This is a genomic window from Salmonella sp. 741265073_HBA (genome assembly GCF_046569105.1).
GTDB classification, from domain to species: domain Bacteria; phylum Pseudomonadota; class Gammaproteobacteria; order Enterobacterales; family Enterobacteriaceae; genus Salmonella; species Salmonella enterica.
The window spans coordinates 57,441-115,111 of the sequence record NZ_JBKFRY010000003.1 but is presented as its reverse complement, the minus strand read 5'-3'; the positions used below and the strand labels follow the sequence as shown (position 1 = coordinate 115,111).

Sequence of the window (57,671 nt, the reverse complement as noted above, 5' to 3'; positions counted from 1 at the left end):
GGGCATCCTGTGGAGTAATAGCCCAGACGACGCCGGGTAACGCTGATTCATGCTGCGGCTGCGTGGCGTTAACCCACTCCAGTAAGTGACGGGCGGCAGTGGATGTTTGCGAGCGAGATGCCAGAGCATTGCAAATCACCAGAACATCGGGCTGGACCTGCTGACGGTAATGGGCCAGCATCCAGCCTAATTTCGCCCGCCATAACGGATGAGGATGACTGTCTGGCGCGACCGGAATATCCAGTAAATCAACGTTATCCAGTACGCTATTTTCAACGGTTAGCACCAGTTCGCGGGTAAGCAGCGCCAGAGAATCAAGCGAAAGGCTGACCGCATTGAGCAGTCGGCCTTCCTTAACCGGATGCACCACCACATCGCTTTGCGTATCGCTGGCGGTTAGCGCCATTTGCGTCAGGAAGTTTTCCGCCGGTAAGCCAAAATGATCGACCAGCAGGCTGAGCGGCGCCGCCAGTTCCCCGGCATGGCCGGTTTGTTGCAACATATGCGCCAGCGCCAGCCATTGCTGGGTGATCTCCGGCTGCTCTCCCCACAGTAATGCCCAGGCGTGCGCCCGTGTCGTGAGATCCAGCGCAGGCAAGAGCGAGGCAAAGTGTTGCCATGTCGCATCATCAATATGTTGTCTGGCGGACGGCAGGCAAGAGCGCCAGAAACTCGCGATGGTCGCTACCTCTTCAGCGGTAACGCCGGGGACGGGCTGCGGTTGGCGAAGCGATTGCCATTTCTCCAGGCGTGATGTGATAATGGATTTTTCGACCTGGCGACAAACGGGGGACGAGCTGGTCCAGGCAATAAAGATCTGCACCAGTTCAGCTTCACTGATCAAGCGCAGGCGCAACGGCCAGCCGTTCTCGTTTGAAAAAATGTCGCGCGTAAAGCGAATAGCCATATTCGCTGGCGCATGACCCGGATTGATGTGGCTGAAATAATCATAGTCACGGTCCGGCGTGATAATTTCCAGCTTGCCATTCTCGTTACCGCATAGCGTCGTTAACAGATGCGCTTTTGCGGATTGCGCATACCCGTATAGACCGACGCAGCCATGTGATGCGCAGGCGGCGTTGAGCGCTGACTCATCCGCCGCGGCAAGCGTAAGTTGCGCCAGCAGAGCGTCGGCTTCGTCATCCAGCCGCGTTGCGTAACGGCGCGTGTTGTTAACCCACTCGATAACAGCCTGGGTGGCGTTTAACGGTTTTGTCATTTCAGGTATACACTCCCGCTATCTATCCAGTAGTGGCTGCCGCTGTGGCGACGGTCAGCCAGCGTATTCAATTTTAATGTCAGCGCATCGGCGGCGACCGGCGTCCCGTCCTGGAGCCAGGCATCACTCAATATGAACGATTCCGGGGCACTATCTTTGCTACTGCCGCGTAATTTCAGTCTGACATTCAGTACGCCGTCGCCAGCGATGGTTTTCGCCAGTTCGGCGGAATTAATGCTCAGGCAATAGAGTGGGGTTGCCGGCCAGCGACTGTTCGCCAGTTGACGAAAGCCCAACGTTACGTTGCCGCGTAGCGGAAAATGCAGGCGAGCGTCCAGCGTTGCGCCGGGTTTATCCAAATCGATCTCGTGATACCAGATGTTTTCATCGCGAAGCGTATTAACGGTATTATCCAGTACGCCGAGATAACGCACAGTCGAATACGCGCCGATATCAGCCGCTTTAAAATTGAATCGCGGCAGACGTAAGTCCAGCGCCAGGCTGCATAACATCGCGCCCACCGCGGCAGTGGATTTTGGATTGCCGATACGCCCTTGCTGACTGAAGGGATACCATTCATGTACCTGATACTTATCCATCCACACAATGCGATTAACCGGCACCGGTTGTAAGTGCCGGATGAGCGCCTGTACGCCGGGTAAACAGGTCGGTCTCCCCGTCACCAGCAAGATATCGCAGTGATAGTGGGAGATCGCTTCGCAGACCGCATGAAGCGGCGTTGTCAGCGTAAACTGACCGGCCAGCAGAGCCTCCTGAAGCTGGCTAAACTGGATTTGCAACGGCACATTGGATATATCAAATGTCGGCGAACCAGACGGTAAGGCATGATCGATCGCCTGCTGGATATAGTTCATCACGTTGCTTGTTGGGCGGCGGATCAGCAGATCGCCAAATGTCGCGTGTAAACCAGCAAACGGATCGTTAATGTCGCTTTGCTCCCAGGCGGAAAGTACCGCATGGCCCAGCGGCATAAATAATTGCAGCGCCGTTTGCTGGCGCAAAATGGCCTGAGTATCAATTCGTCCCGAATCGCCAAATAAGGTCGCCAGCAGGGCGGCGGCATCCGTAACGCCTGCCCGTTGCAACGCCGTTTGCAGGGAAGGGAGTACGCAACGCTGAATGATATCTAATAGCAGATCGTCCCCGGCGACTTTAAAACCTTCGCGAAACAGGAGATGAGGCGTAATTTTTACATTGGCCCCCACGCCGTCATCTAACTGATAGTGAACGATCGCCATATCCGTCGTGCCGCCGCCGATATCAATCGATGCCACGCGCAACGCGCGCCCGGGGACGACGCCGGGTTCAGGCTGGCGATCCGGTCTGGCGAGCGCATTAAAAAAGGATTCGGTACGCCCGGCGTAATGCGAAATGGCTTCGTTATAAAGCCATACCAGTTGGCCGCAACTTGCTTCGTCCCATTCCATCTGTATTTCTGGTACCGGCACCACGCTTTTTTCACGCTGCTTAGGCGTGGTGAAATCCTCATCCTGCGGATGCCAGCCCATAGCTTTCCAGACCAGCGCCAGCGCTTCAAACATTCGCTGGCGGAAAATTTCTCGCTCCTGTTTCGGCATGGCGGAAGGCAGCGTTAAAATCAGGGTGCGTAGCTGGCGCGGCGAGGCGGGAAAGCCGAGCCGCAGCCGGGTGGCGACGCTGTTAATTTGCCCCAGCGCCTGAGCCAGAATTTCGCACAACATATGCGTCATCAAGGTGCTACGGCTGTATTGCGGCGAAAAAACCGGTAGCCTTTCTTCATGCGGCAGGCGGAATAACGGCTGTCCGTCGTCGTTCATCAGATTCATCAGCGGAAACGCGGTGGCAAGCGGTTCGCGCTGCGTTTTACCGTGGATCTGGCTAAAACGCCAGTCCTGCAAGGCGGGGGTTTCATCCCACAGGTAGCGGCGCGGGCTGGAGATGCCGCTGCTGCCTTCGGTGCCCACACGCTGCATAGCAAGGGCGCGAGCCTCGTCGCCCACACGCACAATGGAAGGCCAGACAAAGGCGTCGTCTCGTCCGCTTTCGACAGAAAAGTGTTGCTTGCCAAAGCGCGCTTCTGAGAATTCTACCCGGCTGGTAAATAAAGGATCGTTCAGATACTGCGGCTCGCTTAAAGAACGCACCTGAAGCTCTGCCGTCTGGCGTAACCCGTCATTCGCATCGCCATGATCCTCGATCAATACGCCGCAGGTATGCGTATTGCCGACATCCAGAATCAGATCGACCGGGATTGCGGGCGTGCTTAACGTATGTGTCACAAACTTTACTTCCGGCACCGTAAGCTGTTCGCCTAACAGCGTCAGTAAATTCAACCAGTGCGCCTGATACTCAAAGCTACGCAGCGCTTGTTGTATGGCCTGTTCCGAACGGTTTTCCACCTGTGAGGCATACTGAAGAAACGACTCGCGCAGCCAGCCGTCAATCCATGTCTGGTCAAGAAAGTCGGCAACTTCTTCATCGCGCCAGGCGAGCGCAAAACGTGTGCCATTGAGCAGATCGTTTTCGCAAGGCGCCAACGCCGCAGGCATATTTTTTGCCAGTTGACTGTCGAAGGCGAGGGTGATGCGGTGTGTGTTTCCGGCGCTATCTGGCTCGCTGAGTTTACGTACCTGAATGCGCGCCCAGTTATCCGGCCCGTCAATAAAGGTACGCGGCGGATTAAAACGCAGGAACGGCAGGGGGAGCCAGATTCCGTCGAGTACATCCAGAGAATAGTGCAGCGTCTGAGTGCTTTCCGGTTTCACGACTTCGGGTTGGCCGCCAGCACGTCCTGGCAACGTGTAGCGCCCGCTGGTCAGATCAAAATCGAGGCGCAGTAGCGGGCCGTTTGCCGTTTTGCGCACAAAACGTCCGTAGTGGGCCGACTCTTGCGGCGTTAAGCCAAAATCAAGAAACTGGACGCCGCTGTTTGCAATGAGCGTGACGCTCTGTTTGTAATCACACAGATTGACCAACATAAAATCAGGCACCTATCTTTTTAAACGTCAACGGAATTGCCGCGTGGTCGCCATAACGGGCGGTACAGGTTGCGACGTCATTGACGCCTGCTTTACAGGTAATTTCCGGCATCGGATAACGTGAACCGTCGGTGCAGCGCGCATTGCCGCGACTTTTAATCATCAGCTCGCCCGTTTGATGCAGACCAGAGAAAATTTCCGCCCGACAAACTACGTTATCGCCATGTACTACGCGCGCGATACCTTTGTTATTTTGGATCTGATAACGCAGAGAGGGCGGCTTGCCGGTAATCGGATCTTTGACATCCACGCTGACCCGCCAGCTACCGTTTAAAAAGCGCGTGGTTCCAAGCTTCATCTGCGTACTGTCCATCACCAGCGCGTCTTTGGGGATAGCGGCAATGATAACAGGCGCTTCCGGCAGCGGCGCCGCTTTGGGGGCGGGCGTCACCTCAGCGCGATGCAGCGGCAAATGCGCGGTGAGTTCAGGCAATGGGGTAACGTCAGTTTTCGCGGTAGCGACAGGCGCGGCGCGAACAGGAGAGGACCCGTCAACGGATGAAGATGGCCAGAAAAAAGGCGTGGCGACGGCGGCGATAACCACGGCAGCGACAGGTAAGCTCCACAGCGGTAGGCGGCGAGCTCTTTTCGCCTCAGCAACCGGGATGGGTGTGGCTGGCTTCGGCTCGCTAACGATAACGGGCGGCGCAACAGGTTCCTCCGGCATTTTCGGCGGCTCGATGACAGACGTTAACAAAGGTTCATCCGCCTGACTAAACGCCGCCTCTACCAGCGGCTTCTCTTCGGGCTCCGGCTCGACCAGAGGGATGTCGGGGGTTGCCTCGGTTATCCGCAGGCAGTCCAGCACATCATTGCGTGTATTTTCGTTGAGATTAACGAATCCCCAGAAGGTGATAACCGGTTTGCCGTTAACCAGGAAAACATGATTTTCGCCGGGAAATTGCGTCGCTTTCTCAAGTAGCGAACCAAATAGCTGAAGCGCTGTTTTACCGGATTGCAGACTTTTGCGACTGAGTGCAGCCGCGCTTTCAAAAGTGCTGGCTAAATAACGTAAAGCCCGAGAACGTGTCTCTTCGTCAGCCGCTTTCCACGCTATCGCCTGACCTTCAATCGGCGAATACCAGTCAACCCGATCGCCATTATCGTTAAGTTGCGGAATCGCCAGACAGTCAACCATCGCCTGTTGTTTACGCAGACGAAGCGTTTCGCGAATTTGCAATGCTGATTCAAATACGGCCTGACCGCCGCCGCCCACGGCCTGATAATCATCCAGATTGCCGCTGCGCAAGAGAGATTTTGCCACGTTGTTATCCCTTAGACTTCTTCACGCGTCTACTTTACGGGGTCTATACGCAAGCAAACGGCGGAAGAAAGGCAAAAAGGCGCGAATTCTCGGTCTATTAAGCCCCGTGTTTCCACTTGACGTAAGTTAAATCAGGAGGGCGGCGGCGAATTACCGCATCGGGCGACAATAACGCGTATAATAGGCGAATCATGCTGTTACAGAATAAAGAGTAGGAGAGCTTATGTCGCACCTGGAGGAAGTGAGCGCCCGCGTGGATGCCGCCATCGCGGAGAGCGTAATTGCCCATATGAATGAATTGCTGATTGCCTTGAGCGATGACGCTGAATTACGTCGCGAAGATCGTTATGTGCAGCAGCAGCGTTTACGCACGGCTATCGCGCATCACGGCAGGCAATATCAAGAAGATCGGGACGCGCGCCGCGAGCAGCTCACCAAAGGCGGCACGATCCTGTAACCCATTAAAACTGGCGCTTCGCAATCAGCCATGCGCCAATGACCAGCAACAGCGCGCCAAACGCCGGCCCGACCATTGCGCGTAACGTGACGCCGTGGCTACGCGCGATATCCAGCGCCAGTCCGCCGATTAACTGGCTGGCGACCAGTACCGCGATAGTCGTCGCGGCGCCAACGTTCTGATACCCGCTAATGCTGGCAAATACAAAAAATGACCCCAGAAAACCGGGGATCAATGTCCACCAGCGCACGCTGGCGACCAGCTCGCCGAAGCCCGTAGCGCCTTGCTTAAACCACAATATCGTCACAAATAAAACGATCCCTACCAGCGAGTTCAACAGCATAGCGATCAGAATCGTCGATGATGTCTGCGTAATACGCACCATAATACTGTTTTGTACCACCAGCCCGACGCCGGCGGCGATCAAAAAGATAAGCGTCAGCGACTGGTTCATCAGCAGGCGTCCGGCGCGGCGTGTTCATCAAGCTGGAGCTGCATAAACGTAAGATCTAACCAACGGCCAAATTTTACGCCGACCTGCGGCATCTGCGCGGTAACGGTAAATCCCAGCGAATGATGCAGGCGTATTGAGGCGGCATTCTGTGACTCAATACCGGCCACCATCACATGCTTGCCGCAGCGTCGGGCTTCGTCGATCAGTCTGCTGAGCAGTTTTCGCCCCAGTCCTTTCCCCTGGTGCGCCGGATGAACATAAACCGAGTGCTCGACGGTATAGCGAAAACCGTCGAAACTGCGCCAATCGCCAAATGATGCATAGCCAGTCACCACGCCATTTTCTTCGCTTACCAGCACCGGATAGCCCAGTAATTGACGGGCCTCATACCAGGCAAGGCGATTATCCGTATCGACCGTCCGATCGTTCCAGATGGCCGCAGTATGTAATACCGCATGGTTATAGATTTCGGTAATCGCGGCGCAGTCTGCTTTATCGGCAAAGCGAATCGTCATAGGGAACCCCAGGGAATGTTTACGATAGTGTTAGAAATACTATTGAAGGCGGCATAAATCAACGAATTAGCGCAAGAATTCATATTTAGCGAGAGGGGAAAGAAAGTCGTTCATAAAAGCGCACAGCCTGATATCTGAGAGTGTTTAACTCCCTCAGAAAGCTAATGTTCGACTATTATTGATGGATTATGCCAGGCATGAGGAGAATAGAATGAAGCAACAGACCAACCGAAATCGTCGTTGGGTTTTGGCCTCGCGTCCCCACGGCGCGCCGCAGATGGATAACTTCCGCCTCGAAGAAGATGACGTCGCGACGCCCGGTGAAGGGCAGGTGCTATTGCGTACCGTTTTTTTATCACTCGACCCTTATATGCGTGGCCGCATGAGCGATGAACCCTCTTATGCGCCGCCTGTTGAACCTGGCTGCGTTATGGTTGGCGGTACGGTCAGTCGCGTTGTTGCGTCAAACCATCCTGATTACCGACCAGACGAATGGGTGTTGAGTTACAATGGTTGGCAGGATTATGACATTTCAGATGGCGAAGGGTTGGTAAAGCTGGGTGATAATCCGCAACATCCTTCCTGGTCGCTGGGTATTTTAGGAATGCCGGGGTTTACCGCCTATATGGGGTTACTGGATATCGGCCAGCCGAAAGAGGGCGAAACGCTGGTTGTCGCCGCCGCCACCGGCCCCGTAGGCGCAACGGTTGGGCAAATTGGCAAGCTGAAGGGCTGCCGGGTCGTGGGTATTGCCGGCGGCGCGGAAAAAAGCCGTCATGCGACAGACGTTTTGGGATTTGATCTGTGCCTTGATCATCACGCTGATAATTTCCCACAACAGCTTGCGCAGGCCTGCCCGCAGGGTATCGATATTTATTATGAGAATGTCGGTGGTAAAGTCTTTGACGCCGTCTTACCGCTACTGAATACGTCGGCGCGGATTCCGCTCTGCGGTCTGGTCAGCGGCTACAATGCGACAACGTTGCCGGACGGTCCAGACAGACTGCCACTGCTGATGGCGACATTACTTAAAAAGCGTATTCGCCTGCAAGGTTTTATCATCAACCAGGACTATGGTCACCGGATACATGAGTTTCAGCAAGAAATGGGGCGTTGGATCAAAGAAGGGAAAATACATTACCGGGAGCAGATTACTGATGGGCTGGAAAATGCGCCAGAAGCGTTTATGGGGCTGCTGGCGGGGAAGAACTTTGGCAAAGTCGTGATACGTTTAGCGGACGATGCGTAAAGAAAAAATGGCGGCATTATGTCGCCATAAAAATGTGCAAATTTTAAAATTCCGGCTTTACTTATATTCATCATTCAGATCGCGGTGGGGCAGCTTATCTCCCTCAGCGGCCTGAACCGATCAAAAATCTCGATACATGAAGGAATGACGGAGATAAAACGGTTGCCATAAAGAAACCTGTATTGTTGTAAAAGATGAGAATATCACGCAAGTAAATTATCACTTTTATTTATTTGGCCGTTCAGGTCTGGATTATCTTTTTTACAATTAAGTTCCGAAACTTCTTCGGGACTCGATTGCGATGTTGTTCTGCCAAGAGGTGAAGGAAGGAAAATGCCGGGTACGGAAAAAACACAACATATAAGCCTGACCACACAGGTTGAAAATCGGTTAAAGCATCAATTGTCTATTGGCGCATTAAAACCAGGCGCAAGGCTTATCACTAAAAATATCGCTCAAGAGTTAGGCGTCAGTATTACGCCGGTGCGTGAGGCCCTGTTAAGGCTGGTCTCTTCCAGTGCTTTGGCGGTGGCACCAGCACAGGCGTTTATGGTGCCGGAGATCTCGCTGGAAAGTTTGCTGGAAATTAATACGATTCGTACTGCCCTGGAGGAGATGGCGGTGGTCGCCGCTGCGGGTAAGATTACCCCGGATCGCGAGCAGACGCTGAATGCGCTATTAGATGAATTTCAACAGGCGCTGGAAAGTGGCGTTATGGAGAAAATTCTTTTGGCCAACCGCGCATTCCGCTTTGAGATCTACCACTACGCGGATATGCCAACGCTGTATGCCATGATCGAGCAATTATGGGTACGCCTGGGGCCAAGCCTGCATTTTTTATATGATAATTTTAAACTTGATGATTATCAAAACGGCGTTAATCTGTACAGAAAATTGCTTAATGCGTTAGTGACTGGTGATAAAGAAGCCAGTCGCCACTGCCTACAGAACGTTTTGCAACAAAACGTAGCGACGATTAAAAATCAGTACGTCATGTAACTATGGCTTATCAATAGCGGGGATTCCCCGCTATTGCCGGATATTTGCCGGATATTTATTCAAATTGCCATGCCAGATTAATCCCCACGCCATAGTTACGCCCTGGCGCTGGCTCATAATATCGGCCATTAGATTCATTAACGATCACCGAACCGATATATTCTTTATCAAATAGATTATCTACCCGCCCAAAAATATCGACGGTAAGCTGACTGTAATTAAATTTATACCCTGTATTTAGTCCAACAACGGTATACGAAGGCGCTTTAGCGGTATTTTCATCATTGGCCATGATATCGCCCATATACCGAACGTCTGTTCCGGCGTACCACCCCTCATCCGGGATAAAACCTAATGAGGCGAATCCCATATTACGGGCGATGCCGGGCATCCGGTTTCCATCACAGTTTTGCCCCTGACAAACGTTACTGCGATAGGTCGCATCCAGCCAGGTCCATGATGCTTTCACCCGCCAGTCGCCGGCGAAGCGCTGGTCCAACGCGAGTTCTGCGCCCTGGCGGCGTGTTTTACCCGCGTTTTTGTAGGTAGTGCGTCCTCCCATACTACTGGCGACAACAATTTCATCATCGGTATCGGTTTGAAATAACGCGGCGGTCAACAAGCCGTTGCCAATCCGCGTTTTACTGCCGACTTCCACCGTATCATTGGTCGACGGTTTGAGGTCAAAGTTGAACCCGCTTTGGCCGTCAGCGCGATAAGAAAGCTCATTGATAGTGGGAGTTTCAAATCCGCGACCGGCAGCAAGATAGAGATTCCAGGCGTCAGTTAACGCATATTTTAGCGATCCGGCGGGTAGCCAGTGGTGATAGCTGGCGTCGCCGCTATCATCGCCATTGCCGGGCGCGATATAGTGATCGTTAGAATCGAACCATACGGAACTGTAGCGCACGCCAGCATCCAGCGAGAGTTTTTGCGTAAGCTGCCACTGGGTTTGCAGATAAGGATCGACATTCCACATCAGGTTACGCTCATTCCGGCGTAAATCGCCTTTATGCCCGAACTCAGGGGTGCCGTTGTTGAGACGGAAGTTATTGTAACCCTTGCGGTTTTCGCTCATATTTTCATAATTTAATCCGCCAGTGAAGGTGACTGGCACACCTAATTCTCCCCGGTGAGTCCAGCGGGAATCAATGCCCTGATAGTGGCGTTGCAGTGTAATTACGCCGCCAGCCTGGGCTGGTTTTAGCTGTGCCACCAGGGGAATAGACTGGTATTGCGTGGTTTCCCGCTCTCCGGCGTAGGCCATCACGCTGATATCATCCTGCGCGCTGAGCTGACGTTCATAACGCAATCCTGCCTGAGTTTGTTTGATGGTTTTACGCGTATTGTACTGTTCAGCGCGCGGCGCCTGTTGCGGATCGGCTTTCCATTCAGATTCGGTGAGTCCGCCGGGATCGTCCGCCTTAATGTCCACACTATTAAAAATCAGCGAGAGTTTACTGACATCGTCAAGGCGCACGCCCAGTTTGGCATTAGCCAGATTTTTTTGCGCGCCGCTGTGATCGCGGTAGCCGTGGATGGTGAAACGGGTAGTCGATACCGTGTAATCCACGTCGCCTGGCTGTGTGCCGTCACCCATCGCGCCCGTGGCTTTTAGCCCATAGCGCCAGCTTCCATAACTGCCGTAGTAGCTGCTGGCCTCAAGGGTAGGCGGCTGTCTGCCGGTTTCGGTGGTGACATTTATCACGCCGCCGGAAGCATTGCCGTATAGCGCTGAGAAAGGGCCGCGTAACACTTCAACGTCTTGTATGCTGTTAATATCAATATTCGAAATCTGGCCTTGCCCATCCGGCATGGTGGCGGGAATGCCATCAACATACAGACGAATGCCGCGCACGCCAAAGGCGGAACGCGAGCCAAATCCGCGGATAGAGATTTGCAGATCCTGCGCGTAGTTCTGCCGGTTCTGCACCTGCAATCCCGGGACGCTGGTTAAAGACTCAGATAAATTGACGCGCGGCGTCGCCAGACGCATGTCTTCTCCCTCAATGACGCTAACGGCGGCAGGTGTATCGAGTTCGGATACGGTTTGCGGCGTTGCGGTGACTATCATGGTTTGTTCATTGGGCGCGCTGGCGGCCTGAAGGACCGGGGAGAAGGTCAGAGGCAATAAGAGGGCGGGATAAAGTCGCTGTCTAACGGAAATAATTTTCATGAAAATGCCGGATAAATGTAAGCGTATCAACGGAAAACGTGACATTAAGGGTAGTCAATATGTAAAGTTTTGAAATTTTAATCGCACATTAAGTTAAGAAAATGTGCGGTATTTAAGAGCCATGACATTCGCAGGCGAGGAAAAGCTCCACTTTCTGATAAATAATGATTATTATTCTCAACTTATAATAAGTGCGGAACGAAGATCCCGCGCAGCGAAGTAGTGTGAAGCAGCTATACACGTTTTTATCAAAGGGAGTCGTCATGCACTTACGTCATCTTTTTTCGCCGCGCCTGCGTGGTTCTTTATTGTTAGGTTCGCTCCTCGTCGCATCCTCATTTAGCACGCTGGCGGCGGAAGACATGCTGCGTAAAGCGGTAGGCAAAGGCGCTTATGAGATGGCCTGGAGTCAGCAAGAAAACGCGCTCTGGCTGGCTACATCGCAAAGCCGTAAACTGGATAAAGGCGGCGTAGTTTATCGTCTCGACCCGGTGACGCTGGAAATCACGCAAGCGATTCATAACGATCTCAAGCCGTTCGGCGCCACCATCAATGCCGCGACCCAAACGCTGTGGTTTGGCAATACCATTAACAGCGCAGTTACCGCGATTGATGCCAAAACGGGTGATGTAAAAGGTCGTCTGGTACTTGATGCGCGCAAACGTACTGAAGAGGTTCGTCCGTTACAGCCCCGTGAGCTGGTTGCCGATGCGGCGACCAACACGATCTACATTAGCGGTGTTGGTAAAGAGAGTGCTATTTGGGTAGTGGATGGCGAAACCATCAAACTGAAAACGACGATCGAAAATACCGGCAAAATGAGTACGGGTCTGGCGCTCGACAGTAAAGCGCAACGCCTGTACACCACCAATGCGGATGGCGAATTTATCACCATCGATACCGCCAGCAATAAAATTCTCAGTCGTAAGAAGTTGCTGGATGACGGTAAAGAACACTTCTTTATTAATCTGAGTCTCGATACCGCAGGTCATCGTGCGTTTATCACCGACTCGAAGGCGACTGAAGTTCTGGTTGTCGATACCCGTAATGGCAATATTCTTGCCAAAATCGCGGCGCCTGCCTCTTTGGCCGTCCTGTATAATCCGACACGTAACGAGGCGTATGTGACGCATCGTCAGGCAGGGCAGGTCAGCGTGATCGATGCGAAGACCTATAACGTTGTTAAAACGTTCGATACGCCGACGTACCCGAATAGTCTGGCGCTATCGGCAGATGGTAAAACGCTCTACGTCAGCGTGAAGCAGAAATCGACACGTGAGCAGGAAGCGACGCAGCCGGATGATGTTATTCGCATTGCTTTGTAAATAGGGTATGGAGGGGGAAACCCCTCCAGTCATCTCTTTAAACGCACCGATACGCCTCGCCGATAGCCTGATGATTCTGTGAGAATTACACTGCCTTTTTGCTGTAGTTAACTCATTATATTCACGAGGAAAATATGAAAAAGTTATTTATATGCTCAGGTTTGGGCATGATGTTTTTTATGCTTGCGGGTTGCACAACCAACTATGTGATGACGACGAAGAATGGGCAAACGATCGTAACTCAGGGTAAGCCGCAGTTAGATAAAGAGACGGGGATGACCAGTTATACCGATCAGGAAGGCAACCAGCGGGAAATTAACAGCAATGATGTGGCGCAGTTGATTAAGGCTGACTAAGCATTGGGCGCGATACGGTGTTGGCGGCAACGCGCATTAAACCCGGCAGGCCTGGGGCTGCCGGGGAAGGGGAGTGTTATGTCGCTGCTTCTTCTTTCAATACGACACTCTCTGTCGAATCCGCCGTCACTGGCGCAGTGCGATGGATCTCCGCCACGCGACGTCGCACGCCAAACCAGCCGGCGACCAGCAGAATAGCGATCAGCGGCAACGAGGCGATAGTGTAAGTTCCATTCGGGTAGTCAAACGCCATGAGTACCAGCACGCTTAGTAAAAACAGCAGCGTTAGCCAGGAGGTAAAAGGCGCGCCGGGCAGTTTAAAACTGACGTCTGCGGCTTTGCCTTCTTTTATCGCCTGGCGTAAACGCATCTGGCACACCATGATAAACGCCCACGACGCGATAATGCCGAGCGAGGCAAAATTAAGAACGATCTCAAACACACGGGAGGGGACCAGGTAATTCAGGAACACGCCGACCACGTAAACCACCAGAGTCGCCAGAATACCCGCATAGGGCACATGCTGTCGGCTCATTTTCGCCATGAATTTCGGCGCGGAACCCCCCATCGACATTGAACGTAAAATTCTCCCCGTACAGTAAAGCCCGGAGTTCAGGCTGGAAAGCGCGGCGGTTAACACCACGATATTCATAATACTGCCGATATAAGGCACGCCAAGTTTAGAAAAGAAGGTGACAAACGGACTTTGCCCCGCCTGATAGGCGTTCCACGGCAGCAGCAAAACCAGCAATACGACCGATCCTACATAGAAAAGACCAATACGCCAGATCACGCTATTGATGGCTTTTGGCACCATCGTCTGTGGATCTTTGCACTCCCCAGCGGCGGTACCGACCAGTTCAATCGACGCAAAAGCGAACACCACGCCCTGAATCAGTACCAGCGCGGGCAACAGGCCGTGCGGGAAAAAGCCGCCATTATCTGTAATCAGGTGAAAACCGGTGGCATTACCCTCAAGCGGTTGACCGGTACCGAGAAAAATCGTGCCTACCACCAGGAAGATAACAATGGCGAGTACTTTTATCAGCGCGAACCAGAACTCCATTTCGGCAAACCATTTTACGCCGATCATGTTCATGGTACCGACAATGGTTAACGCGCCGAGCGCGAACACCCATTGCGGAACGTCGCCAAATGCGCCCCAGTAGTGCATATATAACGCCACTGCGGTGATATCGACGATCCCGGTCATCGCCCAGTTAATAAAGTACATCCAGCCTGCGACGTAGGCCGCTTTTTCACCCAAAAATTCACGGGCGTAGGAGACGAAACTCCCGCTGGAAGGGCGATGCAATACCAGTTCGCCCAGCGCGCGTAAAATGAAAAAAGAAAAAATGCCGCATATCAGATAGACCAGCGCCAGTGCCGGTCCGGCCATTTGCAATCGGGCGCCTGCACCTAAAAATAAACCGGTGCCAATCGCGCCGCCGATAGCAATCATCTGAACCTGACGATTCCCCATCGCTTTGTGATACCCCTCTTCATGGGCGTTCAGCCAGCGTCGTTTCGCCGCATGTTGTTCTGCGGCGTGCGTAGTCTGTGTTTTCATTACGTTACCTGTTATAGCCTGTCCTGACAGAAAAATTCCTTATGCCGCGACGGGCGCTCACCAATCGATTGCCTGCAATGGCGAATGCCGCTTTTCCCTGATTCTGTGACAGGGATAAAACCGCCGGCGGAGCATCCTACCTGCAATTGTTAAATGACGCAAAACATACGGAAAGAACAAAATGAGGATGTCGAGTTTATTTGTGTGGTCAGATGTGGTGCGGTGTGGTCACGATTCAGCCAGATAAGACGCCAGCACAAATCCGCAGTGATTGCGTTGCGCAATAATTAATCAGCGTTAATCCCTGCGGGGATTTATGGTCATAGATATGACCTCGAACGGTAAACTACCTGACGATATTGCAGCAGCATAAGATAAGGCCGTTGCGCCTGTTATTCTCATTTTCTCCTGAAAATATATGCCTTTGAGCAATTTTGTTGATTGACATATCGTCATAATGAGAGAGGAGTAGGACATATAAAGGTATTGAGCAAAATTTGAAGGAGCAGGATATGCCATATACATCAGTTTCTACCTATGCCAGAGCTTTATCAGGAAATAAGCTACCTCATGTTGCTGCAGGAGATTATGAAAATAAATTATCAACAAAAATCATGAAAGGCATCTTGTATGTGCTTACAGCAGGATTAGCCTACGGATTTACAAGAGTAATTGAACATTATTGCAATGTTACGCCTAAAGTTGCGGAGTTCTGTGCCAATGCAGGGACTATCCATAATCACCTTGCAGATGCTGTACGTGATGAACAATTTATTATAGATGTCGAGCTTTCTGATGGTCGGATGTTAACATTCGAACAACTCTCGCTGATGGCTGGACGTGAGCCAATCGTCAGGATATCGGATGGCGAACATACCGTAGAGGTTAAGGGGTCCTTTGAAGATATTTGTATGAGACTGGAAGAGGGCTTTTTTGAAGCGCCAGCGTACTATCATTATGATATTGATGAAAAATATAAAACCGTCAGAGAGCGAATAGCAGAATATAATGCCTTACCTCAGGCATTAGGCGCCATTCCGAGTTTAGAACATTATATCGCTCGGGCCAGCGACATGCAGGAGGCGAAAGTGCAATGGGCGGCCGACATAAAAGATCGTTACCATAACTATTTGGACAAGTATTAAAAAGCGTTTATGTTTAGCCAGTTTTGTTAGAAATCAGATTCGCTGAGCTGGCGTTAAAAATTTTAACACGCCGCTATTTTGGCGGCGTGCCGCAAAGAGATTCTCAGAACCGATTTCCGTTTGTAGGCCAAAATCCCACGTACCTCCGGCGCTGTAGCCGGCCTGTCTTATTTTTTTCAAAAGTATCCAACGCTATTCCACGGATAGGGTATCCTGTTGCGCAGCGATATCCGCCTCAGCCTGTGTGCCGAACGCAAGCATTAATGTTAATGGAAGCCTCAGATGACCTCTTTTTTACATGCTTATTTTACGCGATTACATTGTCAGCCGTTGGGGGTTCCTACGGTTGAAGCGCTCAGGACGTTTCACTTAGCGCACAACTGCGCGATTCCTTTTGAAAATCTGGATGTGCTACTGCCTCGTGAAATACAGCTCGATGAGACGGCATTAGAGGAGAAACTGCTTTATGCCCGACGCGGTGGATACTGTTTTGAACTGAATGGCCTGTTTGAACGTGCGTTACGCGACATCGGTTTTAACGTCCGAAGCTTATTGGGGCGGGTCATTCTGTCTCATCCCGCCAGTTTACCGCCGCGCACGCACCGTTTGCTGCTGGTTGATGTTGAGGACGAGCAGTGGATCGCTGACGTGGGGTTTGGCGGCCAAACGCTAACCGCGCCGCTTCGTCTGCAGGCTGAAATTGCTCAGCAAACGCCGCATGGCGAATACCGCCTGATGCAGGAGGGGAGCACATGGATTTTACAATTCCGCCACCATGAGCACTGGCAGTCGATGTACTGTTTTGATCTGGGGGTGCAGCAGCAGAGCGATCATGTGATGGGCAATTTCTGGTCGGCTCACTGGCCGCAATCCCATTTTCGTCATCATTTGTTGATGTGCCGCCATTTGCCTGATGGCGGCAAGCTGACATTAACGAATTTCCACTTCACGCGTTACCACCAGGGACATGCCGTTGAACAGGTCAATGTACCGGATGTACCGTCGTTGTATCAGTTACTTCAGCAGCAGTTTGGTCTCGGCGTAAATGATGTAAAGCACGGTTTTACCGAGGCGGAGCTGGCCGCGGTAATGGCTGCATTTGATACCCATCCGGAGGCGGGAAAATAGTTTTTTGCCGCGAGGATTTGCGGGCCTGACAAAGATTAAAAAGTAATGGCCCATTCGGCATGAAACAGAATGACCGCCTGGCCGGAGATGGTGACGTTGTCCGGCTGGTTATCGCGAATGGTGACGGTAACATCAACAGTACCCTCTTTGCCTAAAGCGCGCCCCTGATGGCCTTGAATCTGCAGCGTTTTACCGTCATGCGCCATCAGGCCATGATGGACGAGCCATGCTCCCATCGGGCCATTGGCGTTTCCCGTTACCGGATCTTCCACAATCCCTATCGCCGGGGAAAACATTCGCCCATCGGTTTCGTTTTTTCCCGGACGAATCTGGAAAGGAAAAAAGCCGTTACAGCCAATTTGCTGGCTGATTGCCGTCAGGGCTTCCAGATTCGGAGAAAGGGCATCAATATCAACGTCTGGTTTGAGCAGGATCATCACTTTTGCATGTCCTGTTGAAGCCACCTGAATTGGCGCTCCCGGCACGATATCATCTTCAGTCAGGTTCAACGCGGTGATGATGGCAGCCCGAATCTCTCCGACTAGCGGTGGTTCAAAAGAGGGCTGACCTTGTTCCAGCGTGATGCGATAGTCATTGTGTTCGGCATGAATTTCAACGCGATGACGGCCCGCTAACGAGGTTTGCCAGACGGTGGTGTTTCCCAATCCCAGTACCGTTGCCCGAACATAATGCGCGGCCACGGTGGCATGACCACAGATGGGGACTTCTACTGTCGGTGTAAAATAGCGTATGCGCACATCACTCTCTTCGCTTTTTAGCAAAAAGGCGGTTTCCGAGTGACGAAGTTCACGGGCAATCAGCTGCATCTGCGCGTCGCTTAGCGTATCCGCATGTAAGACAACGCCAGCAGAGTTGCCGCGAAAGGGTTCGCTGGTGAAGGCGTCAACATGGTAAATCTGCGGTTTCATTGATGTTCTCCTTTGGCTGAAGAATCATCATAGCCTGTGCGTTGCCGAATGACGACGCACAGGCGTTTTTCTTTGCCCGGTAAGCGTACCCCCGGGCAAAGAGAATTAGCGGCGGGTACGAACAATCTGGTAGCGACGGGTGAAATACTCAAACGGCGCGCTCCAGACATGAACCAGACGGGTGAACGGGAAGAGCAGGAAAATAGTCATTCCCAGCACCAGATGAACGCGGAAAACAAACGCCACACCGTTCAGCATTTCCGAAGACCCGCCGCGGAAGGTGACAATACTTTGCGCCCAGCCCACCAACTTCATCATTTCGCTGCCATCCGGATATTGCGCCGAAAACGGAATGGTGCTCAGGCCAAGCAGGCACTGAATCAGCAAAATGCTCATGATGATAATATCAGGTGTAGTGGATGTCGCCCGCACACGCTGATTGGTCAGACGACGCCACAGTAATCCCGCGCCGCCGATCAACGTTAATACGCCGCACACGCCGCCGAGGATCATCGCCATCTGCTGTTTTACCGCAATCGGCAGGAACCAGGCATACATCCAGTGTGGCGTCAGCATCCCGAACAGATGGCCAAAAAAGATCCCCAGAATGCCAATATGGAACAGATTCGACCATATCACCATCCCACGCTTATCCAGCATCTGGCTGGACGACGCGCGCCAGGTATATTGTCCGTAGTCATAGCGCAGCCAACTGCCGAGGAAGAAGACCGTGGCGCAAATATAGGGGTAGATGTCGTAAAAAAAGACGTTCAGGTACTGTATCATTTCGGGCCTCCCGCGCTGACGTCGACGTACTGCGGCGCCGCGTCCTGGCTAAAGCGTCGTTGATAATGGTGTAACGGTGAACTGTCACAGGTCGTGGCGTTATCTTCGATAAACTTCACCTGCTCTTCTTCCCAGACGGCATCCAGTGCCTGACGGGTATCATCCCGCGATTCCTGAACAATCTGTTTTGTGACGCTGTCACTTGTAAGCGTACTGCCCGCCAGCGTCAGCAGGGCGTCAAACAGTTGATACCACGGCGTTCCTCGCTGTTTCAGACGACCGCCCAGTAGCGCCAGAATAGGGGCAATATTCTGTAATCCCTCGCGCGCTTCCGCTTCCGGCAACACGCTTAAGTACTCCAGATAGAGCGGCAGGTGATCCGGCAGTTCGCGGCAGTTGAGCTGCAGACCCACGGTTTCATACTGGCTTAACAAATCGACCATCGCCTGGCCGCGATCGCGGGACTCCGCATGAACATGCTCGAATAACAGCAATGAAGTGGCGCGCCCGCGGTCAAACACTTCACACCATTCTGCTTGTTTATCCAGTAACGGCGCATAAAGCAGCTCGCGAGTGAAGTCGGCCAGCATTGGCGCATCGTGTTGGATAAGGGCAAGCGCTTCATCCCGACATTCCCACAACTCGTCGTCCGGATACTCCATCAACAGGCCAATCGCTTTGAGGATTTGCATTATTCCCCCTCCGCTTTATCACGTACTTCGGTGATATTGATGGCATCAATACGGCTACTGTTGAACAGGTTGAATTTGGTATCCGAGCCGTGACAACCGTCGCCAAAAGTAAAGCCGCAGCCGTTGCGCTCCGGAAAGGCGTCGCGCGCCATTTCCCGGTGGCTGGTGGGAATGACAAAACGATCTTCATAATTGGCAATCGCCAGGTAGCGATACATCTCTTCAACCTGTTGTACGCTCAGACCGACTTCCTCAATGGCGCGGGTATCCGTCACGCCTTCAACCGTCTGCGAGCGCATGTAGTGGCGCATCGCCATCATCCGCTTTAGAGCCCGAATGACCGGACCGGTATCGCCCGCGCTGAGCATATTGGCCAGGTACTGGACTGGAATACGCAGCGTCTCCACCGCCGGCAGAATATTGCCATTGTGCGGCAACCCGCCCGCGTCGGCGTATGACTGGATGGGCGATAGCGGCGGTACGTACCAGACCATCGGCAGGGTACGGTATTCCGGGTGCAGCGGAAGCGCCAGCTTCCAGTCCATCGCCATTTTGTACACCGGCGACCGTTGGGCAGCGTCGATGACGTTTTGCGGGATGCCCTGTTTAAGCGCCTCTTCGATGACCGCCGGATCGTGCGGATCGAGAAACACATCGCACTGACGTTCATACAAATCTGTCTCGTGTTCGGTACTGGCCGCTTCTTCAATCCTGTCGGCGTCGTAGAGCAGAACGCCAAGATAACGGATGCGCCCGACGCAGGTTTCCGAACAAACGGTCGGCTGGCCGGATTCAATACGCGGATAGCAAAATATGCATTTCTCAGACTTGCCGCTCTTCCAGTTAAAGTAGATTTTTTTGTACGGGCAGCCGCTGATACACAAACGCCAGCCCCGGCATTTATCCTGGTCGATTAGCACGATGCCGTCTTCTTCACGCTTATAAATAGCGCCACTTGGGCAGGTGGCGACACAACTGGGGTTCAGGCAGTGTTCGCACAGGCGCGGCAGGTACATCATGAAGGTGTTTTCGAACTGACCGTACATCTCCTTTTGTATGTTGTCGAAGTTACGGTCGCGGGCGCGTTTTTCAAATTCGCCGCCGAGCAGCTCTTCCCAGTTTGGCCCCCAGATCACCTTGTCCATCCGTTTTCCGTCAATCAGTGAACGAGGACGGGCAGTGGGCTGATGCTTACTCTCCGGCGCATTATGTAAATGCTGATAATCGAAGGTAAAGGGTTCATAGTAATCATCGATTTGCGGAATCACCGGGTTGGCGAAAATTTTGCTAATTACCCCCATTTTGCCGCCCAGACGGGGCCTTATCTTGCCATTAACATCACGAACCCAACCGCCTTGCCACTCCTGCTGGTCTTCCCAGTTTTTGGGATAGCCGATACCCGGTTTAGTTTCGACGTTATTGAACCATGCGTATTCCATCCCTTCACGTCCGGTCCAGACGTTTTTACAGGTGACGGAGCAGGTGTGACAGCCAATACATTTATCGAGATTCAGTACCATCCCAACCTGTGAGCGTATTTTCATTTTTTCGCCTCCTGTACCTGATCCCGGCCCTCATCATCCAGCCAGCTAATGTTTTTCATTTTCCTGATCATGATGAATTCATCGCGATTCGAACCCACGGTTCCGTAATAGTTGAAGCCGTAAGCCAGTTGCGCATAGCCGCCGATCATATGCGTCGGTTTTGGACAGACCCGGGTCACGGAGTTATGGATCCCGCCGCGCATCCCGGTCACTTCCGAGCCCGGAATGTTCATAATCCGCTCCTGGGCGTGGTACATCATGGTCATACCCGGCGGAACGCGCTGGCTGACCACCGCACGAGCGGTAAGGGCGCCATTAGCGTTGAAGGCTTCAATCCAGTCGTTATCTTCAATACCCAATTCACGGGCATCGGCTTCGCTAATCCAGACAATCGGCCCGCCGCGCGACAAGGTCAGCATCAGCAGGTTTTCGCTGTAGGTGGAGTGAATTCCCCATTTCTGGTGCGGCGTCAGGAAGTTAAGCGCTTTTTCCGGGAAACCGTTGGGCGGAATTTCTCGCATTTCGCTGACGCTGCGGGTATCAATCGGCGGACGATATGCCACCAGGCTTTCGCCAAAAGCGCGCATCCACGCATGATCCTGATAGAGTTGTTGCCGCCCCGACAACGTACGCCACGGGATCAGTTCATGTACGTTGGTATACCCGGCGTTATAAGAGACATGTTCGCTTTCCAGTCCTGACCAGGTCGGGCTGGAGATAATTTTGCGCGGTTGCGCCTGGATATCACGAAAGCGAATTTTCTCATCTTCTTTATTGATGGCCAGATGGGTGTGCTCGCGCCCGGTCATCTCGCCCAACGCCTGCCAGGCTTTCACCGCCACCTGGCCGTTAGTTTCCGGCGCTAAGGCAAGAATCACTTCCGAGGCATCCAGCGCAGTGTCGATGCGCGGACGTCCTTTCGCCGGGCCATCGTGTTTGGTGTAATTGAGCTTACCGAGGAAATCGACTTCATCTTGCGTATTCCAGGCAATACCCTTACCGCCGTTGCCTAATTTATCCAGCAGGGGACCCAGCGAGGTAAAACGTTCATAGGTGGCCGGATAATCGCGTTCAACCACGACGATATTGGGGGCGGTTTTGCCCGGAATAAGTTCGCACTCGCCTTTACGCCAGTCGAGAATATCAAATGGCTGCGCCAGTTCCGCCGGGGAATCATGCTGGAGCGGGTGTAACACCACATCGGTTTCCTGTCCGAGATGTCCGACACACACTTCAGAAAAGACGCTGGCGATACCTTTGTAGATCTCCCAGTCGCTTTTGGATTCCCAGGCAGGATCGACCGCGGCGGAAAGGGGGTGGATAAACGGATGCATATCCGAGGTATTCATATCGTCTTTTTCATACCAGGTGGCAGTCGGCAAAACGATATCGGAAAACAGACAGGTACTGGACATACGGAAATCAAGCGTGACCAACAGATCGAGCTTGCCCTCAATCGCGGCGGACTGCCATTCCACCTCTTCAGGCTTAATTCCTTCGCTGGAACCCAGCGCTTCGCCCTGGATACCGCTGTCTGTGCCCAGCAGATATTTGAGCATGTACTCATGACCTTTCCCGGAGGAGCCGAGCAGGTTAGAGCGCCAGACAAATAAATTTCGCGGGTGATTATGACCACTGTCAGGCTGTTCGCAGGCAAAACGGATAGCGCCTGATTTCAACGCCTGCACGGTATAATCCGCCGCAGACAGCCCGGCTTTATCGGCGCTCGCTTTCACGCTGAGCGGGTTAAGATTAAGCTGCGGCGCCGAGGGTAGCCAGCCCATACGTTCCGCGCGCACGTTGAAATCGATCAGGTGTCCGGAAAATTTAGCCGGATCGGCCAACGGCGACAGCAACTCTTGCGCAGTCAGTTTTTCATAGCGCCACTGGCTGGCATGGTTGTAGAAAAACGAGGTACTGTTCATCTGACGCGGCGGGCGATTCCAGTCCAGCGCGAAGGCCAGCGGCAGCCAGCCGGTTTGTGGCCGCAGCTTCTCCTGGCCGACATAGTGCGCCCAGCCGCCGCCGGTTTGTCCAACACAGCCGCAGAACACCAACATGTTAATCATCCCACGGTAATTCATATCCATGTGATACCAGTGATTCACTCCCGCGCCGAGGATGATCATCGAACGACCGTGAGTTTTATGGGCGGTCTCGGCAAATTCACGCGCAATAGTTTCGATATGTCGACGCGGCACGCCGGTAATCTGTTCGCCCCAGGCCGGCGTGTAGGCTTTTACGTCGTTATAATTATTGGCGCTATGGCAGTCATCCAGACCACGATCCAGCCCATAATTCGCCAGCACCAGATCGTAAACGCTGACGACCATCCGCTCGCTACCGTCCGCCAGAGCCAGGCGTTTCACCGGTAACTGACGTACCAGCACCGGTTCCTGCCGCACGCTGCGAAAATGTGGGTTTTCGTTGCCGCCAAAATAGGGGAAAGCGACACCCGCCACATCATCATGCTGACCAAGTAAAGAGAGCGACAGTTCAGTTTCGACGCCCGCCGCCACCGGTTCCAGGTTCCATTTTCCCTTTTCGCCCCAGCGAAAACCGATAGAACCATTGGGCGCGACCAGTTCGCCCGCACTGTTGAGCGCGACGGTTTTCCATTCCGGATTATTGGCTTCTCCCAGTCCATCCACCAGATCCGATGCGCGCATCATACGCCCCGGTACATAACTGCCGTCTGCGTGCTCATCCAACAGGACCAGCATTGGCATGTCGGTATAACGGCGGCAATAGTTAAGGAAATAGTCGCTGGGATTATCGAGATGAAACTCTTTCAAAATGACGTGACCCATGGCCATCGCCAGCGCGCTGTCGGTACCTTGCTTTGGCGCCAGCCACTGATCGCACAGTTTAGCGACTTCGGAATAGTCCGGGGTGATGGCGATTGTCTTGGTGCCTTTGTAGCGCACTTCGGTAAAGAAGTGGGCGTCCGGGGTACGCGTCTGCGGCACGTTAGAGCCCCAGGCAATAATGTAGGCTGAGTTATACCAGTCGGCGGACTCCGGCACGTCAGTCTGCTCGCCCCAGGTCATTGGAGACGCGGGCGGAAGATCGCAATACCAGTCATAGAAGCTCAGACAAGTACCGCCAAGCAATGACAGATAACGTGTTCCGGCGGCGTAAGAAACCATCGACATTGCTGGAATAGGTGAAAACCCCGCCACACGATCCGGGCCATAGGTTTTGATTGTCCAGACGTTAGCGGCGGCAATGAGCTGATTCAGCTCTTTCCAGTTCGAACGAATAAAGCCGCCATGTCCGCGCACCTGTTTGTAACTTTGGCATTTTTGCGGGTCGTTCATTATAGATTCCCATGCCAGCACCGGATCGCTGTGCCGGGAAAGAGCCTCGCGCCACAGTTCTATCAGCCGCTTACGCACCAGAGGGTATTTCAGACGATTGGCGCTATAGAGATACCAGGAGTAGCTGGCGCCGCGCGGGCAGCCGCGCGGTTCATGGTTCGGTAAATCGGGACGCGTGCGCGGGTAGTCGGTTTGCTGGGTTTCCCACGTCACCAGACCGTTTTTGACATAAATTTTCCAGCTACAGGAGCCCGTGCAGTTGACGCCGTGGGTTGAGCGTACGATCTTATCAAACTGCCAGCGCTGGCGATAACTGTCTTCCCAGTCGCAGTTGGTATGCATCACCTGACCATGGCCGTCGGCAAAGGTATCGCCTTTTTGTTTAAAGTAACGAAAGCGATCCAACAGTTTACTCATGACATTTCTCCTGCTTCGATAAATTTTCCGCCATCCTGTCGATTTGGCGTTAAACCATTGCCGGATGGCCATCCTACAGGTGCGTATGTTGTTATTGTTGTTTAGGCTTACGACGCCCGTAGACCAGCCAGGTCAGCAGGACGCAAGCGATGTAAAACAGCAAAAAGATTTTCATGGCGCCCACCGGCGAGCCGGTCAAGGCCAAAGAGGTGCCAAACGCTTTTGGAATAAAGAAGCCGCCCACAGCGCCAATAGCGGAGATAAAACCGAGTGCGGCGGCGGTATCCGTCACCGCTTCGCGCTGCGCCTGCTCATCGCTCCCGCCGCGCAGTTTGACGTTGTAGAGCGTGATCTGACGAAAGATCACCGCAATCATCTGGAAGGTAGAACCGCTGCCGAGACCCGCTGTCAAAAACAGGCCCATAAAAACAAGATAGAACGCGCTAAAGCTGCCTGCGCCGGAGCCTGGCAGCGTGAGGAATAGCAGGGCGGTAAACAGCGCCATAAAGATAAAATTAATGAGCGTTACGCGAACGCCGCCGAATTTATCGGAGATCACGCCGCCTGCCGATCGCGCCAGCGCGCCGATAAAGGGGCCAAAGAACGCCAGTTGCAGAATGTTTACGTCGGGAAATTGCGTTTTGGCGAGCATGGCGAAACCTGCGGAAAAGCCGATGAATGACCCGAATGTCGCCAGGTACAGCAGGCTAAGCAGCCACAGGTGCAGGCGTTTTAGCACCGGCAATTGCGAGGCGACAGACGCTTTTGAACTGCCGATATCGTTCATACCAAACCAGGCGGCAAGCGTCGCGACAGCCAGTAACGGCACCCAGATCCAGGCGGCGTTAGTGAGGGCGAGCAGGGAGCCATCAGGTTGCGGCACGCCCCGGACGCCTAAAAAAGTAAATATCGGCAGAAAAATAACCAGCGGCGCAATCAACTGCATCACACTGACGCCAAGATTTCCCAAGCCGCCGTTAATACCCAACGCGCTACCTTGTCTGGCTTTTGGAAAGAAAAAACTGATGTTGCCCATACTGGACGCGAAGTTTGCCCCCGCAAAACCGCACAACAGAGCGATGAGCATAAATACCCCGAAAGGGGTGGCGGGATTTTGCACGGCGAATCCCAGCCAGGCGCAGGGAATAATCAATATTACGGTACTTAATACGGTCCATTTACGGCCACCAAACAGTGGTACCATAAAGGAGTAGGGAACGCGTAATATTGCGCCGGAAAGAGAAGGTAATGCGGTTAATAAAAAGAGTTGGTCGGTGGTAAAATTAAATCCAATTTTATTGAGGTTGACGGCAACAGCGCTAAACAACATCCATACGCAAAATGCCAGGAGCAAACAACTTACTGAAATCCATAAGTTTCTTCTGGCGATGCCTTTCCCTTTATTCTCCCAGAAGGCTGGATTTTCGGGTCGCCAGTCACTCAAGAGATAACGGTTATAATTCTCGTTTTGTCGTGTCATTTTACCCCTCACATGCGCATATCATTTGAAAAAAAACACAAAAAAGAGACAGAGCGTCACGCGCTCTTTTGAGAACTTATTGAAGTTTTTTTAGAATATTGAGTGAAAGAATAGATAAAAAACCAGGCCAGCGCGGCGCGAAGATGAGATATGATGTTTCTTAATTGTTACTATTTGTAAACTAAAAGTGATTTTTATTAAATTATTTGTAACTTTACGCAAAGAGTTCAAGCGTAATCATCCGATCCAGATGGTATTTAAACGCGGGATCGGCCATTTCCGGAATACCCAGCACATACATACCGTCCAGCCCGCACACCAGTGCGATAAGCCGCCAGGCGATATCCGTGGCGTTAGCAGTAAACGTAAATTCTCCTGCCTGTTTGCCCTGCTCAATAATTGTGACCGTTTCCTCATGCCACATCTGCATCGTAAGGAGATAAGCATCTCTGATGTGCGGATCCCGGTCGGCCAGAATTTGCGCCTCTCGCCACAATTTTATGTAAGGCTCAAAGCCGCCGTCTTCGCTACCCAACATAGCGTGAAGCCGTGCACGCCAGGTGGCGGGCGGCGGAACTTGCCCGGCATCAAGCAGGGTACGGATCAAATGGACAAAGGCCAGCGCTTTGAGCTCGCCCGCCGAGCTGAAGTGGTGATGCACCTGGCCGGCGGCGACATCGGCTTCTGATGCGATACGTCGCACCGTCATGGCGGTAAACCCCTCTGCCAGCGCCACGCGCATCGCCGCTTGCAGGATCACTTCGCGGCGTTCATCCCGGTTAAGGTAACTCATATTTTCCCCACATTAGCCAATGCGCGCAGTGTAACAAAAAGCTGGACATTCGTTCAACTTACCGTAGGATCCTGAAACTGGACAAGCGTCCAAATTTGAGTTTTTGAAGGGAGAGTTATGTTTCGTCAGTGGTTAACGTTAGTCATTATTGTGCTGGTCTATATTCCTGTCGCCATTGATGCCACGGTCTTGCATGTCGCCGCCCCGACACTGAGTATGACACTGGGGGCCAGCGGCAACGAGCTGCTGTGGATCATTGATATTTATTCTTTGGTCATGGCTGGCATGGTGTTGCCGATGGGCGCGCTTGGCGATCGTATCGGTTTTAAACGCCTGCTGATGCTGGGCGGGACGCTCTTTGGCCTGGCATCATTGGCGGCGGCGTTTTCGCATACCGCCAGTTGGCTTATCGCCACCAGGGTATTACTGGCTATTGGCGCGGCGATGATTGTACCGGCGACGCTGGCCGGGATACGCGCCACCTTTTGTGAAGAGAAGCATCGCAACATGGCGCTGGGCGTCTGGGCAGCGGTAGGTTCAGGCGGAGCGGCGTTTGGGCCGCTCATCGGCGGCATATTATTAGAGCATTTTTACTGGGGATCGGTTTTCCTGATCAACGTGCCGATTGTGCTGGTCGTCATGGGCTTAACCGCCCGCTATGTTCCTCGCCAGGCGGGCCATCGCGATCAACCGCTCAATCTTGGCCATGCGGTGATGCTGATTATTGCCATTTTGCTGTTGGTTTATAGCGCTAAAACCGCGCTGAAAGGACATCTGTCGCTGTGGGTCATCTCGCTTACCCTGCTTACCGGCGCGCTGCTCCTGGGACTCTTTATCCGCACACAGCTTGCGACATCGCGTCCGATGATTGATATGCGGCTATTTACCCATCGCATTATCCTGAGCGGCGTCGTGATGGCGATGACCGCGATGATCACTCTGGTGGGCTTTGAGCTGCTGATGGCGCAAGAGCTGCAGTTTGTTCACGGGCTATCGCCTTATGAGGCCGGGGTATTTATGCTGCCGGTGATGGTCGCCAGTGGATTCAGCGGGCCGATTGCGGGCGCGCTGGTCTCGCGTCTGGGACTACGGCTGGTCGCGACGGGCGGCATGGCGTTAAGCGCGCTGAGTTTTTATGGCCTGGCGATGACGGATTTCAGCACCCAGCAATGGCAGGCCTGGGGGCTGATGGCGCTGCTGGGATTTAGCGCCGCCAGCGCATTGCTGGCTTCCACGTCGGCAATTATGGCCGCTGCGCCGGCAGAAAAAGCGGCGGCGGCCGGCGCGATAGAAACGATGGCTTATGAACTGGGCGCGGGACTGGGCATTGCCATTTTCGGTCTGTTGTTAAGCCGTAGCTTCTCCGCGTCTATCCGTCTGCCTGCCGGGCTTGAGGCGCAAGAGATTGCCAGAGCGTCATCTTCAATGGGAGAAGCCGTGCAGTTGGCGAATAGCCTACCGCCCACGCAGGGGCAGGCAATACTGGACGCCGCCAGACATGCCTTTATCTGGTCGCATAGCGTGGCGTTAAGCAGCGCCGGGAGTATGCTTCTTTTGCTGGCGGTAGGGATGTGGTTCAGCCTGGCAAAAGCCCAACGCCGATAACATAACGCCTGATGAGATAAGCGCTTAATGCGCTAGCTGACAGGGGGAGTCCATCTCCTCAACTTCTTTACCGCTGAGGCGTGCGTATTGCCCTGTTAGTCGCCAGAAGGCAGGTTGGGTCTCGGTATAAATTTCCGCAGCCAGAATCAGCCGACGGCGATCAACTTCGTTCAGTTCCAGTAAGGTCCAGGGAATAAAATAGCGATCGGTATCGGTAAGCCGAAACCACAGCGGACACCCGCAGCCGGAACAGAAGTAGCGTTCGCCGCGCGAAGAGGATGAAAAGTATGGCGGTTCCGGGGAAAGGGGGGCTAGCTGTGGTTGCCCGCAGGCTTCCAGATACATGGCTATTCCACCCGACCATTTTTGACACAGCGTACAATGGCAGGCATAGACATCCAGCATTTCGACGTCAACGGTAAAATGGCTCTGTCCGCAAAGACAACGACCAGTGAACGTCTGCACGGCATACTCCTTATGACCGAGTCTACATCAAGAGAAAAAGCCAGCCCTGAAAGGACTGGCTTTGTATTCAGACTACAACAAAATTAGAACTGGTAGTTCAGACCAACAGCAACGATGTTGTCGGTAGACACTTTAGCCGCTTTGGTGAAGTCGCTGTCGTCCAGCAGGTTGATTTTGTAATCAACGAAGGTGGACATGTTTTTGTTGAAGTAGTAGGTTGCGCCAACATCGATGTACTCAACCAGATCCTGGTCGCCGTAAGTACCCAGGTTTTTACCTTTGGATTTCAGGTAAGCGATGGACGGACGCAGACCGAAATCGAACTGATACTGAGCAACCGCTTCGAAGTTCTGGGTTTTATTCGCGATAAACGCATCACCCGCTGCATCTTCACCGAAGGTGGTCATGTTCAGCGTTTCGGAGTAGGTGGTCGCCAGGTAGATGTTGTTCGCATCATATTTCAGACCAGCAGCCCAGACTTCAGCGTTTTTACCCGCAGCATTCAGGTTGCTCGCTGCTTTCACCTGGTTGTTAGTACGGTCAGACTTCGCATAGGCCGCACCTACGCCAAAACCTTCGTACTCATACGTTGCGGACAGACCGAAACCGTCGCCGTTAGACTCGTATGCGCCGTCACGGTCGTTTTTGCCCTGGTACTGCGCGGCAAAGTTCAGACCTTCAACCAGGCCAAAGAAGTCAGTGTTACGGTAGGTGGCAACACCAGTAGTACGGCCAGTCATGAAGACGTCAGTCTGAGTCCAGGTATCGCCACCAAACTCTGGCAGAACGTCGGTCCATGCGCCGATGTCGTAAGCAACGCCGTAGTTACGACCGTAGTCGAAAGAACCGTAGTCAGCGAATTTCAGACCAGCAAACGCCAGACGGGTTTTGTCTTTGTCAGCGCCCTGGCTTTCAGTACGGTTGCCTTTGAATTCATATTCCCACTGGCCAAAACCGGTTAACTGATCGTTGATCTGCGTTTCGCCTTTAAAGCCCAGACGCGCGTAAGTTTTGTCACCATCACTTCCGTTATCATCAGAGAAATAATGCTGAGCGTGAACTTTACCGTACAGATCCAGTTTATTGCCGTCTTTGTTATATACCTCGGCTGCATTTACAACGCCTGCTGCCAACAGGGAAGTCACTGCCACTGCCACTAACTTAAGTTTCATTTTAATAATCCTTATAATTTTCTTAGCGTGTTTCCTCAACCATTGTTAAACGAGGCGTTTGTCAATGGCAGACTATTTTTAAATGACGGAGTGGCATAAGTTCAATAATAAGTTTCATAAGATTACAAATTATTTTAATTTGTGTGATCGAGATCTCCTTAATACATTTGAGAGTATTAATTCAAATAGGGACTGTCTAATAAGATATATTTTCGGAGGGGACTATTGTGCTGTTTATGGTTTTATTTTTGGTAGTAACGACTGATTATTATATGCACTAATACAGTTGCCAGCTAGCGTTAATTATATATTTGTTAATATGATTATATCATTGCATTAACATATTTAACGATTTTATAAAATCCATTTTTACCAGCGCAATCCTGGTATGGCGCAGGGGGAGCTCGTGAAAATGGAAAATCGTCAAATACACACAGGCGATAGATAAAAGCGTAGTTGTGTTGTGAAGGGTGTCAAGGTACAGCGGGCGGATTTTATATCAACATCGGCCCACCCGTCGCTATTAGCGCCGCCGCGTTGCCAGCCAACAAAGTAGCGAACCTACGCAAACCATGACTGCGCCTTGCCAGAAGGAGAATGACAGTGGTGAGCTGAGTAACAGCGCTGCCAGAGCAGAGGACATGACGGGGGTAAAATAAGACCCTACGGCCATGATAGTCACATTGCCATGAAGTATGCCCACATTCCATGCTGCGTAGGCAAACCCCAACGTTAATGCCGCGGTAAAAAGTTTAGCAATCACCGGTAGGCTAAATATCATGGCAGGTTGCGGCGTAAGAAAATAGTGGAACCACAGCGCCACGGCGGTGAGTAACACAAAGACGGTGATACCGTTAAAACCACGCGCATATTTATTTGTGACAGTGCAGTACGTCGCCCATATAAACGCCCCAAGAAATGCCAGTAAATAACTTAGCGGACTGGTGGCGACATTGCTGATAATTTCTCCCGGATTAAGACCATTCTCGCCCCCCAGAACCCAGCAAACGCCAGTAAGTGCAATAAGCAAGCCAGGAACAATAAGCCAGTTAGTTTTTTGCCCGTTAAAAAGAATGGCAAACAGAATGGTCAGGCTGGGCCATAAATAGTTAACCATGCCGACTTCGATAGCCTGATGGCGAGTGGCGGCATAACCGAGAGAAAGCGCCAGGCATATTTCATAACTGACAAACAGTACGCTGCCTGCGATGAGGTATCGCCCCGGGAAACGACGGATATCAGGTAATCCGACGGTAAAAATCAGCAGCAGGCCGCTTAATGAATAGATCATGGCTGCGCCGCCTACCGGTCCGAGACCTTCGCTGACGCCGCGAATTAACCCAACCATCGTGCTCCACAGAACGATGGCAACAAGCCCTATTAGCGTTGCTTTTTGTGATGTCATGCTTTGTGACTGTCCTGAATACCGCGCAAAATAAACTGCCACTTATAGCACTTTTTCCGAGGGCGATGCCATGCAGTGTCATTTTTTAGTACCTCCCTGGAGTTATTGCAGTTTAAAAATAGGGCTATTTAATAGCGGAACCGTTTCAATATTGATTTGACGCAAAAAAGTTATCGATTTTGCTGTTAGTTTCCTCGCGAAGTTATACGCGCATCCTGGACTGAGGTTTTGCTGCAGTTCGAAGGAGGCGTGCATTAGTGGAAAAAAGAGGAAAGCAATGGACGTCAGCCGCAGACAATTTTTTAAAATCTGCGCGGGCGGTATGGCGGGAACAACGGTGGCCGCACTGGGTTTTACCCCTAAAATGGCCCTGGCTCAGGCGCGAAACTATAAGCTGTTGCGCGCAAAAGAGATCCGTAACTCCTGCACATACTGTTCCGTAGGTTGCGGGCTATTAATGTATAGCCTGGGAGATGGGGCAAAAAACGCGAAAGAAGCGATTTACCATATTGAAGGCGACCCGGATCATCCGGTAAGCCGTGGCGCGCTGTGCCCGAAAGGGGCCGGTTTGCTGGACTATGTTCACAGTGAAGATCGCCTACGCTATCCGGAATACCGCGCGCCGGGTTCCGACAAGTGGCAGCGCATTAGCTGGGATGACGCTTTCACTCGTATTGCTAAATTAATGAAAGCCGATCGTGACGCCAACTTTATTGAAAAGAATGAGCAGGGCGTCACGGTTAACCGCTGGCTCTCTACCGGGATGCTGTGCGCCTCGGCGGCCAGCAATGAAACGGGTATGCTGACGCAGAAGTTTGCGCGTTCTCTCGGTATGCTGGCGGTAGATAACCAGGCGCGCGTCTGACACGGACCAACGGTAGCAAGTCTTGCTCCAACATTTGGTCGCGGTGCGATGACCAACCACTGGGTGGATATTAAAAACGCCAACGTCGTGATGGTGATGGGCGGCAATGCCGCAGAAGCGCATCCGGTGGGTTTCCGCTGGGCGATGGAAGCGAAAAACAACAACGATGCGACGTTGATCGTCGTTGATCCACGCTTTACGCGTACGGCGTCGGTGGCGGATATCTATGCGCCAATACGTTCCGGTACAGACATTACCTTTCTGTCCGGCGTGTTGCTGTACCTGATCGAAAATAACAAAATCAACGCTGAATACGTTAAGCATTACACCAACGCCAGCCTGCTGGTGCGGGATGATTTTGCCTTTGATGACGGTCTTTTCAGCGGCTATGACGCCCAAAAGCGTCAGTACGATAAATCCTCCTGGAACTACCAGTTCGATGAAAACGGCTATGCCAAACGTGATGAAACGTTGACGCACCCACGCTGTGTGTGGAATCTGCTGAAGCAGCACGTTTCGCGCTATACGCCGGACGTCGTGGAAAACATCTGCGGTACGCCGAAAGCGGACTTCCTGAAGGTGTGTGAGGTGTTGGCCTCTACCAGCGTTCCGGATCGCACTACGACCTTCCTGTATGCGCTGGGCTGGACGCAACATACCGTCGGGGCGCAGAACATCCGTACCATGGCGATGATCCAGTTGCTGCTCGGCAATATGGGGATGGCTGGCGGCGGTGTGAACGCCTTGCGCGGCCACTCTAATATTCAAGGCTTAACGGATTTAGGACTGCTCTCCACCAGCCTGCCGGGTTATCTGACGCTGCCATCGGAAAAACAGGCCGATCTGCAAACTTATCTGGCCGCGAATACCCCCAAAGCGACGCTGGCCGATCAGGTCAACTACTGGGGTAATTATCCTAAGTTCTTCGTCAGCCTGATGAAATCTTTCTATGGCGATGCGGCGCAGAAAGAGAATGACTGGGGCTTTGCCTGGCTGCCTAAGTGGGATCAGTCCTATGACGTGATCAAATATTTCAACATGATGGATAGCGGGAAAGTCACCGGCTATTTCTGTCAGGGCTTTAACCCGGTGGCGTCCTTCCCGGACAAAAACAAAGTGGTGCAAAGCTTAAGCAAACTGAAGTATCTGGTCGTTATCGATCCGCTGGTGACTGAAACGTCAACGTTCTGGCAGAACCACGGCGAATCTAATGATGTTGATCCGGCAACGATTCAGACCGAAGTCTTCCGTCTGCCGTCTACCTGTTTTGCGGAAGAGGATGGCTCTATCGCTAACTCCGGTCGCTGGTTACAGTGGCACTGGAAAGGTCAGGACGCGCCGGGCGAAGCGCGTAACGACGGCGAGATTCTGGCCGGTATTTACCATCGTCTGCGTGAAATGTATCGCGCAGAAGGCGGTAAAGGCGCCGAGCCACTATTGAAGATGAGCTGGAACTACAAGCAGCCGGATGAACCGCATTCGGAAGAAGTGGCGAAAGAGAACAACGGCTATGCGCTGGAAGATCTCTATGACGCCAACGGTACACTGCTTGCCAGGAAAGGCCAGTTGTTGAGCAGTTTTGCATTACTGCGCGATGACGGTACGACATCCTCCTCCTGCTGGATTTATACCGGTAGCTGGACGGAGCAGGGCAACCAGATGTCCAGACGTGATAACGCCGACCCGTCAGGGCTTGGCAATACACTGGGTTGGGCGTGGGCGTGGCCGCTAAACCGTCGCGTATTGTATAACCGCGCTTCGGCGGACCCGCAGGGTAAACCGTGGGATCCAAAACGGATGCTGATCCAGTGGAACGGCGCGAAGTGGACAGGGAACGATATTCCGGACTTTAACAACGCGGCGCCGGGGAGCGGGACCAATCCGTTTATCATGCAGCCGGAAGGGCTGGGACGTCTGTTTGCTATTGATAAAATGGCGGAAGGGCCGTTCCCTGAACACTACGAGCCGATGGAAACGCCGCTGGGCACTAACCCGCTGCACCCGAATGTGGTCTCGAACCCGGCGGCGCGTTTGTATGAAGAAGATGCGCTGCGCATGGGTAAGAAGGAGCAGTTTCCGTACGTGGGCACGACTTACCGCCTCACAGAGCATTTCCATACCTGGACCAAACATGCGCTACTTAACGCTATCGCTCAGCCGGAACAGTTTGTGGAGATCAGTGAGACGCTGGCGGCAGCGAAAGGTATTGCTAACGGCGACTATGTGAAGGTGAGCAGTAAACGCGGGTTTATTCGCGCGGTCGCGGTGGTAACTCGTCGTCTTCGCACCCTGCATGTCAACGGTCAGCAGGTTGAAACGGTGGGGATCCCGATTCACTGGGGCTTTGAGGGTGTCGCGCGCAAAGGCTATATCGCCAATACTCTGACGCCAAATGTCGGTGATGCCAACTCGCAAACGCCGGAATACAAAGCGTTTTTAGTTAACATCGAGAAGGCGTAAGGGAGGCGAACATATGTCTATGGAAACGCAGGACATTATTAAACGGTCCGCAACAAACGCCATCACGCCGCCTCCGCAGGCGCGTGATTACAAAGCCGAAGTCGCGAAACTGATCGACGTCTCCTCCTGTGTCGGCTGTAAAGCCTGCCAGGTAGCCTGTTCTGAATGGAACGATATTCGCGATAACGTTGGTCATTGTGTCGGGGTGTACGATAACCCTGCCGATCTCAGCGCCAAGTCCTGGACGGTGATGCGCTTTACCGAAACCGAGCAGAACGGCAAGCTGGAGTGGCTGATTCGTAAAGATGGTTGTATGCACTGTGAAGATCCAGGCTGTCTTAAAGCCTGTCCATCTGCCGGGGCTATCATCCAGTACGCGAACGGGATTGTTGATTTTCAATCTGAACACTGTATCGGCTGTGGTTACTGTATCGCCGGGTGTCCGTTTAATATTCCGCGCCTCAACAAAGAGGACAACCGCGTTTATAAATGTACACTCTGCGTCGATCGCGTCAGCGTGGGCCAGGAACCGGCCTGCGTCAAAACTTGTCCGACCGGGGCTATTCACTTCGGCACCAAAAAAGAGATGCTGGAACTGGGTGAGCAACGCGTGGAGAAGTTAAAAGCGCGTGGCTTTGAACATGCCGGTATCTACAACCCGCAGGGCGTCGGCGGTACGCACGTCATGTATGTGCTGCACCATGCCAACCAGCCGGAGTTGTACCACGGCTTGCCGAAAGATCCGCAGATCGATACCTCAATCAATCTGTGGAAAGGGGCGCTAAAACCGCTGGCCGCAGCGGGCTTTATCGCCACTTTCGCCGGTCTGATTTACCACTACATCGGTATTGGCCCGAATAAAGAAACGGACGACGATGAGGAGGATCATCATGAGTAAGTCGAAAATGATTGTGCGCACGAAATTTGTCGACCGCGCCTGTCACTGGACGGTGGTGATCTGCTTCTTCCTGGTAGCGCTGTCGGGGATTTCATTTTTCTTCCCGACGCTACAATGGCTGACGCAAACCTTCGGCACGCCGCAGATGGGACGTATTTTGCACCCGTTCTTCGGTATTGCCATTTTCATCGCGCTGATGTTTATGTTCGTGCGTTTCGTCCACCACAACATCCCGGATAAAAAAGATATTCCGTGGCTGAAAAATATTGTCGAAGTATTGAAAGGCAATGAGCATAAGGTGGCGGATGTCGGCAAATACAATGCCGGACAGAAGATGATGTTCTGGTCCATTATGAGCATGATTTTTGTGCTGCTGGTGACTGGCGTGATTATCTGGCGTCCGTATTTCGCGCAGTATTTCCCCATGCAGGTGGTGCGTTATAGCCTGTTAATTCATGCGGCGGCGGGCATTATTTTAATGCACGCGATCCTCATCCATATGTATATGGCATTTTGGGTGAAAGGCTCGATTAAAGGCATGATCGAAGGGAAGGTCAGCCGTCGCTGGGCGAAGAAACATCATCCACGCTGGTATCGTGAAATCGAGAAGGCGGAAGCAAAAAAAGAGAGCGAAGAAGGTATTCAGTAATTCTTTCGCGATCTGATAAACAAGGCGCTATCCTGGTAGCGCCTTGTTTTCATCTGCTGTCTGTATACTCAGACGACCACAGCAAATCGTTTAACGACGGAAATCGATGACCATACGGCCACGAATTTGTCCCTGTTCCATCTCTTTAAAAATAACGTTGATATCTTCAAGCGGACGTAGAGCGACTTTTGGTACGACTTTTCCTTCCGCCGCGAACTGGAAAGCTTCGGTCAGATCCTGGCGTGTCCCCACCAACGAACCGACAACCTGAATGCCATCCAGCACCAGGCGAGGGATATCAAGGTTCATGGCTTCTGGCGGCAGCCCGACTGCCACCACGCGACCTCCGGCGCGAACGGCATCTACTGCGGAATTAAACGCCGCCTTAGCGACCGCGGTAACCACCGCTGCGTGCGCGCCACCGGTTTTTTCCTGCACAATTTTAGCCGCATCTTCCGTACGTGAATTAATGGTCAGATCTGCGCCCATTTCCTCGGCCAGTTTCAGTTGTCCATCATTGACATCAATGGCGATCACTTTCGCATTGAAAACGTTTTGCGCGTACTGCAAGGCCAGATTACCCAGACCGCCCAGACCGTAGATGGCAATCCACTGGCCAGGTTTAATATGAGAAATCTTCACCGCTTTATAGGTGGTAACGCCCGCGCAGGTAATACTACTTGCCGCCGCAGAGTCCAGACCTTCCGGTACTTTCACCGCATAATCCGCGACGACAATACACTCTTCGGCCATGCCGCCATCTACCGTGTAACCAGCATTTTTCACGTTGCGGCATAAGGTTTCATTGCCCGTATTGCAATACTCACAGTGTCCGCATCCTTCATAAAACCACGCGACACTCGCGCGATCGCCGGGTTTCAGCGAGGTGACACCAGGACCGACTTCCGCCACGACGCCAATGCCTTCGTGTCCCAGAATGACGCCGGTTTTGTCACCGAAATCTCCGTTTTTCACGTGTAGATCGGTATGGCATACGCCGCAGCACTCCATTTTTAGCAAAGCTTCACCGTGGCGAAGGGGACGCAGCGTTTTCTCAGTAACATCAACCTGATGATCTTGTGTGACAACAGCAGCTTTCATAACCTTCTCCTTTTATTAATAGTGAACTGCATAGCAGGTAATAGCAGGTAATAGCAGGTAAGGTGCTATTACCTCTTTAGGATTAATATTTCTGATGAGTTATGCAAGGCGGCAGAAATACAATGTAATAGTTTAGCCAGGATTATCCTGATAAATCCCCGTTCAATACATAAAGGTGGCTAATATTAGTAGCTTGACAAATAAGCAGGGAAAGGAATTCAGGTGTGTCGACAGACTCGCCAAAACTAAAGAAGAAAGTGATATCCGGCGGCATTCACCGCCGGGTACGTATTAAATGGAAGTCCGACGGTAGTCGCGGTATTCCGGTTTCCAGAAGTTATCGTCAATCGCCTGCTGCAGCGCTTCCGCAGAGGTTTTCACCGCTACGCCTTGTTGCTGCGCCATTTTGCCTACGGCAAAAGCGATAGCGCGCGACACGACCTGGATATCTTTAAGCGCTGGCAACACTAATCCTTCGCCGTTATTGACCAGCGGAGAATGTTTCGCCAGCGTCTCACTGGCTGACATCAGCATTTCATCAGTAATGCGCGATGCGCCGGAAGCGATAACCCCAAGTCCGATGCCGGGGAAAATATAGGCGTTATTACATTGTGCGATCGGATAAACCTTATCTTTCCAGATGACCGGCGAGAATGGACTGCCGGTTGCCACCAGCGCGTTGCCTTCCGTCCAGGCGATAATGTCCTGTGGCGTGGCCTCCACGCGAGAGGTGGGATTAGAGAGCGGCATGACGATCGGGCGAGGGCAATGCTTATGCATCTCGCGGATGATCTCTTCAGTAAAGAGCCCGGTCTGGCCGGAAACCCCGATCAGAATATCCGGCTTCACGTTACGTACCACATCCAGCAGCGACAGCACGTCATTTTCGGTGTCCCAGTGCTGGAGATTGTCGCATTTCTGCACCAGTTTTGCCTGGAACGGCAATAAATTAGGCATCCGGTCCGTCAACAGGCCGAAGCGATCGACCATAAAAACGTTCTGTCGAGCGGCATCTTCGCTTAAACCTTCACGCTGAGTCTGCGCGATGATTTGTTCAGCAATCCCACATCCGGCGGAACCCGCGCCGAGGAAAACGATTTTCTGCTCGCTAAGCTGACTGCCGGCAGCGCGGCTGGCGGCGATCAACGTACCAACGGTCACGGCTGCGGTGCCCTGAATATCATCGTTAAAGGAGCAAATCTCATCACGATAGCGCGTCAACAGCGGCATTGCGTTTTTCTGCGCGAAATCTTCAAACTGTAGCAGGATATCTGGCCAGCGCTGCTTAACGGCCTGAATAAACTCATCGACAAACGCATAATACTCATCGTCGGTAATGCGCGGATGACGCCAGCCCATGTAAAGCGGATCGTTGAGTAACTGTTGATTGTTGGTGCCGACATCCAGCACAACGGGAAGGGTATAGGCCGGACTAATGCCGCCGCAGGCGGTGTATAATGACAGCTTACCGATAGGGATCCCCATCCCGCCGATGCCCTGATCGCCAAGCCCCAGAATCCGCTCGCCATCCGTCACCACAATAACTTTAATGTTGTGGTTAGGCACATTCTGCAAAATGTCGTCCATATTGTGACGGTTCGGATAAGAGATAAATACGCCGCGCGCCCGGCGATAAATCTCAGAGAAGCGCTCACAGGCCGCGCCCACGGTCGGGGTATAGATAACCGGCATCATCTCTTCAAGATGGTTTTGCACCAGTCGATAAAAGAGCGTTTCGTTGGTATCCTGGATGTTACGCAGGTAAATATGCTTATCGATTTCTGTTTTAAACCCCTGATACTGGAGCCAGGCGCGTTCGGCCTGTTCTTCAATCGACTCGACGACCTCCGGCAGCAGCCCTGACAAATTGAAGTTGCGGCGCTCTTCTACGCTAAAAGCGCTGCCTTTGTTTAACAGGGGGAATTCCAGCAATACAGGGCCAGCGTAAGGGATATAAAGGGAACGTGCTTTCTTGGTTGTAGTTTCCATGTTACTCACTCTTTTTCGAATAACTGTCCCTGGCACCGTCGTTTATCATCATATATTGCCTTCCACCAGGGAACCGACCCTGAGTATAAAGCATTGTGAGACGTTAAGGTCATTCCTATAAACAAAAACACCATTGCAGATGCAATGGTGTTTAACGTCATTTCAGGACTGTACGATTACTTTTGGCTATCGGCGCGGCGCTTTCTGCCGGTTGGGTTATTCACCACGCTGCTGGTGTCGCCTTCAGTAACAACCTTACGCTGGTTGGAAATTCTGTAATCCAGTCCAAGTATATGACGAGCTTGACGGTTCGATTTCATGTTAACTCCTCAATCCTGTTGCTAGTTTTAAGGACAAATTCGCTTACGCGAAAGAAACGTAACCCCTAAGGTTGCCGATACAGCATAGCAGGTTTTACAGAGTAGGGTGCTGCCCGCTTACCACATAGTTGATGGTCTGCTGGTAGATGTCACTGAGGATGTCATTGTCGGAAGCCTCAACCCATTTGGTCAGCTCCATTAAAATATCATCTTCAGTGACAACGCCTAACTCCGCGCGTAATCCTTGTTCAATCGCGTTGACCAGGGCCGGTTGTGCTGCTGAGGTATTTGCTGAGTGATAAGTAAACATATAATGCCTCCGTGAACATGTATTTATTTAGTACGGCTCGCAGAAAATTAATTCGTATTCAGCATGGCAAATATTTTTGCGGCTGTGGTTAAGATTAGTCCTGGAGTTATTTTAACGCAAGGCGGAACTCTAATTGTTTACCCCAGAAGAAAATATATTACGTTTGCCAATTACATATCCTCATACAAATAGTGGCCAATTAATATACATTTAAAAGGCTACTTATTGCGATTTTTATCTTTTATTACAACGAGATAAGACAAATCTTAATTTGAATAAAAATATACATAGTGGAATACGCTTCCGGAAGAAAACGTAAGGATAAAAGGAGGTATATATTCTTTAAAGAAAGGGAGGCCTGTTGATTTAATATCCATCACTGAAAAAGCATACAACTATTTTCTATATCTGAAGTGCGGGTAATTGACAACATGCTACATCCATCGGCATGGACAACGCAGATTAGCAGCATGGTCTATACTTTATTTTTTGAGCCAACAGGAGAGCAAAAATGACAATCCATAAGAAAGGTCAGGCACACTGGGAAGGCGACATCAAACGGGGTAAAGGTACCGTATCAACAGAAAGCGGCGTGCTTAATCAACAACCGTATGGATTCAATACCCGGTTCGAAGGCGCGCAGGGGACCAACCCGGAAGAGTTAATTGGCGCCGCACATGCGGCCTGTTTCTCCATGGCACTATCACTCATGCTGGGAGAGGCTGGATTTACGCCGACATCCATTGACACCACCGCTGACGTATCGCTTGATAAGGTGGAGGCGGGCTTCGCCATTACCAAAATTGCGCTACAAAGCAAAGTCGCGGTAGCAGATATTGATGCTTCAACTTTCGATCAAATCATCCAGAAAGCAAAAGCCGGGTGCCCGGTATCGCAGGTTCTGAATGCGGAAATCACCCTCGACTACCAGCTTAACGCCTGATAACTCCGCCAGCCCGGTAACGACTCTTGTTTATCGGGCTGTTGAATATCGCTTTTTCTCCCTCTCTCATTTTCTTCACGCTATCGGGCGTAAAAGTACACGGAGCGAATGAAAAAGTATCAGACGTCAGGAACCTCGAGAAGCGTCTTCTTACCGTGTCTTTGTTGGTATTCATTACAGGTGTTAATCATTTTCTTTGCCGCTCCTTTTAGTAAAGAAAGCATTAAATCATCATAATCAACGTAGAATCTGGTTGCTTCGGCTTCCGTTTTTATCTCCCCAATTGCTGCTATTTCGGTGGCTAATTTCAATTTTGCCGCATCGATATCTTTATTCGCTTGTTTCACTGTAGCCGATAAGCTAGTAAAGAAACTTTGCACTGCTTTTAGCCTGTTATTCAATTCTGGAATCAATTTCCCTTCAATCACGCCCGCAGCAATAGAATAGGAAATAATTAATCCAAACGGACCGGCGATTATGCCGGCTGCAGCACCGGCATAAGCTTCCTTACGAATTTTATCCACCTGTGCCTGGAAATAACTGCTTTTTTCCGAGAAATCATTAGTTAACTGGCTATCTAATGCCAGCAGTTTTCCGGAAGCGTTGTTGAAACTTTGTGAACTTGCCAGGAGAGATTTTTGCGCTTCATTCAGTTTCTTGACGCCATCATCTAATATCCTGATGAGAATGTCTTTCTGGGCTGATGCTTTTTTCTCATTATATTCATTAAATAGTAAAATATACGCTGAGAGTAATTGCGTCACGACACCACACCATTCATAAACAGTTTGCGTCGCTTCAAAATACTTGTCCTGGCTGTCCATAAGCAAAATTTTAATATCACCGACTAAAACAGAAGCTTCCTGCGAGTACTCCTGTTTAAAACGGCTTAACTCTTTTATGGTTTCATCAAAGGTCTTCCAGGGGATGACCTGGTCGAGGTATTTGTTATAAAAATCTAATGCCCCATCTGCGGTTTCGATCGCGCTTTTAACTACCTCTACAGTTTGTTCTGCAAATATTCCAGTCATAATCATTTGCCTCTTTAAATATATAAGTTGCAATTAAGTCATTGTTTTATAACTTATTCCTACCTATTACCTCCAGACAACTTTTGTAGCTTAAGTTAACATTCCAGAAGCTGGAAATACTGCCAACTGCCTGCTTATCTACGCAGGGTACGATTACTCTGCTGCATTTTCTCCAGAATACGACCAAAAGAAACTGTTTTGCTTCCTACTTTCACCATCCCATCTTCCGGCAAGTAGCTAAATTTGACGTACAGTATATTGTTGCTGGTTTTATCTTTTGGCTTCATAGCCAAAATAGCTTGCTGTAATGCTTTTAGGTCGGCGGGGATCCCCACCGCATCGGTGATATCGGTACCGGGCACAAATTTCGATACCTGATCAACAGTTTGAGTCAATATATCCTGCAGCGGAAATAAGCCGGTAAAACGTTGTTTGGGTTTATATTTTGTCACTCCCATATAAATGTCAGGTAGACCTTTAATGTGGTTTTCAATACTGCGAGTTTTATTTTTCAACATAAATTCGCTAATCTCTACCGGAGAGCCGATCAATACCAGCGGTTTCACTCCTGCACCTTTTTCGGAAAAGAGATAGTTGTTATTGCTGCTTTTTACTGCTTTCTGCAATTCGCCACGATCCATGATTAAGCTGTAATATTTACCCTCTTTCACAACAGGTTTGGGTTCACGCCACATATTGATATCGCTAGCTTGTGCTAAACTGGATGCCATCATGTAACCGAAAAACGCCAATGTTACGGATAGTTTCATTAACTTTACCTTTTAATTAGCCAAAAAAAATAGCACTCGTAAAAAGTATAAAGCCGTGGTTACAACAAAACTTAAACGTCGCTCACTTCACCGATAAGCATTTATTTATCTTAATAATGTAAATTACCCTTCCAATAATGCCTGAATTATTACCCTTTGGATTCAACTGTTTGCAGTTATAGTGCTAAATAACAATAAATCTACTGGAAGTATACAGTTTGTGTACGAAAGGTGTTTTTTATGATTACGGAAACCTGAAATTGTCCGACTATCTGTAAATGCTATGAAATTGTATTGTAGATCCGATTGCGCCCGGTGCTGATGACTACCGGGGCAATAGTGGTTGGTTTAGCCCTGATAGGGTTCGCCAGCGGCGTAGACGCCGCAAGCCGTTTTGGCCAGGGCTGGTGGTTGCCTCCGGAATGCTGACAGGCAATCTGTTTACGATGTTTGTTCTGCCCACCGTTTGTGTCTGGCTGGCGCGATTGCGACAGCATGTCAGAGCGAAGTTCTCTTTCATCAGCTCAACGTAGTGCATACCACGTTATTTGCTATTGTCGTGGTCTACTTTTTCGCCCTAAAATCTGCTCGCCATGTTGCTTTATTCATCAAACATCAAAATCAGTCAACGTAAATATCAATAATAGCCATATCACGGAGGGTGATCTTTATTCCTGAGAGAGGAGGGGTATTATTTTCTGCGTTCTACATTAACGGGTTAACGCGCAGATGTAGAGGTTATTTATATAATTATTGGAGCAACAACAATGAATAAATTCTCCCTTGCTACAGCAGGTATTATCGTGGCAGCGCTGGTAACCAGTGTTAGCGTGAATGCGGCAACAGATACTACTAAAACAAACGTTACGCCTAAAGGTATGAGCTGCCAGGAGTTTGTTGACCTCAATCCGCAGACGATGGCGCCAGTCGCTTTCTGGGTGCTGAATGAAGATGAAGATTTTAAAGGCGGGGACTACGTTGATTTCCAGGAAACTGAGACGACAGCAGTGCCGCTGGCCGTTGAGCTTTGTAAGAAAAACCCGCAGAGTGAATTAAGCAAAATAAAAGACGAAATCAAGAAAGAACTCTCAAAATAAGAGTAAACTGATATCAAAACCCGGCCTGTGTGTCGGGTTTTACTATTTGTGACACCGTCACAAATAACATCTTCCATTTCTTCTACCAATCACGTGGTATTGCACTATTTTCATTAGAGCCCTTCACTATATGGAGACCTAATGAAAATTTTACCGCTGGCACTCTTTATCATTCCTTTTCTGGCCGGATGCGGCGCCAATAATACGCCGCCGCAAACGCCTATTCCCGGGGAAAAAACATCTGCCAAATTACGTACCCTGGAAACAGGCGCGGCGGCTATTCAATCCAGACCACCTGTCGATGCCATCAGTACCTACCTTGACGGGTTCCATTTTTATAGCGGTGATAAAAACGGACAGATGGAAGCGCACCATTACGTTACCGTCCTGAACGAAGATGTCATGCAGGCGGTAATTTACGACGGCAATACGAAAAACGCGCGCCTGATGGGGGTGGAGTACATTATCAGCGAACGTTTATTTAAAACGCTTCCTCCCGAGGAGAAAAAACTGTGGCACAGCCACCAGTACGAGGTGAAATCCGGTAGCCTGGTGGCGCCTGGCTTACCGCAGGTCGCTGATAAGGCGTTGATGAGTAAGATTGTTAATACCTATGGCAAGACCTGGCACACCTGGCATACCGACCGGGATAAAACCCTGCCAATGGGTATCCCTGCGCTGATGATGGGCTTTACTGGCGACGGGCAGCTTGACCCCGCGCTGCTGGCCGATCGGGATCGCCGTCTGGGAATTGATACCCAGGCCATTAAACGCGAGCGGCAGGTTCTGCCTGAACATCCCGTTATCAAGGGGGCTAACGCCTGGGAGCAGGGAGAGGTTATCCAGCTACAGCGTGTTCAGGGCGCTGGCGAACACGGGCGAGGCGATACCGCGCACTTCGGTACATCTGAGCAATCCCGACAATAATTCCACGCTTTTACACGCAGATACGAAAAAGAATGCCTGTTAAGTGACAGTGTCACGTAAAGATTAGCCCCATAGTCTATGCTTGTTCTTCGGATGCTGTAGAGGTTATGGGTTAAACGGAGCGACAAATGAGTTCAAAAATTTTTTGCAAAAGCTGGGGGGCTGAATATATCGCCGCTGATGTTGTCCGCTTTCGTCTTTGGGCCACCGGTCAGCAAAAGGTTATGCTCAGGCTTGCGGGTAAAGACCAGGAAATGCAGGCGAGCGGTGACGGCTGGTTTACGCTGGACGTCTCCGGGGTGACACCAGGTACGGAGTATAACTTTGTACTCAGCGATGGCATGGTGGTCCCCGATCCGGCTTCCCGCGCCCAAAAAACTGACGTCAACGGTCCGTCATATGTGGTTGATCCAGGCAGCTACGCGTGGCGCAACACCGGGTGGAAAGGTAGCCGTTGGGAGCAGGCCGTGGTATACGAGATGCATACAGGCACGTTCACTCCGGAAGGCACTTTCCGCGCCGCAATAGCGAAGCTGCCTTATCTCGCTGAACTCGGCGTTACCGTTATTGAAGTGATGCCCGTTGCGCAATTTGGCGGCGAGCGCGGCTGGGGCTATGACGGCGTACTGCTTTACGCGCCGCATTCTGCCTATGGGACGCCGGATGATTTCAAAGCGTTTATTGACGCCGCGCATGGGTATGGTCTTTCCGTCGTCCTGGATATTGTGCTGAACCATTTCGGCCCGGAGGGAAATTATTTACCGCTATTGGCGCCGGCGTTTTTCCACAAAGAGCGCATGACGCCGTGGGGAAATGGTATCGCCTATGATGTCGACGCCGTGCGGCGCTATATCATCGAGGCGCCGTTATACTGGCTGACAGAATACCATCTCGACGGCTTACGCTTTGACGCTATCGATCAGATTGAGGACAGTAGCGCCAGGCATGTGCTGGTTGAAATCGCACAACGTATTCGGGAAGACATTACCGACAGACCCATTCATCTGACCACCGAAGATAGCCGCAATATTATTTCTCTGCATCCCCGAGATCAGGATGGCAATGCGCCGCTGTTTACCGCCGAATGGAATGACGATTTTCATAATGCCGTCCACGTTTTTGCTACCGGAGAGACCCAGGCCTACTACAACGATTTTGCTGATGCCCCGGAAAAACACCTCGCAAGAGCGCTGGCCGAAGGATTCGCTTATCAGGGAGAAATTTCACCGCAAACCGGCGAACCTCGCGGCGTAAAAAGTACCGGACAACCCCCGGTCGCTTTTGTGGATTTTATTCAGAATCACGATCAGGTCGGTAACCGCGCCCAGGGCGACAGACTGATAACCCTGGCGGGCGCTGAACGAACAAAAGTATTGCTCGCCACGTTGCTGCTTTCACCGCATATTCCGCTGCTTTTTATGGGCGAAGAGTATGGCGAAAGCCGTCCTTTTCTTTTTTTTACCGATTTCCATGGGGATTTAGCCCGCGCCGTTCGTGAAGGTCGCGCAAAAGAGTTTGCCGATCATGCAGGGGAAAATGTTCCGGACCCGAATGCGCCAGAGACCTTTCAACGCTCAAAACTTAACTGGAAGCAACAGCACAGTGAAGAGGGTAAAGCGTGGCTGGCGTTTACCCGCGAACTACTGCTTTTGCGCCAGAAGCATATCGTGCCGCTGTTGTCCGCTGCCCGTGAGAGCTCAGGAACGGTATTGCAAACCGCGCCCGGGTTTATTGCCGTTAGCTGGCGTTTTCCGGGAGGAACACTGTCACTGGCGCTGAATATTAGCGCCACGACGGTATTGCTGCCCGATTTACCAGGTAAGACTCTCTTCGCCTGGCCGAATGAATCCACCGGGTCGCTTTCCCAACATTCTCTTATTGTCCGCTTAGCCCAGGGAGAGTCTGCATCATGATCCCAACTGCAACGTATCGCCTTCAGTTTCGCAATGGCATGACCTTCGATCGCGCTGCGGCGCTGGTGCCTTACCTTAAAAATCTGGGTATCAGCCATCTTTATGCCTCACCCATCTTTACCGCCACCAAAGCGTCAACGCATGGTTATGATGTCACCGATGCGAATGAGATTGAGCCTTCTATTGGCGGGCGCGAAGGATTTGAAAGACTGGTGGCTGAACTTAAAGCGCAAGGTCTGGGATTGATCATCGATATTGTGCCTAATCACATGGCCAGCTCGCTGGAAAACGCCTGGTGGTGCGACGTGCTTGAATATGGCAAGGAGAGCCGTTACGCGCGCCATTTCGATATTGACTGGTCGCGCCGACTGACGCTGCCTTTTTTAGGCGACACGTTTGACGCCGTGCTGGAAAACGGAGAAATTGCGATCAAGCCCGATCCCGCTACGGGTAACCCCACGTTCGCCTATTATGATAACTATTATCCGCTTGCGCCGGCGACGTGGCAGGGGCGCGAGGCCGAAATACTGGCGCTTACCGATAAAGCCGCTATTGCTGATTTGCATGAGCGCCAGCCGTGGAAATTAATGTCCTGGCGCGAGGCCGCTCGCTCGCTTTCATATCGGCGTTTCTTTGAGGTCACAGGGCTGGTAGGAATGCGGGTGGAAGATAAAACCGTCTTCGACGATACACATCGGCTGATTCTGGAGCTGGTCAGAACGGGGGCGGTTGACGGTTTACGTATCGATCATATCGACGGCCTTGCCGATCCGAAAGCCTATCTTACGCGTTTACGTCAGGAAGTGGGGCCGGCGTGCTATATCACCGTGGAAAAAATTCTCGCTAAAGGCGAGCAACTTCCTGATGACTGGCCGGTTTCTGGCACCACAGGCTATGAATTCATCGCCTCGCTGGCGGAGGTGCTGGTTGACGATGAGCAGATAGACAATCTGCGCCAGGCTTACGAGACCGTAACAGGCGCGCCAGTGGATATGCGGGCGGAATTACGGGCAGCTAAATTGCTGATGGTCGATCGCAATTTCGAGGGGGAATTTACCCGGCTGCTCGCGCTTGCGCTGTCGATTGCCAGCGAGCTACAGATCGCACAGGAAGAGAGCGTCGTTCGGCAGGCGTTACGCGAGTTATTAATTGCCTTTCCCGTATATCGCACTTACGGCACGGCAGAAGGGCTACCGCCGACCGATATTTGCCTGTTACACCGTATTGTGGAACGGGTAAAGACGCTTGAAAATCCTCCGCAGCCAGAAGCGCTTACATTTCTGAGCCGCCTTCTTACCGGCGATGTTCCCACCTCCAGCCAGGAGGAGGCGACACAGTTTCGCGTTCGGTTCCAACAACTCACCGGTCCGCTGATGGCGAAATCGGTAGAGGATACGCTTTTCTTTCGTCAAAACATGGGACTGGCGTTAAATGAAGTCGGCGCCGAGCCCGTCACGCATCACTTCTCCATTGAACGCTTTCACCATGAGATGAAAACCCGACAGGCGCGACAGCCTGATGCGCTATCCGGTACGTCGACCCACGATACCAAGCGAGGCGAGGATGCGCGAGCACGCCTGTATACGCTTACCGAAGCGCCGGAACAGTGGAGCGAATGCCTTGCCCGCTGGCGGCAGATGAACCAGACCCATGTCAAATTTTTAAATGATGGCACTGCGCCAAAATCGGCGGATACGTGGATGTTATATCAGGCGCTGACCGGCGTCTGGCCCCCGATGCTACAACCACAGGACGAAACTGGCCTAAACGCGCTGAAAACACGCTTTGAAGCCTTTGTGGAGAAAGCGCTACGCGAAGCGAAGCTGCGTACCGATTGGGTGGACAGTAATGAGGCTTACGAAACGGCAATGCTTGATTACGCCCGTTATTTACTGGCGCCGGATAATCAGACATTTTTGCAGGATTTTTATCGTTCCTTGCAACCCTTCATCCGCGCAGGGCTGGTTAACAGCCTGACGCAGACCGTTATCAAATTAACCGCGCCGGGAGTACCTGATATCTATCAGGGGAGCGAGGCGTTGAATTTTAGTCTTGTCGATCCCGACAACCGCCGCGAACCGGATTTCGCCACGCTGGCGCAGCAGTTAGACCAGCTAACGCCGGGAGTTTTCTCATGCGAAGAGAGTTGGCTGAACGGGCAGGTGAATCAGTATGTCACCGCCGCCATACTGCGTTTGCGTCAGCAGAATCATGAGCTCTTCCGTTTTGGCGACTATATACCGCTGCGGGCTGTTGGTCAGCGTGCCGACAAAGTCATCGCTTACGCCAGAGCCAATCATGATGATGCGCTGATTGTTGTTGCGCCCCGACTGGTGTTCGCCGAATGTGACGGCTTATTGTCACAATCGCATAGCGGTTTCTGGGCAGGAACCGACATTATTACACCCGGACAGCTTAATCAGCATCGTTATCGCAATGTGCTTACCCAGGAGAGGTTAATGCCTGGTGAACACCTGTCGTTGGCCTCACATCAGGGCGGCGTACTGGTTTTAATGAGCGACTGAGTTTATGTGTTGATGTGCCGTGACAGGACAACGTTTACCGTGGGTGGAGAAAGAGAATGACAACAAACAGGGCTTTTGAAATCAGATCAGGATACAACCATACGCTTGGCGCAAATTATGACGGCGAAGGCGTGAATTTCGCTATTTTTTCCGCCCATGCGGAACGCGTCGAGCTTTGCCTTTACGATCCGAGCGGGGAGCATGAAATCGCTCGTCTGGAGTTACCGGAATATACCGACGAAATATGGCACGGCTATGTCCCGAAGTTGCAGCCCGGCGCGCTGTATGGGTACCGCGTTTACGGTCCTTATGACCCGGAAAATGGTCATCGTTTTAACCCCAACAAGCTGCTTATTGACCCTTATGCCCGTGAGCTGGTGGGCGATATTCAGTGGAACGATGCGCATTTCGCGTATCAATTACTTCATGACGATAAAGATTTGACCTTTGATGACCAGGATAGCGCGCCATTTACGCCTAAATGCCGGGTGATTGATCCGGCTGAGGCGAATTGGGAGGATAGACAACGGCCTTCCATACCGTGGTCGAACGCCATTATTTATGAAACGCATGTAAAAGGCTTTACCCAGCTTAATTCCGCGATCCCTGAGCCTCTACGCGGTACGTTTGAGGGCATGGGGCATAAAGCCAGCGTGGATTACATTAAAAGTCTGGGGATTACCTCCGTCGAGCTTTTACCCGTTCACTGGTTCCCGGACGATCAGCATCTGCTCGATAAAGGACTGAAAAATTTCTGGGGATACAACTCGCTGGGCTTTTTTGCGCCGGCGACGCGCTACTATGGTCCAAAAGGTATTCAGGGATTCCGCGATATGGTGCGCGCTTTCCATGATGCCGGCGTCGAAGTGATACTGGACGTGGTCTATAACCATACGGCAGAAGGGAATGAGCTTGGCCCCACGCTGTCATTTAAAGGTATCGATAACTTCTCTTACTATCGCACCATGCCCGATCAGCATCGCTATTACATTAACGATACAGGGACAGGTAATACCGTCAATACCTCTCATCCACGGGTACTGCAAATGGTGATGGATTCCCTTCGCTATTGGGCGGAGTCAATGCATGTCGACGGCTTTCGTTTTGATTTGGGCACCATTCTTGGTCGTGAGCCGGAAGGCTTTGATCAGAGAGGCGGCTTTTTTGATGCGGTAACGCAAGACCCGGTGCTGGCAAAACTGAAACTGATTGGCGAACCCTGGGATATCGGACCGGGCGGCTATCAGGTTGGCGGCTTTCCACCAGGGTGGGGCGAATGGAATGATAAATACCGCGATACGGTACGCGAATACTGGAAAGGTGACAACGTCACAAATGATTTCGCCGCACGCCTGCTGGGTTCCGGCGATCTCTACGATTTGCGCGGTCGTCGCCCCTGGTCAAGCGTTAACTTTATTACTGCCCATGACGGCTTCACGCTGAACGATCTGGTGTCTTATAACGACAAACATAATGAAGCCAATGGCGAAGATAATAATGACGGGCATAATGATAACCGCTCCTGTAACTATGGCGCAGAAGGACCAACCGACGACGAAGGCATCAATGCGATACGCGAGCAACAGAAACGCAATTTCCTGACCACCTTGCTTTTCTCGCACGGCACGCCGATGTTATTAGCGGGCGATGAGTTTGGCCGCAGTCAGATGGGCAATAATAATGGCTACTGTCAGGACAGTGAAATATCGTGGGTCCACTGGGATAATTTGCCGGAAACCGCCAATGCGCTACGGGAGTTTACCCGTCATCTGATTCAACTGCGCGCCACGCAACCGTTGCTGCGCCGGGAGAGCTGGCGTGACGGTCTGGAGATCCGCTGGTTTAACGCCGGCGGAGGGGCGCAGCAATCCGAACAATGGGATGAGGGATCGACCATAGGCGTATGCATTAGTCGTCCCGATCTCCAGCCGGAAGCGGGGATCTGGCATGACGCCTTACTGCTTTTCAATCCGTTTGAAGGCAGCGTACCGTTCCGTATTCCGATGTGGGGAGAAGGCGGCTGGGTACTTGAACTGACAACTGCCGATAACGCGCAGCAGGGAATGCGGATTACCGAAGAAATGGATTTCGATCTGGCCGGGCGCAGCATCGTATTATTCAGACGCCCCTGATAGTAAAACCGCGCTCCGGACCCAACCGGCCTTGATGGCCGGTTTTTTTACTGGCGCTCAGGCGATATCATGTCGCAGAAATAACACCGTTGTCAGTTTACCGCCCGAAAAATTCATCCGCCTGTTGGTATTCCTTTGATTGTTTTCACCGATATTCGCTTCAGGCCGTCTATTGCCATTTCAAGGTAGGTACGTGGACATCCCAGATTTAAACGGATAAATCCGCTGCCCGCCGGGCCAAAGCCGCTGCCCATTGAAGGAGCAATACCCGCGACATCCGCCATTACCCATTTTAGCTGTTCGTCATCCAGTCCCAGTTTTTTACAATCCATCCATAATAAATAGGTTCCCTGCGCCGGGACAATTCTTGCCCAGGGAAGGTGCTCTGTCGCCTGTTCAACAAACCAGCGGCGGTTTTCCGCCAGGTAATCCAGTAGCGAATCCAGCCACTGTCTGCTTTCATTCCATGCGGTAGTCGCCGCCTGAACGGAGAGGGCGTTAAAGACATCCAGCCCATGAGCGTCCAGACGAGACAGGAAACGCTGGCGAAGCGTAGGATCGGGAATGAGAAAATTAGAAATTCGCAACGACGATAAGCCAAACGTTTTGCTGGCCGCAGTGGCGGAGATGACCCGTTTATGCCAGCGCTCCCCTAAATGCAGTACCGAGGTAAAGGTTTCGCCGGGCAGCAATAGATCGGCCCATATTTCATCCGAGATGAGAGTGACATCATAAGCTTCACATAATAAAAGCAGTTGCTCCAGCTCGTTGGCCGACCAGCAACGCCCGGTTGGATTATGTGGATTACACAAAATCATCAGCGGAGGGCGCTCATGGCAAAACAGCCTTTCCAGTTGGCAAAAATCCATCTGGTAGCCATCGTCCGGCGACTCGCTAAGGGGATTCTCCAGCAGTTTTCTACCATTAAGCGTGATTATTTTGGCGAAGGAGCCATAGTATGGTCCCTGTACCACTACGCCGTCGCCTGGATGCGTCAACATTTGCACTAAGAGCGCCAACCCTGGTACGACGCCTTCCACGCTGCATACCCATTCCTGTTTTAACGTGAGCTGGTGGCGTGACGAAAACCAGTGAAGCAGGGCGTTAAAATAGGCCTCATCACGTTCACTATAGCCAAATACGCCGTGCTCGATTCGCTGATGCAATGCCGCCTGAACCTCAGGCGGGCAGGCAAAATCGAAATCAGAAACCCACATCGGCAGCAGTTTCCCTGCGCCATCGCCAAAGTGACGCTCAATAAAATCCCACTTTACCGAACCAGTATTGTTGCGATTGATAATCTGGTTAAAATCCATCTTGTTTCCTTATTATTTCGTCACTGACGTTTGCGGCGACTTTTCTGAAGCGGAGGCAGTTCTGGCAATACCAATTCCGCTAAAACCATAAATTAATGCGAAGAAGATCGCCGCATAGCACTGGATAGCCCAGGGCAGAAGATCAAGCGTGCTAACGCCCAGCGTGGTTGCCATGTAGACGCCAGCCGAGGTCCACGGCAGGAGAGGTTCGATAACGGTACCGGCATCTTCTATCGTCCGTGAAAGGTTTTTAGTATCCAGCCCCATACGACGATAGGCATCTTTAAACAGTTCGGCGGGAACTAACAATGCCAGTTTACCGTCGCTGGTCGCTCCTGTGACCAAAATTGTGGTGCCGATAGTGGCGGCAATGAGTTGACCAACGCTATGAATAATGGTCAGCAGTCGGTTAATGATGATCGTTAACGCGCCGGTTAACGTTAGCGCTCCGGCAAATGAAAAAGCGCAGAAAACTAACAGTATTGTTCCCATCATCGAGAACATTCCGCCCCGGTTTAGCAGGCGCGGAACATCGGCCACGACACCTTCTGCGCCTTGTGGGAACATGGCGATATCAAATCCATCAATGAAAGCGTCCAGTCCCTGTTTGATGCTCAGTCCCTGCATGATGACGCCGAGGAACAAGGCAAGTACGCAGGCGCTTAACATTAATGGGATGACAGGCTTCTTGCGAATTGCGCCCCACAGTACGATCACCGGCGGCAAAATAAGAACAATATTAAAATGGTATAGCGACTCCAGCGAGTGGATGATGTCCGTAACGCGCTGCGGCGTGGCCACCTCGCCCAGCATATTACTGTGTCCGGCGATAAGATAAACCACGGCGGCAAGCAGGAAACTTGGCAGGGTCGTCCAAAGTAAATGCTGAATATGCTCAAACAGAGTAGTATCTGCGACAATCGCGGCAAAGTTAGTCGAGTCGGACAAGGGTGAGATTTTGTCGCCGAAATAAGCGCCAGAAACGACGGCGCCAGCTGCTGCTGCAAGAGACACGTCCAGCCCGGCGGCAACCCCCATTAACGCAACGCCAACCGTCCCGGCGGACCCCCACGATGTACCGGTACAGACGGAGACCACGCTGGTTAAAAAGAAGGCTGCAATCAAAATATATTCCGGGCTTATGAGTTTTAGCCCCCAGTACACCATGTAGGGAATGGTGCCACTAAACATCCAGGTGCCAATCAAACCGCCCACGCAGATCAGGATCATGATAACCGGCATTGCTTTAGCCAGCTTATCCACCACTGAGTTGATGATGTCTTCCCAACAGTATCCTTGCCACCATGCAATGCCTGCCGCTACCGCCGCAGAGCACAGAAGGAGCGGTTCGATACGTAGCCCCATGATGCCGTAACCGATAATCAACAATAACAACATGGAGATGACTGGGATTAGCGCTAAACCCAATGACAGCGTTTTCTTCTTGTTTTGTGATGCACTCATAATGGAGCTCCGGTCAGTAAGGTAGCTCAAGGGTAGGGGGATACGCTTCTCACTACTGTGATCCATTACTTTCGTCCATGTAACCGATTACATGAGAAGGGTTAATTTGATAGTCATCACAGTTTTTACTGTTGACGACGCATTCATCGTGAAAAATAGGGCGCGACAGAATCGCGGATCACCAGTTCGGCATTGAAATGATTGCTGCTGGGCGGCGGCGTAATGCCCTGGTATAACTGTATCGCCAGTTGCGCGGCACAACGCGCCATTTGTTCGACCGGATAATGCATTGTTGTTAACGCCGGATAAAGATACCGGGCCAGCACCACATCATCAAAGCCGACAATAGAGAGCTGTTGCGGAAGCTGAACGCCGCGTTGATGAAGAATACGCATAATGCCAGCGGCCATCACATCGTTAAACGTGACCGCTGCCGTAAGGGGAAGCCCGCTATTAATAAGTTGATGCGCGGCCCGCTCGCCGCCTTCTTCGTTAAACGGAACGCTAATCACCCAGCGAGGGTCTGGAGAAATACCATATTCTTCCAGCGCCTCACGGTAACCATCAAGGCGTTCCTGACGATCGATAATTGGCAAGTCAGATGTCACACAGGCAATGCGCCGATGCCCGTTCGCCAGGAGATATCGGGTCGCTTCCCTGGCGGCGCTGCGATTTTCCAGCCAGATACACCGGTTGGCCATACCGGCGATATAACGATTAACAACAACCAGCGCTGGAAAGTGGGCTGCGTAGCGCAGCAGCTCTTTATCCGGTAATCGGCTGGCGTGTACAACAATAGCCTCACAGCCTTGATTAACCAGAAAATCCAGTCCCGCTTTTTCCATTTCTTCATCGTGGCCGCCGCTACATACCATCAAGCGATACTGCTGCTTACGAGAAACATCTTCTACGCCGCGAGCAAGGTGGGCAAAAAAAGGATCAGCCAGATTGCCGGTTAACAATCCGAGCATATCGCCGCTACGTTTCGCCAGCGCGATAGCGGCGGCATTCCGGCGATAATTGAGATCGCGCATGGCTTTCTCTACACGTTCGCGCGTGACGGGTTCAACCCACGCGGTCTGGTTAATGACACGTGATACAGTCGCGGTTGATACACCGGCCAAAGATGCAACATCCTTTATTGTCGCCATGTTAAGCTCATATTTGTTCGTTTAAAGGGTATCAAAGCCATTGATTATCATGTTACGTGGAAATCAGTGCAATCACTGCGGCGCAGCCTGAATTTATAAACATTTTTAAAATCATCCTAAATCCTGGTAACTGCAAATTTTAGTAGCTACCTCAATGAGTTATTGACCACTGAATTTTCTACGATAACATGACTAACAATATACACATGATAAGAACCACTACACTGGGAAATCGTTGCGTGGTGGTTCGGAGATAGATGATGAGTAGTATTACAAAAAACATACAGAATGAATATGTTTTATTGATGGAAAACGCTTTTTCTGAAAAATATAAATATGCATTTAGAAATTTAGAACTGAAAGAATTACGTAGATTCATCCTGAAAGAGCTAATTAGCTCTCCCGAGTTAGATAATCAACTTACAAACCTAATGGTGTTGCTAAATAAATTTTGGGATACTCACGCCGCGGCGCTTATAACAGAAGTGCGGGCGTCTAAAAGCTATCGATTATTACTGCCAATTCAACGATTTGGTTATAACATATCTAATCACCTTAGATCTCTGGGGATTTATTTTGATAGCATCATAATGGTTGATCCATTACACTTTCCTTCTCTTAGCTCTCTGCATTCATTTTTGTCATTGCCACCAGATAATAGTTATGTCCGCATGCGCAGGTTGGTATTACTTGAACATGTTTCCAATCTATTTCGCGCCATCCCATTTATGACTATTGATGATGATTATCCAATTTTTCTAATCGTTCCTGAATTACTGGATTTTGATAAAGAACGCAATCATGAACAATCTGCCGCTTTTCTAAGCCAGCTCTTTTTTAAAGATAGAAAAATGGATTACGCTACTTATTTAGCGTTTCTTGAGCACTTTGGGAGAAATGAAGAAACATTCCAGAAGATCCTAACAAATAAAGAATTATTAAAAACATTGCTTAATAATTTCAATAACATCGAAAAAGAAGTCTGGGTTTACGATACAGATTTAAAGAGTTTTACAACAAGAGAGGTAGATCTTCTGGATTACGATCTGCCGTCAGCTATAGCAACCTTACTGGGTAAGGTTGAAGGTGCAATTTATGCACAACGATCAACTCAATTATCGGCAACACTATTAGGCATTGATCCGGTTATTTATAGTAACCATATGTTTTTACATGAATGGACTACGGAGCAGTTAGTCAAGGATTATGGTAAATTAAATCCTCTTTCTTCTGAAGAGCAAGCGATTACAATGGGCCTTTCAGCCGCGGAAGTAAAATTCCTTACTGCGCTTTCCGATCTGGAATTAAAAAAGATTAGAGAAAGAGGTCAACTGGAATCCTTAAGGCATGAACTAAGAATCTCAAGGCATGACTTGCAAGGAAAAACACCAGATCAAATGCAAGATGCGGCAAATAATTTTTCAAAACATTTAATCAATGTGGTCGAAGAGTATGGAAAGTCGCATGAATCAGCCATTAAGAATTCAAAGAAAAAAAAGATCTCATCTGGATTAATTTTTGCAGGAACAGCCACGTTAGGTATAGCTTCACTTGCCATGCCGCAACTGACATTACTTTCAGCAGCAGCAACGGGAATTGGCCTGGCCTTTGGAGGTAAAAGTCTGGCAGATATTTTTAGTGAACATAAAGCACATAAAAATGAAATCCAGATATTAGAAAAAACACCCGTATCGCTTTTGTATGGGGCATATAAAAAGAAATAGTCATACTGTGTATACCGTCTGGTAGCGGAAGTCAGTTTTTGAAGCAATTGTCGTAAAGTTACTCAAACAATCATTTCGGCTTTGCTGATAAGCACAGCGGCTTGTCCGGTGGTGAGTCGGTAGTCACAGGGTAGGGGAGGAATACATCCTATGGCGTTTCAATGTCTGAAAACACTACCACATCTTGTGTCAGAGGGCCGCTGCGCGCCAGGCCGTTTCGCAAAGTTCGATTGCTTTTGCAGTCAGTACTGCCCTTAACAAATAGCCAGCTCGTTCACGACCTCAGCTACGCTCTTGATGCTGCGGATATTTCCAATGCCCGTGCCCAGCGCAATGTATCCTTCATCTGTATTACCTTCCAGCATGCCGATACGCAACCCGCGTAAACCTCCCATCGTCTGGGCCAGTTCTTCATTGCTTGCACCAGCTTTATCCATCGACACGAGCTTGTCAGCCAGCTTGCCAGGAAGTGAGCGGTAGTAATCTGGCAGGGTACGGAAAAGCAGCAAATCCAGGCCGTTAGCATTAATGATTTTATCCTTTACTGACTGTGGTACACGACTTTCTTCTGTCCCAATAAACA

At 51.3% G+C, this 57,671-nt stretch carries 45 protein-coding genes and 1 pseudogene (2 of these 46 cut by a window edge); 19 read left to right on the top strand and 27 right to left on the bottom strand.

Going from position 1 to position 57,671, the window contains the following annotated elements:
- The 3 genes in view from srfC to srfA are tightly spaced (at most 4 nt apart) and all read right to left on the bottom strand, a layout consistent with a single transcriptional unit that may run on beyond the window.
- On the bottom strand, positions 1 to 1,219 hold the 5' portion of the coding sequence (gene srfC / locus ACLD3P_RS05410) for a virulence-associated effector SrfC (protein WP_411006426.1). The gene continues 926 nt to the left of window position 1, outside the view; the window shows 1,219 of its 2,145 coding nt (coding positions 1–1,219); the start codon lies at positions 1,217 to 1,219; its stop codon lies off the left edge, out of view.
- Entirely contained in the window at positions 1,216 to 4,197 is a 2,982-nt protein-coding gene (locus tag ACLD3P_RS05405; RefSeq protein ID WP_131046320.1) for a virulence factor SrfB, read from the bottom strand. Before ACLD3P_RS05405 ends, srfC begins: the two co-directional genes overlap by 4 nt.
- 4 nt (positions 4,198 to 4,201) lie before the next feature.
- Entirely contained in the window at positions 4,202 to 5,521 is a 1,320-nt protein-coding gene (gene srfA / locus ACLD3P_RS05400) for a virulence-associated effector SrfA (protein WP_131046321.1), read from the bottom strand.
- Between the two features lie 223 nt (positions 5,522 to 5,744).
- Here srfA and ACLD3P_RS05395 point away from each other — a divergent pair, with 223 nt between their 5' ends.
- Positions 5,745 to 5,978 (top strand): YdcY family protein, encoded by a 234-nt coding sequence (locus tag ACLD3P_RS05395; RefSeq protein ID WP_000018720.1) that lies wholly within the window; start codon positions 5,745 to 5,747, stop codon positions 5,976 to 5,978.
- A 4-nt stretch (positions 5,979 to 5,982) separates the two neighbouring features.
- On the opposite strand, the gene ACLD3P_RS05390 is transcribed toward ACLD3P_RS05395, so the two are convergent.
- Complete coding sequence (locus ACLD3P_RS05390) at positions 5,983 to 6,432, bottom strand: DMT family transporter (protein WP_017441332.1); 450 nt, start codon at positions 6,430 to 6,432, stop codon at positions 5,983 to 5,985.
- On the bottom strand, positions 6,432 to 6,947 hold the full coding sequence (gene mddA, locus ACLD3P_RS05385; RefSeq protein ID WP_000155373.1) for an L-methionine sulfoximine/L-methionine sulfone acetyltransferase: 516 nt from the start codon (positions 6,945 to 6,947) through the stop codon (positions 6,432 to 6,434). The genes ACLD3P_RS05390 and mddA overlap by 1 nt, the downstream gene beginning before the upstream one ends.
- Positions 6,948 to 7,158: 211 nt before the next feature.
- On the opposite strand from mddA, the gene ACLD3P_RS05380 reads away from it, so the two are divergent.
- Both ACLD3P_RS05380 and mcbR read left to right on the top strand, forming a co-directional pair.
- The gene (locus ACLD3P_RS05380; RefSeq protein ID WP_131046323.1) at positions 7,159 to 8,196 is read left to right on the top strand and encodes an NADP-dependent oxidoreductase; all 1,038 of its coding nucleotides are present in this window, start codon (positions 7,159 to 7,161) and stop codon (positions 8,194 to 8,196) included.
- A gap of 333 nt (positions 8,197 to 8,529) precedes the next feature.
- Positions 8,530 to 9,195, top strand: a complete 666-nt coding sequence (gene mcbR, locus ACLD3P_RS05375; protein ID WP_001119593.1) for a colanic acid/biofilm transcriptional regulator McbR — start codon at positions 8,530 to 8,532, stop codon at positions 9,193 to 9,195.
- 55 nt (positions 9,196 to 9,250) lie between these two features.
- Here mcbR and pqqU read toward each other — a convergent pair whose 3' ends face one another.
- Entirely contained in the window at positions 9,251 to 11,371 is a 2,121-nt protein-coding gene (gene pqqU, locus ACLD3P_RS05370) for a TonB-dependent receptor PqqU (protein WP_131046324.1), read from the bottom strand.
- Between the two features lie 263 nt (positions 11,372 to 11,634).
- On the opposite strand from pqqU, the gene ACLD3P_RS05365 reads away from it, so the two are divergent.
- The gene (locus tag ACLD3P_RS05365) at positions 11,635 to 12,696 is read left to right on the top strand and encodes a YncE family protein (protein WP_000550638.1); all 1,062 of its coding nucleotides are present in this window, start codon (positions 11,635 to 11,637) and stop codon (positions 12,694 to 12,696) included.
- A gap of 134 nt (positions 12,697 to 12,830) precedes the next feature.
- Positions 12,831 to 13,052, top strand: a complete 222-nt coding sequence (locus ACLD3P_RS05360; protein WP_000732362.1) for a YgdI/YgdR family lipoprotein — start codon at positions 12,831 to 12,833, stop codon at positions 13,050 to 13,052.
- Positions 13,053 to 13,128: 76 nt separating this feature from the next.
- Here the strand turns inward: ACLD3P_RS05360 and ansP are convergent, their stop codons facing one another.
- Positions 13,129 to 14,622, bottom strand: a complete 1,494-nt coding sequence (ansP, locus tag ACLD3P_RS05355; RefSeq protein WP_000857112.1) for an L-asparagine permease — start codon at positions 14,620 to 14,622, stop codon at positions 13,129 to 13,131.
- A gap of 512 nt (positions 14,623 to 15,134) precedes the next feature.
- Between ansP and steA the strand changes: the two genes are divergently transcribed.
- Together steA and nhoA are read left to right on the top strand one after the other, a co-directional pair.
- A complete protein-coding gene (gene steA, locus ACLD3P_RS05350) occupies positions 15,135 to 15,767 on the top strand; it encodes a type III secretion system effector SteA (RefSeq protein ID WP_079981193.1) in 633 nt (210 codons plus the stop codon).
- Positions 15,768 to 16,049: 282 nt separating this feature from the next.
- The gene (gene nhoA, locus ACLD3P_RS05345; RefSeq protein WP_411006427.1) at positions 16,050 to 16,895 is read left to right on the top strand and encodes an N-hydroxyarylamine O-acetyltransferase; all 846 of its coding nucleotides are present in this window, start codon (positions 16,050 to 16,052) and stop codon (positions 16,893 to 16,895) included.
- A gap of 35 nt (positions 16,896 to 16,930) precedes the next feature.
- Here nhoA and ACLD3P_RS05340 read toward each other — a convergent pair whose 3' ends face one another.
- The 7 genes from ACLD3P_RS05340 to ACLD3P_RS05310 all read right to left on the bottom strand — a co-directional run bounded on the left by ACLD3P_RS05340 (position 16,931) and on the right by ACLD3P_RS05310 (position 26,856).
- Positions 16,931 to 17,824, bottom strand: a complete 894-nt coding sequence (locus ACLD3P_RS05340; protein WP_000804302.1) for a PhzF family isomerase — start codon at positions 17,822 to 17,824, stop codon at positions 16,931 to 16,933.
- Positions 17,825 to 17,929: 105 nt separating this feature from the next.
- Positions 17,930 to 18,610: a respiratory nitrate reductase subunit gamma gene (gene narI / locus ACLD3P_RS05335; RefSeq protein ID WP_000617103.1), complete on the bottom strand. Its 681-nt coding sequence runs from the start codon at positions 18,608 to 18,610 to the stop codon at positions 17,930 to 17,932.
- On the bottom strand, positions 18,607 to 19,302 hold the full coding sequence (gene narW, locus ACLD3P_RS05330; protein WP_094914165.1) for a nitrate reductase molybdenum cofactor assembly chaperone: 696 nt from the start codon (positions 19,300 to 19,302) through the stop codon (positions 18,607 to 18,609). Before narW ends, narI begins: the two co-directional genes overlap by 4 nt.
- Positions 19,302 to 20,846, bottom strand: coding sequence for a nitrate reductase subunit beta (gene narH, locus ACLD3P_RS05325; protein WP_000702592.1), 1,545 nt, complete (start codon positions 20,844 to 20,846; stop codon positions 19,302 to 19,304). The genes narW and narH overlap by 1 nt, the downstream gene beginning before the upstream one ends.
- On the bottom strand, positions 20,843 to 24,583 hold the full coding sequence (locus tag ACLD3P_RS05320; RefSeq protein WP_131046326.1) for a nitrate reductase subunit alpha: 3,741 nt from the start codon (positions 24,581 to 24,583) through the stop codon (positions 20,843 to 20,845). The genes narH and ACLD3P_RS05320 overlap by 4 nt, the downstream gene beginning before the upstream one ends.
- A 91-nt stretch (positions 24,584 to 24,674) precedes the next feature.
- On the bottom strand, positions 24,675 to 26,063 hold the full coding sequence (locus ACLD3P_RS05315) for a NarK family nitrate/nitrite MFS transporter (RefSeq protein WP_000198255.1): 1,389 nt from the start codon (positions 26,061 to 26,063) through the stop codon (positions 24,675 to 24,677).
- Between the two features lie 214 nt (positions 26,064 to 26,277).
- A complete protein-coding gene (locus tag ACLD3P_RS05310) occupies positions 26,278 to 26,856 on the bottom strand; it encodes a TetR family transcriptional regulator (RefSeq protein ID WP_000121049.1) in 579 nt (192 codons plus the stop codon).
- Positions 26,857 to 26,973: 117 nt separating this feature from the next.
- Here ACLD3P_RS05310 and smvA point away from each other — a divergent pair, with 117 nt between their 5' ends.
- Complete coding sequence (smvA, locus tag ACLD3P_RS05305; protein WP_023138158.1) at positions 26,974 to 28,461, top strand: methyl viologen efflux MFS transporter SmvA; 1,488 nt, start codon at positions 26,974 to 26,976, stop codon at positions 28,459 to 28,461.
- A 24-nt stretch (positions 28,462 to 28,485) separates the two neighbouring features.
- Here smvA and ACLD3P_RS05300 read toward each other — a convergent pair whose 3' ends face one another.
- The 3 genes from ACLD3P_RS05300 to yddG form a co-directional block, all read right to left on the bottom strand.
- Positions 28,486 to 28,866 (bottom strand): GFA family protein, encoded by a 381-nt coding sequence (locus ACLD3P_RS05300; protein ID WP_014343841.1) that lies wholly within the window; start codon positions 28,864 to 28,866, stop codon positions 28,486 to 28,488.
- A gap of 143 nt (positions 28,867 to 29,009) precedes the next feature.
- On the bottom strand, positions 29,010 to 30,098 hold the full coding sequence (gene ompD, locus ACLD3P_RS05295; protein WP_000769035.1) for a porin OmpD: 1,089 nt from the start codon (positions 30,096 to 30,098) through the stop codon (positions 29,010 to 29,012).
- Positions 30,099 to 30,621: 523 nt separating this feature from the next.
- Positions 30,622 to 31,503 (bottom strand): aromatic amino acid efflux DMT transporter YddG, encoded by an 882-nt coding sequence (yddG, locus tag ACLD3P_RS05290; protein ID WP_000203795.1) that lies wholly within the window; start codon positions 31,501 to 31,503, stop codon positions 30,622 to 30,624.
- 277 nt (positions 31,504 to 31,780) lie between these two features.
- Between yddG and fdnG the strand changes: the two genes are divergently transcribed.
- Genes fdnG through fdnI form a run of 3 tightly spaced genes read left to right on the top strand, consistent with a single transcriptional unit; the run spans position 31,781 to position 36,375 of the window.
- The gene (fdnG, locus tag ACLD3P_RS05285) at positions 31,781 to 34,828 is read left to right on the top strand and encodes a formate dehydrogenase-N subunit alpha (protein WP_411006428.1); all 3,048 of its coding nucleotides are present in this window, start codon (positions 31,781 to 31,783) and stop codon (positions 34,826 to 34,828) included.
- 13 nt (positions 34,829 to 34,841) lie between these two features.
- Positions 34,842 to 35,726 carry a formate dehydrogenase subunit beta gene (gene fdxH / locus ACLD3P_RS05280; protein ID WP_000061599.1) on the top strand — a complete coding sequence of 295 codons (885 nt, stop codon included), beginning with the start codon at positions 34,842 to 34,844 and terminating at the stop codon, positions 35,724 to 35,726.
- On the top strand, positions 35,719 to 36,375 hold the full coding sequence (gene fdnI / locus ACLD3P_RS05275; RefSeq protein ID WP_000045657.1) for a formate dehydrogenase-N subunit gamma: 657 nt from the start codon (positions 35,719 to 35,721) through the stop codon (positions 36,373 to 36,375). Before fdxH ends, fdnI begins: the two co-directional genes overlap by 8 nt.
- A gap of 90 nt (positions 36,376 to 36,465) precedes the next feature.
- On the opposite strand, the gene adhP is transcribed toward fdnI, so the two are convergent.
- The 4 genes from adhP to bdm form a co-directional block, all read right to left on the bottom strand.
- Complete coding sequence (gene adhP / locus ACLD3P_RS05270; protein ID WP_411006430.1) at positions 36,466 to 37,476, bottom strand: alcohol dehydrogenase; 1,011 nt, start codon at positions 37,474 to 37,476, stop codon at positions 36,466 to 36,468.
- A gap of 291 nt (positions 37,477 to 37,767) precedes the next feature.
- Positions 37,768 to 39,465, bottom strand: coding sequence for an NAD-dependent malic enzyme (locus tag ACLD3P_RS05265; protein WP_000450511.1), 1,698 nt, complete (start codon positions 39,463 to 39,465; stop codon positions 37,768 to 37,770).
- 176 nt (positions 39,466 to 39,641) lie between these two features.
- The gene (sra, locus tag ACLD3P_RS05260) at positions 39,642 to 39,785 is read right to left on the bottom strand and encodes a stationary-phase-induced ribosome-associated protein (RefSeq protein WP_000841559.1); all 144 of its coding nucleotides are present in this window, start codon (positions 39,783 to 39,785) and stop codon (positions 39,642 to 39,644) included.
- A gap of 94 nt (positions 39,786 to 39,879) precedes the next feature.
- Complete coding sequence (bdm, locus tag ACLD3P_RS05255; protein ID WP_000495700.1) at positions 39,880 to 40,095, bottom strand: biofilm-dependent modulation protein; 216 nt, start codon at positions 40,093 to 40,095, stop codon at positions 39,880 to 39,882.
- 511 nt (positions 40,096 to 40,606) lie between these two features.
- Between bdm and ACLD3P_RS05250 the strand changes: the two genes are divergently transcribed.
- Entirely contained in the window at positions 40,607 to 41,038 is a 432-nt protein-coding gene (locus tag ACLD3P_RS05250) for an OsmC family protein (protein ID WP_000152297.1), read from the top strand.
- A gap of 119 nt (positions 41,039 to 41,157) precedes the next feature.
- Here the strand turns inward: ACLD3P_RS05250 and hlyE are convergent, their stop codons facing one another.
- Both hlyE and ACLD3P_RS05240 read right to left on the bottom strand, forming a co-directional pair.
- Positions 41,158 to 42,069 (bottom strand): hemolysin HlyE, encoded by a 912-nt coding sequence (hlyE, locus tag ACLD3P_RS05245; protein ID WP_411006431.1) that lies wholly within the window; start codon positions 42,067 to 42,069, stop codon positions 41,158 to 41,160.
- A gap of 134 nt (positions 42,070 to 42,203) precedes the next feature.
- Positions 42,204 to 42,839, bottom strand: coding sequence for a hypothetical protein (locus ACLD3P_RS05240; RefSeq protein ID WP_411006432.1), 636 nt, complete (start codon positions 42,837 to 42,839; stop codon positions 42,204 to 42,206).
- A 300-nt stretch (positions 42,840 to 43,139) separates the two neighbouring features.
- Here ACLD3P_RS05240 and ACLD3P_RS05235 point away from each other — a divergent pair.
- The 6 genes and pseudogenes from ACLD3P_RS05235 to glgX form a co-directional block, all read left to right on the top strand.
- Positions 43,140 to 43,372, top strand: a pseudogene (locus ACLD3P_RS05235) (efflux RND transporter permease subunit); the annotation flags it as partial.
- A 234-nt stretch (positions 43,373 to 43,606) separates the two neighbouring features.
- The gene (hdeB, locus tag ACLD3P_RS05230) at positions 43,607 to 43,936 is read left to right on the top strand and encodes an acid-activated periplasmic chaperone HdeB (protein ID WP_001032161.1); all 330 of its coding nucleotides are present in this window, start codon (positions 43,607 to 43,609) and stop codon (positions 43,934 to 43,936) included.
- A 141-nt stretch (positions 43,937 to 44,077) separates the two neighbouring features.
- Positions 44,078 to 44,863, top strand: a complete 786-nt coding sequence (locus tag ACLD3P_RS05225) for an OBAP family protein (protein WP_131046331.1) — start codon at positions 44,078 to 44,080, stop codon at positions 44,861 to 44,863.
- 128 nt (positions 44,864 to 44,991) lie between these two features.
- The gene (gene treZ / locus ACLD3P_RS05220; protein WP_023244365.1) at positions 44,992 to 46,776 is read left to right on the top strand and encodes a malto-oligosyltrehalose trehalohydrolase; all 1,785 of its coding nucleotides are present in this window, start codon (positions 44,992 to 44,994) and stop codon (positions 46,774 to 46,776) included.
- Entirely contained in the window at positions 46,773 to 49,301 is a 2,529-nt protein-coding gene (treY, locus tag ACLD3P_RS05215) for a malto-oligosyltrehalose synthase (protein WP_411006433.1), read from the top strand. The genes treZ and treY overlap by 4 nt, the downstream gene beginning before the upstream one ends.
- Positions 49,302 to 49,357: 56 nt before the next feature.
- Positions 49,358 to 51,433 (top strand): glycogen debranching protein GlgX, encoded by a 2,076-nt coding sequence (glgX, locus tag ACLD3P_RS05210; protein ID WP_031605339.1) that lies wholly within the window; start codon positions 49,358 to 49,360, stop codon positions 51,431 to 51,433.
- Positions 51,434 to 51,546: 113 nt separating this feature from the next.
- Here the strand turns inward: glgX and ACLD3P_RS05205 are convergent, their stop codons facing one another.
- The 3 genes from ACLD3P_RS05205 to ACLD3P_RS05195 form a co-directional block, all read right to left on the bottom strand.
- Positions 51,547 to 52,749, bottom strand: coding sequence for a MalY/PatB family protein (locus tag ACLD3P_RS05205; protein ID WP_411006434.1), 1,203 nt, complete (start codon positions 52,747 to 52,749; stop codon positions 51,547 to 51,549).
- Between the two features lie 12 nt (positions 52,750 to 52,761).
- A complete protein-coding gene (gene nhaC, locus ACLD3P_RS05200) occupies positions 52,762 to 54,213 on the bottom strand; it encodes a Na+/H+ antiporter NhaC (RefSeq protein WP_001276632.1) in 1,452 nt (483 codons plus the stop codon).
- Between the two features lie 143 nt (positions 54,214 to 54,356).
- Positions 54,357 to 55,364: a LacI family DNA-binding transcriptional regulator gene (locus ACLD3P_RS05195; protein ID WP_000201071.1), complete on the bottom strand. Its 1,008-nt coding sequence runs from the start codon at positions 55,362 to 55,364 to the stop codon at positions 54,357 to 54,359.
- A gap of 257 nt (positions 55,365 to 55,621) precedes the next feature.
- On the opposite strand from ACLD3P_RS05195, the gene ACLD3P_RS05190 reads away from it, so the two are divergent.
- Positions 55,622 to 57,088: a hypothetical protein gene (locus ACLD3P_RS05190; protein ID WP_411006435.1), complete on the top strand. Its 1,467-nt coding sequence runs from the start codon at positions 55,622 to 55,624 to the stop codon at positions 57,086 to 57,088.
- Positions 57,089 to 57,342: 254 nt separating this feature from the next.
- Here the strand turns inward: ACLD3P_RS05190 and ACLD3P_RS05185 are convergent, their stop codons facing one another.
- Positions 57,343 to 57,671, bottom strand: partial view of an NAD(P)H-dependent flavin oxidoreductase gene (locus ACLD3P_RS05185; RefSeq protein ID WP_000876807.1) — the end only. Its footprint extends 652 nt past the window's final position; 329 of the gene's 981 nt are visible here — the last part of the coding sequence; its start codon lies off the right edge, out of view; it ends in the stop codon at positions 57,343 to 57,345.

Excerpts from the sequence above, each read along its gene's own strand:
- ACLD3P_RS05405 (WP_131046320.1), bottom strand. The coding sequence starts at position 4,197 with ATGTTGGTCAATCTGTGTGATTACAAACAGAGCGTCACGCTCATTGCA.
- ACLD3P_RS05395 (WP_000018720.1), top strand. The coding sequence starts at position 5,745 with ATGTCGCACCTGGAGGAAGTGAGCGCCCGCGTGGATGCCGCCATCGCG.
- ACLD3P_RS05390 (WP_017441332.1), bottom strand. The coding sequence starts at position 6,432 with ATGAACCAGTCGCTGACGCTTATCTTTTTGATCGCCGCCGGCGTCGGG.
- mddA (WP_000155373.1), bottom strand. The coding sequence starts at position 6,947 with ATGACGATTCGCTTTGCCGATAAAGCAGACTGCGCCGCGATTACCGAA.
- ACLD3P_RS05380 (WP_131046323.1), top strand. The coding sequence starts at position 7,159 with ATGAAGCAACAGACCAACCGAAATCGTCGTTGGGTTTTGGCCTCGCGT.
- mcbR (WP_001119593.1), top strand. The coding sequence starts at position 8,530 with ATGCCGGGTACGGAAAAAACACAACATATAAGCCTGACCACACAGGTT.
- pqqU (WP_131046324.1), bottom strand. The coding sequence starts at position 11,371 with ATGAAAATTATTTCCGTTAGACAGCGACTTTATCCCGCCCTCTTATTG.
- ACLD3P_RS05365 (WP_000550638.1), top strand. The coding sequence starts at position 11,635 with ATGCACTTACGTCATCTTTTTTCGCCGCGCCTGCGTGGTTCTTTATTG.
- ACLD3P_RS05360 (WP_000732362.1), top strand. The coding sequence starts at position 12,831 with ATGAAAAAGTTATTTATATGCTCAGGTTTGGGCATGATGTTTTTTATG.
- ansP (WP_000857112.1), bottom strand. The coding sequence starts at position 14,622 with ATGAAAACACAGACTACGCACGCCGCAGAACAACATGCGGCGAAACGA.
- steA (WP_079981193.1), top strand. The coding sequence starts at position 15,135 with ATGCCATATACATCAGTTTCTACCTATGCCAGAGCTTTATCAGGAAAT.
- nhoA (WP_411006427.1), top strand. The coding sequence starts at position 16,050 with ATGACCTCTTTTTTACATGCTTATTTTACGCGATTACATTGTCAGCCG.
- ACLD3P_RS05340 (WP_000804302.1), bottom strand. The coding sequence starts at position 17,824 with ATGAAACCGCAGATTTACCATGTTGACGCCTTCACCAGCGAACCCTTT.
- narI (WP_000617103.1), bottom strand. The coding sequence starts at position 18,610 with ATGATACAGTACCTGAACGTCTTTTTTTACGACATCTACCCCTATATT.
- narW (WP_094914165.1), bottom strand. The coding sequence starts at position 19,302 with ATGCAAATCCTCAAAGCGATTGGCCTGTTGATGGAGTATCCGGACGAC.
- narH (WP_000702592.1), bottom strand. The coding sequence starts at position 20,846 with ATGAAAATACGCTCACAGGTTGGGATGGTACTGAATCTCGATAAATGT.
- ACLD3P_RS05320 (WP_131046326.1), bottom strand. The coding sequence starts at position 24,583 with ATGAGTAAACTGTTGGATCGCTTTCGTTACTTTAAACAAAAAGGCGAT.
- ACLD3P_RS05315 (WP_000198255.1), bottom strand. The coding sequence starts at position 26,063 with ATGACACGACAAAACGAGAATTATAACCGTTATCTCTTGAGTGACTGG.
- ACLD3P_RS05310 (WP_000121049.1), bottom strand. The coding sequence starts at position 26,856 with ATGAGTTACCTTAACCGGGATGAACGCCGCGAAGTGATCCTGCAAGCG.
- smvA (WP_023138158.1), top strand. The coding sequence starts at position 26,974 with ATGTTTCGTCAGTGGTTAACGTTAGTCATTATTGTGCTGGTCTATATT.
- ACLD3P_RS05300 (WP_014343841.1), bottom strand. The coding sequence starts at position 28,866 with ATGCTGGATGTCTATGCCTGCCATTGTACGCTGTGTCAAAAATGGTCG.
- ompD (WP_000769035.1), bottom strand. The coding sequence starts at position 30,098 with ATGAAACTTAAGTTAGTGGCAGTGGCAGTGACTTCCCTGTTGGCAGCA.
- yddG (WP_000203795.1), bottom strand. The coding sequence starts at position 31,503 with ATGACATCACAAAAAGCAACGCTAATAGGGCTTGTTGCCATCGTTCTG.
- fdxH (WP_000061599.1), top strand. The coding sequence starts at position 34,842 with ATGTCTATGGAAACGCAGGACATTATTAAACGGTCCGCAACAAACGCC.
- fdnI (WP_000045657.1), top strand. The coding sequence starts at position 35,719 with ATGAGTAAGTCGAAAATGATTGTGCGCACGAAATTTGTCGACCGCGCC.
- adhP (WP_411006430.1), bottom strand. The coding sequence starts at position 37,476 with ATGAAAGCTGCTGTTGTCACACAAGATCATCAGGTTGATGTTACTGAG.
- ACLD3P_RS05265 (WP_000450511.1), bottom strand. The coding sequence starts at position 39,465 with ATGGAAACTACAACCAAGAAAGCACGTTCCCTTTATATCCCTTACGCT.
- sra (WP_000841559.1), bottom strand. The coding sequence starts at position 39,785 with ATGAAATCGAACCGTCAAGCTCGTCATATACTTGGACTGGATTACAGA.
- bdm (WP_000495700.1), bottom strand. The coding sequence starts at position 40,095 with ATGTTTACTTATCACTCAGCAAATACCTCAGCAGCACAACCGGCCCTG.
- ACLD3P_RS05250 (WP_000152297.1), top strand. The coding sequence starts at position 40,607 with ATGACAATCCATAAGAAAGGTCAGGCACACTGGGAAGGCGACATCAAA.
- hlyE (WP_411006431.1), bottom strand. The coding sequence starts at position 42,069 with ATGACTGGAATATTTGCAGAACAAACTGTAGAGGTAGTTAAAAGCGCG.
- ACLD3P_RS05240 (WP_411006432.1), bottom strand. The coding sequence starts at position 42,839 with ATGAAACTATCCGTAACATTGGCGTTTTTCGGTTACATGATGGCATCC.
- hdeB (WP_001032161.1), top strand. The coding sequence starts at position 43,607 with ATGAATAAATTCTCCCTTGCTACAGCAGGTATTATCGTGGCAGCGCTG.
- ACLD3P_RS05225 (WP_131046331.1), top strand. The coding sequence starts at position 44,078 with ATGAAAATTTTACCGCTGGCACTCTTTATCATTCCTTTTCTGGCCGGA.
- treZ (WP_023244365.1), top strand. The coding sequence starts at position 44,992 with ATGAGTTCAAAAATTTTTTGCAAAAGCTGGGGGGCTGAATATATCGCC.
- treY (WP_411006433.1), top strand. The coding sequence starts at position 46,773 with ATGATCCCAACTGCAACGTATCGCCTTCAGTTTCGCAATGGCATGACC.
- glgX (WP_031605339.1), top strand. The coding sequence starts at position 49,358 with ATGACAACAAACAGGGCTTTTGAAATCAGATCAGGATACAACCATACG.
- ACLD3P_RS05205 (WP_411006434.1), bottom strand. The coding sequence starts at position 52,749 with ATGGATTTTAACCAGATTATCAATCGCAACAATACTGGTTCGGTAAAG.
- nhaC (WP_001276632.1), bottom strand. The coding sequence starts at position 54,213 with ATGAGTGCATCACAAAACAAGAAGAAAACGCTGTCATTGGGTTTAGCG.
- ACLD3P_RS05195 (WP_000201071.1), bottom strand. The coding sequence starts at position 55,364 with ATGGCGACAATAAAGGATGTTGCATCTTTGGCCGGTGTATCAACCGCG.
- ACLD3P_RS05190 (WP_411006435.1), top strand. The coding sequence starts at position 55,622 with ATGATGAGTAGTATTACAAAAAACATACAGAATGAATATGTTTTATTG.